This window comes from Neorhizobium sp. BT27B (assembly GCF_050455485.1).
Taxonomy (GTDB): Bacteria; Pseudomonadota; Alphaproteobacteria; order Rhizobiales; family Rhizobiaceae; genus Neorhizobium.
Map to the genome: position 1 here is coordinate 115,343 of NZ_JBCIYT010000002.1, position 56,204 is coordinate 171,546.

Below are 56,204 nucleotides of genomic sequence, written 5' to 3' on the forward strand. Positions count from 1 at the left end.
GCGATGCAGGCTGCCGACGGCAAAGCCCTCGATCCTGTTCTGCATCCGTGGCTGGAATGTCATGAAAGCCCCCGGCCAATCTCATTAAACCTTCCCATATTTATCAAGTATTGCTTGGATTAGCAATTGCCGGGTGGTCGCAGACCTTTGGTCTGGCGCTGTTCAGATGCTATCGCCCACCATTTCGCGGCGGCGCAGTTCCAGTTCTTCCGAATAGCGGCGCAAAGTGTGGCTTTCGGTGAGAAGCCCGACCACCTTGCGCTCGATCAGATTGTCGATCACGGCGAGCGCTTCGCTCTGGCTCTTTTCGAATATGCCCGCTGCCTGCTTGGCGTTCATCTGGGTCTGCAGCACGTCGTTCTTGAAACGGATGTATTTTTCTAGGCTGTCATCGTGATCGTCGGCATCGGTCAGCGCGTTGTGGACTTCCGGCACCAGAACCATGCCGGCATATTTGCCGGTGTCGTCGACAATGATCACCCGCTGGGTGGCGCCGAGCGGAAAGTCGCGGCGGAAATCGCCGAGCGACATGGTTGCCAGCGCCGTCTTGACGTCGGAGCGCATCATGCGGCCAACGGTGAGGTTGCGGATCCAGCCGACATCGTGGGCGCTGCGAATGCTTTCGCCGCGCAGGTGAAAGCGCCATGTGGCGAATGAGTAGCCGAATGTGGTGCGCACGATCAGCGACGAGGTGATGACGGCGGCGAGCACCAGTGCGGTGATGGGAAAGTCGCCGGTCAGTTCCAGTGCCAGAAACGTCATGGTCAACGGGCCGCCGATGATGGCGACGGCCAGCGCGCTCATTCCGACAATGGCAAGTACGACGGGGGCGAGCAGGACAAGGCCGATCGCTGCGGTGGAAAAGGCGAAGATTTTGCCCAGCAGCGCGCCCAGAAACAGCGAGGCGAAAAACAGGCCGCCACGGAAACCGGCGCCGATGGAAATGGCCGAGGTCGCCGCCTTCATCAGGAAAATGGCGATCAGCATGGGAAGTGCTACATCATGCGCCAGGTTGAGATGCAGCGCGCCATGGCCGCCGGACATGACCTGCGGGCTGATCATCGCGAACAGGCCGACGACGATGCCGCCAAGCGTTGGGCGGATCCAGGCGGGGATGGAGCTTTTGCGGGAAAGCTCCTCGATGGTGGCGACGCCTTTCATGAGGACGATGCCGACGCCAGCGCAGCAGGCACCGAGGATGATGGCGGGCACGAAATCACCGGGCGAAACGCTCTGCAGCATGCCCATTTCGACGATGAAACTGATGTCGATGAACTGGCGGGCGACCAGCGTGGCGACCAGTGCTGAAACGACGACGGGCGCGAGCGAGGCGGTGGTGTAGGAGCCGATGACCAGCTCGAAGGCGTAGAATGCGCCGGTCAGCGGTGCGTTGAAGGCGGCGGAAATGGCGCCGGCGGCACCGCAGCCGACGAGGATGCGCATATCGGCGCGACGAAGGGAAAGCTTGTTGCCGATCTTGGAGGCGAAACCGGCGGCGAGCTGGGTGTAACCGGCCTCAAGGCCGACGGATGCGCCAAAACCGTTGGAAACGAGGTTCTGGTAGACGATGATAAAACTGTCGGTGAGCGACAGCTTTCCGCCGTGCAGGGCATTGGCCTCGATCGGGTCGACCATCGGGCGTTTGCGGAAACGGGCCAGAACCAGAATGGTGATGCCCAGAATGATGCCGCCGACGATAGGTGCAGACAGAAGCAGGATCGTGTCGCCGACCTCGGATGAACTCAGCCTTTCACCATCCGCAATGCCAAAAATGCGCTGGTGCATGGCGGCAGCCGCAAGGTTCATGGCGGTGACGACAAGACCGGATATGACGCCGATGGCGGCGGCGATGACGATGATGCCCCATTCGTTGCGGCGCACGAGAATGCGCAGGTCGAGGCCGGCCAGATATCGCCAAAGGATCCGCAACCGCAGGGACGCCCTATCCGAAATGCCCGTATTTCGTGGAGAAGTCTGTTCCTGACCCGGTGCCGGGATTTCGGAATCTACCTGTGGCTGGGGCGGCGGCGTCATTACGGTAACCTGGGGCTATGCCCATTGGATGCGAATACGGATGTGCGGCGGGATAAGGCAGGACTTAGGCGGTCAATGCCATTTTCAAGCCCGTTGCCACTCTCTCTAGCCAAGTAAATGTGGCGAAAGATCAACGAAGCCGCCGCTGCGACCGATGCTGTCGCAGATGGGATGCCTGTTCCGCGATGCCGCGTTTCGTCGCCGCGCACGGAAAGGGAGGATTGACAGACCGGTCGCTTGGGTTATTCTGTTATAAAAATGCACATAACATAATAATGGAACACAAAACCGGGAGCCTATCATGAGACTGAAGCTCGCATTCCTTGTTGCCACGGCGCTGATCGCTGCGCCTACTCTTACTTTCGCCCAGGAAAAGGGTGGCGTCATCAATGTCGCGACAATCGGCGAACCGCCGACGCTCGATCCGATGGCCTCGACCGCCGATCTGGTCGGCATCGTCACCCAGCACATTTTTGAAACGCTCTACACGTTCGACAAGGGCTGGAAAACCACGCCGCTTCTGGCCGAAAGCCTGCCGGAAATCAGCGCCGATGGCAAAACCTACACGATCAAGCTGCGCTCGGGCATCAAGTTTCATGACGGTTCCGACATGGCGTCGGACGATGTCGTCGCCTCGCTGAACCGCTGGGTAAAGGTTGCCTCGCGCGGTAAGCAGGCGGCCTCCTTCCTCGACAAGATCGAGGCGACCGATGCCTCGACCGTCAAGATCACGCTGAAGCAGCCTTATGCGCCGCTCGTGTCGCTGCTGGCCTTCAACAATTCGGCGGCGATCATTCTGCCTGCGGAAAAGCAGGACGAACCGATGAAGGAATTCATCGGCACCGGTCCCTACATGCTGAAGGAACGCAAGGCCGACCAGTATATCCAGCTTGCCCGTTTCGACGGCTACAAGTCGCGCGGCGGTGACGCCGATGGCTACGGTGGCGCGCGTCACCAGTATCTCGACGAGATCCGTTTCGTGCCGGTGCCGGACGCCAATACCCGCGTCGAGGCCGCCGTTTCCGGCCAGTACGACTATATCGATCAGTTGCCGGTCGAATCCTTTGCCAAGGTGGAAGGCGCCTCGACCGTCGAACCGGTCGTGCTGAAGCCGTTCGGTTATCCGGTTTTCGTGTTCAACACGGCGGAAGGTGTCGCCAAGGATGTCGCCATGCGCAAGGCGATCCGTCAGGCGCTGAGCATGGAAGACATGCTGGCAGCCGCTTTCGGCAGCACTGATTTCTACACGCTCGACGGCAATATCTATCCGAAGAATTTTGTCTGGAGCACCGATGCCGGTGTCGAGGGCAATTACAATGTCGCCGATCCGGAAGGCGCCAAGGAAGCTGCCAAGGCTGCCGGTTACGACGGCGAAAAGCCGATCCGCATTCTCACCAGCCGCCAGTACGAGTTCCATTACAAGATGGCGCAGGTGGCGGCCGAATATCTGAAGCTCGCCGGCTTCAAGGTCGACATGCAGGTGGTGGACTGGGCAACACTCACCCAGCGCCGCGCCGACAAGGGCCTTTGGGATATTTATATCACCCACAGTCCGTTCCTACCGGAACCGGCGCTGATCGGCTCGCTGGCGCCAAGCTCGCCGGGCTGGTGGGATACGCCTTTGCGCAAGCAGACGGTAGAGGCCTTCTCTGCCGAAGCCGATCCGGCCAAGCGTCTGGCGCTGTGGGCCGATGTGCAGAAGGCCATGTATGAGGAAATCCCCTACATGAAGATCGGTGATTTCAACGCCGTCGCCGCCAAGAAGAAGACGGTCGAAGGTGTCGAGGCTGCTCCGTGGCCCTACTTCTGGAATGCTTCGATCAAGAAGTGATCCTTTTCGAGGAGGCCGGATGCTGCCCATGAGGGCGGCTCCGGTTTCGAGAATGTGCCTCCTGAGGGGCATGGGAAGAAAGCTCTATGATCCGTTATATTCTCCAGCGCCTGGCCGGCATGATCGTCGTGATGTTTCTCGTCGTGACCATCGTTTTCGTCATCGTGCGCGTCACGCCGGGTGATCCGGCTGCCGTCATGCTCGGGCCCGATGCGTCGGCCGCCGATATTGCCGACCTGCGCACACGATTGGGCCTCGACCAGTCTCTGGCCGTTCAATACTTTTATTATATCGGCCAGATGCTGAAGGGCGATCTCGGCCAGTCGATCTTTCTCAATATGCCGGTGACTTCGGCCTTGCTGGACCGCGCCGAACCGACGTTTTTCCTCACCATTTTTTCGCTGGCGATCGCCACGATCATCGCGCTGCCGATCGGCATCTATGCCGCCTATCGCCGTGGCTCGTTTGTGGATCAGGCGGCGACGACAATCGCCATGCTGGCGGCGAGCATTCCCAGCTTCTGGCTCGGCCTGATCCTGATGCAGTTTTTTGCCGTGCGGCTGAACATCTTTCCGGTCTCCGGTTATGGTGGGCCGGGCTCGAGTTTCATGGATCGCATGTATCATCTGACCTTGCCGGCCTTTGCGCTCGGCATCGTCTCATCGGCGCTTATCCTGCGCTTTACCCGTGCCTCGATGCTTGACGTGCTGGGTGATGATTACATCCGCACCGCCCGCGCCAAGGGGCTGGTGGAGCGCCGGGTCATCATGAAACATGCGCTCAAAAACGCGCTGATCCCGATCCTCACCGTCATCGGCCTTACCGCTGCCGTGCTGATTTCAGGCGCGGTCGTCACCGAGACCGTGTTCGGCCTGCCCGGTGTCGGCAGCCTCGTGGTCTCGGCCGTGCTGCGGCGTGATTATCCGGTCATTCAGGGAGCGCTGCTGGTTATCGCCGCGCTCTATGTTCTCATCAACTTCGCGATCGATATGCTCTATCTGCTGATCGATCCCCGCGTGCGTTATTAAGGGGGCGACGGATGACGGATATCGCTGTTACCGAGACCAAACCCGCCGAGAGCGAAGGCTCGAAATTTTTCAAGCGGTTCATCAAACGCAAGACGGTGGCTTTCGGCCTGATCGTGCTGGTCATCTTCGTGACGCTGGCCGTGCTGGCGCCGTGGATCGCGCCTTACTCGCCCTCAAAGCTGTCGATCGTCAACCGGCTGAAGCCGCCGAGCGAGCTGTTCTGGTTCGGCACCGATGAATTCGGCCGCGATGTGTTTTCCCGCACGATCTATTCGGCGCGGCTGTCGCTGCTGATCGGTGCGTCCGTGGTGGTCCTGTCGGCGGCCATCGGCGTGACGCTCGGCCTGCTGGCCGGTTTCTTCCAGAAGCTCGACACGCCGATTGCCCGCCTGATCGATGCGATGATGGCCTTTCCGGACATCCTGCTCGCTATCGCGCTGGTGGCCGCTTTGGGTCCGTCGCTGACGACGGTGATCGTGGCTTTGTCGATCGTCTATTCGCCGCGTCTGGCCCGCATCGTGCGCGCTTCGACGCTGGTGATCCGTGAACTTCCTTATGTAGAAGCGGCGCAGGCGCTCGGCATCTCGACCTTCCACATCATGACGCGGCATGTGCTGCGCAATCTGTTGTCGCCCATCCTCGTTCAGGCCACCTTCCTGTTTGCCAGCGCCATGCTGGCGGAAGCCGGCCTGTCGTTTCTGGGGCTTGGCGTCAGCCCTGAAATTCCGACCTGGGGAACCATGATCGCCGCCGGCCGCCAATATATCGGGCAGGCCGACTGGATGACCTATTTCCCCGGCTTTGCCATCATTCTTTCCGTGCTCTCGCTGCAGATGGTCGGCGACGGGTTGCGGGACATGCTCGATCCAAGACTGCGAAGGGACCTTTGATATGACCGGTGAAAACAACACACCGCTCCTCCTCACCAACGTCAAGCCGATGGCTTTTGGCGCGACTGCACAGACTGGCACGACCGACATTCTCGTCGGCGGTGACGGCAAGATTGCCGCCATCGGTCCGTCGATTGCAGCGCCGGCCGATGCCCGCCGCGTTGACGGCAAGGGCGCCTGGGTTTCTCCGGGCTGGGTCGATCTGCACGTGCATATCTGGCATGGCGGCACCGATATCTCGATCCGTCCGTCCGAATGCGGCGCCGAGCGCGGCGTCACCACGCTGGTCGACGCCGGTTCCGCCGGTGAAGCCAACTTTCACGGTTTTCGCGAATATATCATCGAGCCGTCGAAGGAACGCGTCAAAGCCTTCCTCAATCTCGGTTCGATCGGCCTCGTGGCCTGCAACCGCGTTGCCGAGTTGCGCGATATCCGTGATATCGACCTCGACCGCATCATCGAATGCTACGCCGAAAACAGCGAGCATATCGTCGGCCTGAAGGTGCGTGCCAGCCACGTCATCACCGGTTCCTGGGGCGTGACGCCGGTCAAGCTTGGCAAGAAGATCGCCAAGATCCTCAAAATTCCGATGATGGTGCATGTCGGCGAACCACCGGCGCTTTATGACGAGGTTCTCGAAATCCTCGGCCCCGGCGACGTCGTCACCCATTGCTTCAACGGCAAGGCCGGTTCTTCCATCATGGAAGACGAAGACCTGTTCAACCTGGCTGAGCGCTGCGCCTCGGAAGGCGTGCGCCTCGATATCGGCCATGGCGGCGCGTCCTTCTCGTTCAAGGTTGCGGAAGCCGCGATCGCACGCGGCCTGCTGCCGCATTCGATCTCGACCGACCTGCATGGCCATTCCATGAATTTTCCGGTCTGGGATCTGGCAACGACGATGTCGAAACTGCTGTCGGTCGGCATGCCGTTCGACAAGGTGGTCAATGCGGTTACGCATGCGCCGGCCGAAGTCATCAAGCTCGACATGGAAAACCGCCTGTCGGTTGGCCAGCGAGCCGATTTCACCGTGTTCGACGTGGTCGATTCCGATCTGGAAGCCACCGATTCGAACGGCGATGTTTCGCAACTGCGCCAGCTGTTCGAGCCGCGTTATTCGGTCATCGGCTCGGAAGCGATCACCGCCAGCCGCTATATCCCGCGGGCGCGTAAACTCGTGCGCCACAGCCATGGTTATTCCTACCGTTGAGGCGGTGGGAATGCAGATAAAAGCAAGTCCCTCTCTGGCCTGCCGGCCATCTCCCCCACAAGGGGGGGAGAATACTCGTGGCACCCATCTCGATTGGGTTGCAGCGGATCGGCTGGGTTAAGCCCTCCCCCTTGTGGGGAGGGTGGGGAGGGGTCTTTTTCAGCCCTGCCGCTGAGGCAGACGATATCGCATGACCCGCATTGCATGACACAGGAGTTTGCGTGACCCAGTCCCCGATCAAGGCCGAAGCGACGGCAGCGACGCCGTACGACAGGCTAACCGCGCTCGGCATCACCCTGCCGCCGGCACCGCCGCCGATCGCCAATTTCGTCACGCATGTGATCGAAGGCAATATCCTCTATCTCTCGGGGCAGGGCCCCCGGGAGGCAGACGGTTTCATGCATACCGGCAAGGTGGGCACGGAAGTAACCGCCGAAAAAGCCTATTCCGATGCACGCCTGACCGGCGTCAACCTGCTTGCCGTGATGCATGATGCGCTGGGCGATCTTTCGCGCGTTCGTCGCGTGGTAAAGCTGCTGGGCATGGTCAATGCCGCGCCTGATTTCGGCGATCATCCGCAGGTCATCAACGGTTGCTCCGATCTCTTCAACGCCGTGTTCGGCGAGGCGGGCCAGCATGCCCGCTCGGCGGTCGGTTTCGGTTCGCTTCCCGGCAATATCACGGTCGAGATCGAAGCGATCGTGGCATTGCACGATTAAGGTCGGGAGGAGACGGTCAGTGGTTGCGCCAGCCCATCAGCTTCTCGATCCGCGCTGCCGACTCCTTCACCCGGTCGGCATAACCGGACTTGTCGGCAAGCACCTTCTGCTCCGGCAGAACGATGGAAATCGTCGCCACGCAATCGCCCCTGCTATCGACGATCGGCGAGGCGATGCAGGCGACCGAATAGTCGGACTCACCGGCCTGGATCGACAACCTTTCCTCGAACGCCACCTTGGCGGCGCGCGCCAGTTCGGTCGGGTCTATCGTCGCGCGGCCGGTCGGCGAAATGCGCGCACCGCGCTTGAACAGATCGATCCGTTCGGCTTCCGCCATGTGGCCGACCAGAAGGCGCCCGGAGGCTGTCCAGTTGAGCGGCACGCGGGTGCCGACGCGCGAGGCGACCTGAAAGTGGCTCGGTCCATCGGCCATGGCGAGAACCAGCATATGTTCGGCATCGCGGCCGCAGACCTGCACGGTTTCGCCGGCCTCGCGGCAGAGATCGTGCATTTCGTGGGTGGCGACGCTCATGAAATCCAGCGAGCGGGCATAGGCGAGACCGTAGTGATAGAGCCGAGCGCCAAGCCACAACGTGCCGTCGGCATTGCGGGCCAGCATGTTTTTGTCCACCAGATCGTCGATGATCACGTAGACGGTGGAGAGCGGCGCCTTCACCGCCTTGGCAATCGCGTAAGCACCAGCCGGCGCGCCGGTCTCGTAGAGATAATCGATCACCTGCAAGGCGCGGTCTATGCCGCTGACGCGCGAGCGTTTCGCCTTGGCATCACCGTCAACAGGCGTCGTGTCGGAAAGGTTTTCCGCTGATGTCTTCGTATCCAAAACCACGCTCCTGCGCCTTAAAGAACCTATTTCATTACTATGGCATAGAGGCGTTGAGAGCAACTGAAATCCGCATGTCCATGCGCAGCATACAACCTGGAGAATGACAATGTCCGATGATATCCGCACCAAGATCGGCCTTCGCCCGGTGATCAACGTCTCCGGCACGATGACCGGGCTCGGCGCCTCGATCGTGGTGCCGGAAGCGATTGCCGCGATGACGCAGATCCTGCCGCAATTCGTCGAGGTCAGCGACCTGCAGCGCAAGGCAAGCGCCGTCATCGCGCGGCTGACCGGCGGTGAGGCCGGTTTCGTCACCGCCTCCTGTTCTTCCGGTATCAGCCTTGCGGTGGCGGGCGCCATTACCGGGCCGGACCTTCTGGCGATCGAAAAGCTGCCGGAGGTCTCGACCGAAAAGAACGAGGTTCTGGTGCAGATGGGCCATGTCGTTTCTTACGGCGCACCGGTCGATCAGGCAATCCGGCTGGCCGGCGGCAAGGCCGTGATGATCGGTCAGGCGACCTCGACGCATCGCTACCACATGGAAAATGCCATCACCGAAAAGACGGCCGCGGCTGTGTTCGTGGTGTCGCATCATGTCGTCAATTACGGCCTTCTGCACCTGAAGGAATTCGCCGAGATCGCCCATGCCAAGGGCGTGCCGGTCATCGTTGACGCGGCTTCGGAATATGATCTGCGTATTTTTCTCGAGCAGGGTGCGGATATCGCGCTCTATTCCGGCCACAAGTTTCTCGGCGGCCCGACCTCGGGCATCGTTGCCGGCAAAAAGGAACTCGTGCGCAACGCCTTCCTGCAGAACATGGGCATCGGCCGTGGCATGAAGGTCGGCAAGGAAAGCATTTTTGGCGTCATGGCGGCGCTGGAAGCGTGGGAGAAGCGGGATCACGCCGGCATCCGCGAGCGCGAGACGGGTTACCTGAATCTCTGGAAACAGACGCTGGACAACCGCCCGGGTGTCACCGCGCTGATCGAGCCGGACCCGACCAACAACCCGCTCGACCGCATGCGGGTGATCATCTCTGCCGAGGAAGCGCATATCACCGCATGGGATCTGGCGGCGGTTTTGCGCAGCGGCCCGGTGCCGGTCATCGTGCGCGATCATGAGGTGGAGCATCATTATTTCTACCTCGACCCGTGCAACCTGCATCCGGGCCAGGAAACCGTGGTGGCCTCGCGTCTTGCCGAGGAGCTCGACAAGGCGCGGGCGTCTAATGAGATCATCGCGACGCCGTTCGAGGATCTTTCTCGCCATCGGTTTGATGGTGCTTTGAAGTGGCCGGATTGAGGTTGAAGTAAGACCCCGCCCCAAACCCGACCTGGGCAGAGCCGCGTGTCTCTGCCCGTCCTTGTGGACCCCCACAAGGGGGAGGGGCTTAACCCAGCCGATCCGCTGAGGTTCATTTTGGGCAGGGAGTTTACCGCATATTTTCTCCCCCCTTGTGGGGGAGATGGCCGGCAGGCCAGAGGGGGACTTTTCTGAGGCAGTACGCCGAGATTTTGTGCCCATCCCCGGCAGGGGAACACCAAAACAACAAGGGAACGCCGATGAATACCGCAGCCAAGATCATTCCATCCACCGATCCGGTCCTGTCCGTCGAAAAGCTGCGGACATCCTTCGTGGTCGAGGGAGAATGGAAGCCGGTCGTTCGCGATATTTCCTTCACCGTCGCGCCCGGAGAGACGGTGGCGATCGTCGGCGAGAGCGGTTCGGGCAAATCCGTCACATCGCTGTCGATCATGCGCCTGCTGCAGCCCGATACCAGCCGTATCGAGGGCAAGGTTTTTCTCGGCGGTCGCGATCTGCTGGCTTTGCCGGAACACGAGATGCGCAAGGTGCGCGGCAATGATGTGGCGATGATCTTTCAGGAGCCGATGACGAGCCTCAATCCGCTCTTCACCATCGGTGACCAGATTTCCGAGGCGCTGCTTGCGCATAACGCGATCAGCAAGGCCGAGGCGAAGGCCGAAACCATCCGCATTCTCGAAAAGGTGCGCATTCCATCGGCCGCCTCGCGGTTCGATGAATATCCGCACCGTTTTTCCGGCGGCATGCGCCAGCGCGTGATGATCGCCATGGCGCTTGCGACTAAGCCGAAACTGTTGATCGCCGATGAGCCGACCACGGCGCTCGACGTCACCATTCAGGGCCAGATCCTCGATCTCATCAAGATGCTGCAGGAAGAGGAGGGGACCTCGGTTCTCTTCATCACCCATGACATGGGCGTGGTCGCGGAAATCGCCGACCGTACCGTTGTGATGTATCGCGGCGAGCAGGTCGAGACCGGCGATACCGCCGATATTTTTCACCGCGGCCAGCATCCGTATACGCGGGCGCTTCTGTCCGCCGTGCCGGTGCTGGGCTCGATGCAGGCCTATCAGCGGCCGCTACGTTTTCCGGTGGTCGACGCCGCGACGGGTCTTTCCGATGTGCCGGTCGAGGTTGCCGATACCGTGGCATCCGGCCAGCCGATCCTGCAGGTCAAGAATCTCACCAAACGTTTCGACATCCATTCGGGCCTGTTCGGAAAGCTCAGTGGCCGTGTGCATGCGGTCGAAAACGTTTCTTTTGATCTGGCGGCTGGCGAGACCCTGTCGCTGGTGGGCGAGAGTGGTTGCGGCAAATCCACCACCGGCCGCGCCATCATGCGGCTGATCGAGCCGGAAAGCGGTTCGGTTCTGGTCGAGGGCCGCGAGGTGCTGGCGCTCGATAAAAAGGATATGCGCGAGATGCGCAAATCCGTGCAGATGATCTTTCAGGATCCGTTCGCCTCGCTCAACCCGCGCATGACGGTGGGGGCGGCGATTGCCGAACCTTTCCTCGAGCACAGGATGGGTGATGCGAAACAGGCGAAGGAGGTCGTGGCCGACATGCTGGTCAAGGTCGGCCTGACACCGGATATGGCCAAGCGTTATCCGCACGAGTTTTCCGGTGGCCAGCGCCAGCGTATCTGTATCGCGCGGGCGCTTGCGCTGCGGCCAAAAGTGATCGTTGCGGATGAAAGCGTGTCGGCGCTCGACGTGTCGATCAAGGCGCAGGTGATCAACCTGATGCTCGATCTGCAACAGGAACTCGATCTTGCCTTCCTGTTCATTTCCCACGACATGGCCGTAGTCGAACGCGTCAGCCACCGGGTGGCGGTGATGTATCTGGGGGAAATCGTCGAGATCGGGCCGCGTGCCTCGGTCTTCGGCAATCCGCAGCATGCCTATACGAAACGGCTGATGTCGGCGGTGCCGGTGCCGGACCCGGAACGTCGGCGCATCAAGAATTCCGCTGTGGTGGAGGAGCTGAAAAGCCCGATCCGTCCGGTCGATTACAAGATCGTGCCGATGGAATACCGGGAAGTTTCTCCCGGCCATCTGGTGGCCGAGAGCTGATGGCGTTGCGTCACTCTCAGTAGCGCGAAACACTGCCGCTGCGGGTGACGGTATTGCCATGCGGTCCCGTCGTCGTGCGACCATAGGAATAGCTGCCGGGCGCTGTCTTGGTGACGTAACCGGAGCGGCTGGCGGTATGGCCATAAGGGCCGATCACCACCTTGCTGCGCGAGCATGTGCCGCCGGCGCAGCCGCCGCTGGCGTGACCTGAATAGGTGCCGCGCGGGGTGTGGACGTGGCCGTCACGCGTCCAGGCGTTGGCGCTTTGTGTGGCGGCGCCAAGCAGAAGTGCGGTGGTGGCAAGGATCGAGAGCGTCTTGATCATGGTGTGTTTCCTTCCTCGTTGATGGACGGGAAGAAGCATGCGGCTATCGATTTGCCGGCGTTTTGCAGAAATCTCGAGATTTTTTGCATTTTGTAACAGCCTGCCCGTAACGCTTGCCTGTCACGTCTGGCCATGGAAGATGGATGGCCATGAACGACCGCCATATTCTCATCGTCGAGGACGACCGCGACATCCGCACGCTGCTGACCGAGTTTCTCACCGGTGAGGGTTTTGCCGTCAGTGCCGCTGAAACCACCAGTGCCGCCGAAAAGCTGATGGTGTTGCGCAAGCCGGATCTCGTCGTGCTCGACCTGATGCTGCCGGGCGAGGACGGGCTTTCCTTCTGTCGCCGCCTGCGTGGAAAAAACAGCGATCTGCCGATCCTGATGCTGACGGCCAGGGACGAGGAGATCGATCGCATCGTCGGGCTGGAAATGGGGGCGGACGATTATCTCGGCAAGCCGTTCAATCCGCGCGAACTGCTGGCGCGCATCCGCGCCATCCTGCGGCGTGGTGGCCTGCGCAACGGCGCGGCCGAACAGGTGAATGGCAGTGCAGCCGAAGGTCCCAGCCGCAAGGCTTTTTGTGGCCTCGTTCTCGATCTCGATGCGCGCACCGTCGGTCCCGCCGATGAGGAGGGCGTGTTTTTGACCTCGGCGGAATTCGACCTGCTGATGTGTTTTCTCGAACGTCCGCGTCGCGTTCTGTCACGTGATCAATTGCTGGACTGGACCCGCAGCCGTGTGGCCGATCCGTTCGATCGTACCATCGATGTCACCATGTCGCGGCTGCGCAACAAGCTGACACCGCTGATGCCGCCGGGGCAGGCATTCATCACCACCGTGCGCAGCGCCGGCTATATGCTGTCGGCGCAGGTTACGGACGCCTGACGATGGCCCGGCTCGGGATTTTCTGGCGTATCGTGCTGATCGTGGCGGTTGCCCTGTTCGTCATACAGGTCGTGGTGTTTGAGGGCGTGCGCCGCCACAAGGCGGATGCGACGGTGGAGCGCCGTTATTCTGTCGGCGAACGGATCGTGCCCTATGTCCAGCTTCTCGACCGGACACCGCCTGACGGCCGTCCGACCATTGTTGCGCTGGCAAGAACCAACGGCATAGACCTCAGCTTTTCGCAAACGCCACCGGCCGAACAGCCCTCCCATTTCGGCACTGGCCTTGTGCGCCTGTCCTTCCTTGTCGGGCATGAACTGGAAAGGCAGGGGCTGGGAGACCGCTTTTTCGCTGTCGGCAATGCCGAGGATCGCGATGACGGCGCAGAGGGTAATGACGACGAACGGCGCATTCTGGTGCAGATCGGGCTGGTGTCGGGCGAGGTGGCGCGGTTCGATGTGAACGATACGCTGACCGTGCGCATTCTCGGCTGGCCGATCGGCTTTGGTGCCGGTGCGCTCGGTTTCATCGTCGCCATCGTGGCGCTGGTGGCGGTGGCGCGCGAGGCCCGGCCGATCGCCGCCTTGTCGCGCTCCGTCGACAGGCTCGGCACGCGGCTGCAGCCGGAACCACTGCCGGAGGCCGGCGCCAAGGAAGTGCGCACACTCATTCGCGCCATCAACGCCATGCAGCAGCGCATAGCCACGCTGATCAACAACCGAACCTTTGTCATCGGCGCGATTTCGCACGACCTGAAAACCAACCTGACGCGGCTGCGGCTGCGGCTGGAAATGATGCCGGACAATCCGCACCGTGCCCGCGCGCTGCAGGATGTCGAGACCATGCAGGGGCTGATGACCGATGCGCTGGTGTTTGCCAAGGCAGCGCTGGCGGTGGACGCGGTGGAGGCGATTGATGTGGCTGACATGCTGGCAACGGTGCTGGCCGAACGCGCCATCGTGCCGGATGTCCTCACGCTCGCCGACGGGCCGGAAGCCGCCATGGTGCGCATCCAGCCGGCGGCGCTCAGACGTGTGATCGACAATCTCATCGACAATGCCCAGCGCTATGGCGAGGGCTATCTGGGGGTGTCGCTGGTGAGCGAGGCCGATCATGTGGTGATGGCGATCCGCGACCGTGGGCCGGGCATCGATCCCGACATGCAGGATGTGGTGTTTGACCCGTTCGTGCGGGTGGAAACCTCGCGCAGCCGCGATACCGGTGGCTCGGGCCTGGGGCTGACCATCGTGCGCCAGATCACCGAGGCCTATGGTGGTACGGTGCGGCTCGGCAATCTTCAGCCGCACGGGCTGGAAGCGGTGGTGACGTTGCCGCGTACCGATGCGGCAAAGGCGTCAGCTGTTACAAAATGAAAAGAACCTGACGCATTCAGGAAAACTGCGTCAGCCAATTTGATCCTCATCCACCGCATGAAGAGGATCACGACATGAAAATCGCAATTCCCGCCGCAGCTATCGTGCTGGCCGTTGCCAGCCTTTCCACCGCCGCCATCGCCCAGAACGGTACGCTTCGCCACGCCGTCGAAACCGGCGCGACCAACGTCTCCGATCGCAACGAGGACGACTGGGCCGACGATTATGACTACGGCTATCGCCCCCATCCCGGCTTCGAGCGTGGCATGGCCTTTGGCGAACGCGCCGCCTTTCTGCGCGATCATTACACGCCGAAACGCATGCGCCTGATCATCTCGACCGGGCTGTCCATTCAGGAAACCGCAATCGGCATCCGCACCGATCAGCAGGATGTCTGGCGCGCCTATACCAATGCGGTTCTGGCCATGGTGCCGGAACGCGAGATCGTCACCAGCCTTCTCGGCAAGGATGACGAGAACAGCCAGGGGCCGGATTCCTTTGCCCGCTCCGAAGCGATCGCCGACATGGTGCTGGCCAGCAATGCCAAGGCCGAAACGCTGAAACGGGCCGTCACTGACCTGCGCGCCAAACTCAACCCGGAACAGCGCGAGGCCGCACGCCTGCCGCGCCTGATCGGCCAGATGTGATGGGAAAGGATCTGACCATGTCGATCATCCGCACGGGTAAACGCCTTTCGCCGTCTTTCTGGGCCACCGCCATCCTGCTGGCCGGTTTTGCCATGGCCTCGGAGGCCAGTGCCGCGACGCCCGCCGTCACCACCAATGCCGTCAACCTGCGCGCCGGGCCGGGCACCGCCTATCCGGTGGTCACCACGCTTCCGCCTTCCGCCTCGGTCGCGACCTATGGCTGCCTTGCCGACCGTTCCTGGTGCGATATCGGCTGGGGCGGGCAGCGTGGCTGGGTATCGGCCGCCTATCTGCAGGTCATCCATGCCGGGCGTCCGGTGGTTATTACGCCATCCGTGGCGCCGGCCATCGGCATCGCGGTCGTCGCCTTCAACCATGCCTATTGGCACAACCATTATGCTGGCCGCCCCTGGTACGGGCATTGGGGACGGTATTACCCGGTGCCGCCGCATGTCGGGCCGCATCCCCCGCGCCCACCCCATGTCGACCGCACCGTGACGCGCTCCTGCGGTGGTGGCGTCTGCAGCCGCACCGGCGTCGTCACCGGCCCGAATGGCGGCCACATCGTGCGCCACGGCACCATCAGCCGCTGGTAATTTTCCCCAAAATCAAACGAGGACAATCATGATCAGAAAAACACTCACCATCGCCATCGTGCTTTTTGCAGGTAGCGCCCATGCGCAGCAGGCCGGTCAGGCCCAGATGCAGGCTGCGCGGGAAATCTGCGCACCGGATATGCAGCGGCTTTGCCCCGGCATTTCGCCCGGAGGCGGAAAGCTGAAAGCCTGCATCCATGAACACGCGAGCGAGTTTTCCAAGCCCTGTGCGGATGCGATGAAGGACGTGCGGGCGGCACGGAAGCAGTGATTTTGTAATGGCGCATGTCTTATCCGCGCAGGCCACAGGGCAAGCATATGGAAAAAGACCCCGCCCCAAACCCCTCCCCACAAGGGGGAGGGGCTTAACCTAGCCGCACTGTTTTAACTCAATCGAGGCGGGCGGTTGCCGCATATTTTCTCCCCCCTTGTGGGGGAGATGGCCGGCAGGCCAGAGGGGGACTTTCTTGCATATGCGATAGTCATGTCTCTGTGGATAGAAAGAGAGTCTGCCGCCCTCACTCATGTGACGCCGCAATAGCCTCCGAACGGATCTCTTCCGTCAGCTTCAACCGCAACGCCGAAAACTCCGGGCTGGCCTTCACCGTGTAGTGACGCGGATGCGGCAGGTCGACCGGGGTGATCGACTTGATGCGGCCGGGACGCGCCGTCATCGTCACCACGCGGTTGGCCATGAACACGGCCTCCTCGATATCGTGGGTGACAAAAATCACGGTCTTCTGCTCGCGCTCCCAGATGCCGAGCAGCAGTTCCTGCATCAGCCCGCGCGTCTGGTTGTCGAGTGCGCCAAACGGTTCGTCGAGCAGCAGGATCTTTGGGTCGTTGGCGAGCGCGCGGGCAATCGCCGTGCGCTGCTGCATGCCGCCGGACAGCTGTTTTGGCCAGTGGTTTTCGAAACCGCGCAGGCCGACCTTGTCGATATAGCTGTCGACGATCTCCCATTTCTCCTTCGCCCCAATGCCGCGTTCGCGCAGGCCAAAAGCGACGTTTTCGCGGATCGAGAGCCACGGAAACAGCGTGTAGGACTGGAACACCATGCCACGGTCGGCGCCCGGCCCGGTGATCGTTTTTCCTTCCAGCGTGACGGTGCCGGTCGTCGGTTTGTCCAGCCCGGCGATGATGCGCAGCAGCGTCGACTTTCCGCAGCCGGAAGGGCCGAGGATGGTGACAAAGTCGTTCTTGGCGATGTCGAGATCGGTCGGTTGCAGCGCCGTCACCGGCTTGCCGCCATGCACGCCCGGAAAGATGCGGGAGACGCCCTTTACGATGAGTTCGCTCATGCAAGCCTCCAAGCAAACAGTTTGCGGTTGAGGCTCTTGAAGGCGAAGTCGGAGATCAGGCCGATAATGCCGATGACGATGATGCCGAAGATGATCTGGCCGGTGGCGAGCAGCGCCTGGCTGTTGATGATCATGTAACCGATGCCGGAGGATGCGCCGATCAGTTCCGCGACGATGACATAGGTCCACGCCCAGCCGAGCACGAGGCGCAGCGTTTCGGCGATATCCGGTGCGCTGGACGGGATCAGCACGCGGCGCACGACACCCCGGTCGCTGGCGCCGAGCGTATAGGCGGCCTCGACCAGATCGCGGCGGGTGCCGGAGACGGAGACGGCGACCATCAGGATGATCTGGAAGACGGCGCCGATGAAGATAACCAGCAGTTTCTGCATCTCGCCGATGCCGGCCCAGAGGATGAGCAGCGGCACGAAGGCGGATGCCGGAAGGTAACGGGCGAAGGAGACGAAGGGCTCAAGCAGCGCTTCGATCGGCTTGTAGGCGCCCATCAGGATGCCGAGCGGCACGGCGATCAGCGCCGAGAGAACAAAGCCGCCGACGACGCGCCAGATGGTCATGCCGATATCCACGGCAAAACCCTGGTTGACGAGCAGGTCATAACCATCCCGCAGCATGGTGATGGGATCGGCGAGAAAGGTTTTCGAGACAAAACCGCCCAGCGTCGCAAACGCCCAGCCGGAAAAGAAGATCACGAAAAACAGGATGCCGAGGGCAATGCGCACACGCGCACTGATCGGTTGGAGAGGTTGCATGACGCGCCCCTTCTACAGACATGAAGGGAGCGCCGGCGGTGCGGCGCTCCATGCGATATGGCGATGCTCAGCTTACTTGATGAAAGCCGGGTCTGCGAGCTTGGTGAGGTCGGGCTTCGCCTTGATGACGCCTGCCTGCAGCAGCAGTTCGGCAGCCTCGTCGTTGAACGTCTTGAAGCCGGTCTCGAAGAACTTCAGCGAGGCATCGCGGTCCTGCCATGTCAGGAAGGCGGCGGATTCACCGAACTGCGCGCCGCTCTGCTTGACGTCCTTGCCCATGATCTCGAAGGACTTGTCCTTGTCCGTCTTGATCAGTTCCAGTGCCTCGTAATAGCTCTTGGCCAGCGCCTTGGCGGCGTCCGGATTGTCTTTCAGGAAGGCATTGGTGCAGCCAAACGTGTCGAGAACGGCCGGGTAATCATTGGTGGTGGCGATGATCTTGCCCTTGGTGGGTTCGGCGCGCACCGAGGACAGATAGGGCTCATAGGTCATGGCCGCATCGTTCTGGCCGGCGAGCAGCGCCTGTGCCGCCGGGCCGGGCTCCATGTTGACGATTTTCACGTCCTTCATGGTCATGCCGTTCTTGCCGAGGATCCAGGCGAGCAGAAAGTAGGGCGAGGTGCCCGGCGCGGAAGCCGCCACCGTCTTGCCCTTCAGGTCGGCGATCTTCTCGATGCCCGGCTTAGCGGCGATGCCGTCACCGCCATGGGATACGGAAAGCTGGAACATCTGCGTGGTTTCGATGCCGACGGCATTCCAGACGATCCAGGTTTCCACCGTGGTGGCGGCGCATTGCACGTCACCCGAGGCGAGGGCCAGATGGCGGCTGCCCTGCGGGATCTTCTTGATGGTGACGTCGAGGCCGTTTTTCTTGAAGATGCCGGCTTCTTTGGCCAGCGTCAGCGGCGCAAAACCGGTCCAGCCGGAAATGCCCATCGAGACCGCAGTCTCGGCCTTGGCGGCGGTGGACGCCAAAAGGGTCGCCATGACGGCGGCAATCGTGGCAAGCTTTTTCATGTGGTCTGTTCCCCTGTCTGCTTCATTATTCAGCAGGTCAGTCGCCTGCCTATAAAGTGATATTAGGCATGGGATCGCAGACTTGTCTATACATAATGCGGCGGTTTTACCGGGATCAGTGGCCGCCAAAAACTTTGAGGAAAATCAGGGCAAGACCGGAGAGGAAAGCCAGCGACAGCATGGCGGCGCCGATGACACGGGCACCGGATTGGCGGATGCTGCGGATATCCACCGACAAGCCAAGCGCCGCCATCGAGACGATGGTGAGAAGGCCCGACGTGGCCGAGGTAGGTGCAAGGGCTGCCTGCGGGATCATGTCGGCGGAGCGCAGTGCCATCAGCGCGGCAAAACCGAGGATGAACCACGGCACCATGCTTTTCCAGCAGAGTTTGCCGCCGGTATTGCGACCATGCAGTACGGAAAGCGTGGCGATGACCGGGCCGAGCATCATGACACGGATGAGTTTCACCAGCGTGCCGGTCTGCACGCTGATCAGGCCGGCAGGGGCGGTGGCCGCCAGAACCTGCGGCACGGCATAAACGGTGAGGCCGGCGAACACGCCGTAATCGGCAACACCCAGCGACAGCGGCATCTGCAGCAGCGGCAGGGCTAGTACAAGGGCGACGCCGAGGACGGCGGTGAAGGCGATCGACGAGGCGATCTCGTCCGGTTTGGCGTGAATGACCGGGGCTGCGGCGGCAATCGCCGAATTGCCGCAAATAGAATTGCCGCAGGCCACCAGCGTCGCGATGCGGGGCGACAGGCCGACAAGGCGGCCGATGCCATAACTGCCGATCAGCGACAGGGCGACAATCACCATGATGGCGACGACCAGCGTCAGGCCGGCATCCTCGATGGCGGAGATGCTGATCGAGGCGCCCAGCAGCACGACAGCCACTTCCAGTACGGTTTTTGCGCAGAACTGGATGCCTGCATCCAAGGACGGCGACAGGTCGAAACAGGAGCGCACGGCCATGCCGACAAGGATGGCGAGCACGAGGCTTTCGATCCAGCGACCCTGCAAAAACTGAATTTCGGCGGCTTCCAGAGCAATCGCAACCGCCGACACGGCAAGTGTCGCCAGCACGCCTGGCAAAAGGCGGGTGAGGGCGTGCGGCATGCTGTGGTCGGTATGGGTGGCAAGAGCCATCGTGCTCTCCAATCGTGTAATGTCACGATGCGCTTCCACGATGTTCAGTTCCATCGTATAATAGCTGATGTTTCATGCGGCAAAATCGAACGATGACCTTTGAACAGCTTGCCATCTTTGTCGCCGTTGCCGAGCGCGAACATTTGACCCGGGGTGCAGAGGCCGTGGGGCTGACGCCGTCTGCGGCGAGTTCCGCCATCCGCAATCTCGAAGGGTTTTACGGTGTCGAGCTGTTTCACCGGGTGGGGCGGCGTATCGAGCTGACGGAAGCCGGCCGGATGTTTCTGGGCGAGGCGAAGGCAACGCTGGCGCGGGCGAAAAGCGCCGAACTGATGTTGTCGGAAATGAGCGGTCTGGCGCGCGGAGAGATCCGCGTTTTCGCCAGCCAGACGATCGCCAGCTACTGGCTGCCGCCGATCCTGTTGAAATTCAAACGGCTTTATCCCGGTGTCGAGCTGAAGCTGACGATCGGCAATACCCGCATGGTAGCCGATGCGATCCGCGACGGACTGGGCGAGGTGGGCTTCATCGAGGGGCTGATCGACGAGCCGGCGCTGTCGGTTCTGCCGATCGTGGCGGACCGGCTGGTGGTGGTGGCAAGCCCGGTGCATCCGTTTGCCGATGGCCGCGCGATCGGGCGCGAGGACATCACCTCCGTGACCTCATGGGTTTTGCGTGAAAAGGGGTCTGGTACACGCTCGGCTTTCGAGGAGGCGCTGTCGGGCATGGGCATCGGCGTGAATGATATTTCGGTCGTGCTGGAACTGCCGTCCAACGAGGCGGTGGTATCGGCGGTGCGCTCGGGCGATTGCGCGACGGCTGTGTCCGGCATGGTGGCGGCACCGTTTCTGCGGCAGGGTTTGTTGGTGCGCGCGGGGATCGAGTTGCCGGCGCGCAATTTTGCCATTCTGCGGCACAAGGAGCGCCATCGCGGACGGGCGGCGGAGGAACTGGAACGCATCAGCCGTGCGGCGGCGGATGAGCATAAGGCGGGGTTGATGGGGTTGTGAGAGGGGATGTTCTGGGTAGGGTGCCGTTCAGCATCTTCTCCCCATCGGGGAGAAGTGCCGGAGCGACAGCGAGGCGATGAGGGGGGACACGGCATGACCTCTCGATGTGGCTTCGCTCCCCCTCATCCGACCCTTCGGGCCACCTTCTCCCCCAAGGGGAGAAGATAATTGGAGTCTGTTGCGCCCTTTTCGCAAAGCCTTGGTTCCCGTCAGAAAAGCCGGATCACAAACCCGTCGCCATCGCCGGAAATCTCGACGGCTTTGCCCGTTTCCAGCAAGGCACAATCAAGTGCGGCCAACGTTTCGTTCTGCACCCGCATCGCGCCCCGATGGCACAAAACCAGCGTCGCCCCGGCACTCGGCCCCAGCGTCACCGGTGCCACGATCTTGTCCACCGAGTGCGAAAATCGCCCGCGTCGCGTCATCACGTTGAGGTCGGTGATCGTACCGTCCGCTAGCTTTGCCATCGTCGGCGCATCGGCCGGAAACGGGTGAGGCGCGGATGTCTGTGTCAGCAGAACCGGCTCGCATCCGTCCACGAGAAGCGCCATGCCCGCACCCTCGAGGATCGACAGCGTGCGGTCGATGCCGTCGAATACCGAGAACGGTCCATCCTCCGAAACCGTGGCCATGCTGATGCGCCAGTCGAACGTGTCGACCGTGGCACCTTGCGGAAAGACGGCGATTTCCACCGTCTCTCCGCGTCCGTTTTTCCATGGCATGCGCCGGTGATCGGCAGCGCGCAGGATCCGCATGTCAGTTGCCCAGAATGCCGGGAAGCCGCAGGCCTTTTTCCGTGGCGCAATCGACCGCGATCTCATAACCCGCATCGGCATGGCGCATGACGCCGGTGGCCGGGTCGTTCCAGAGCACGCGCTCCAGACGGCGGTCGGCATCTTCCGAGCCATCGGCGCAGATGACCATGCCGGAATGTTGCGAATAGCCCATGCCGACACCGCCGCCGTGGTGCAGCGATACCCATGTCGCGCCCGATGCGGTGTTGAGAAGCGCGTTGAGCAGCGGCCAGTCGGAGACGGCGTCCGATCCGTCCTTCATGGCTTCCGTCTCGCGGTTGGGCGAGGCGACGGAACCTGAATCGAGATGGTCGCGACCGATGACGATCGGTGCCGACAATTCGCCGTTGCGGACCATCTCGTTGAAGGCGAGGCCGAGCTTGTGGCGATCGCCGAGGCCCACCCAGCAAATGCGCGCGGGCAGGCCCTGGAATGCGATGCGCTCGCGCGCCATGTCCAGCCAGTTGTGCAGATGTTTGTTGTCCGGCAGCAGTTCCTTCACCTTGGCGTCGGTCTTGTAGATATCCTCCGGCTCGCCCGAGAGGGCCGCCCAGCGGAACGGGCCGATGCCACGGCAAAACAGCGGGCGGATATAGGCGGGTACGAAACCGGGGAAGGCGAAGGCATTTTCCAGACCTTCGTCCTTGGCGACCTGGCGGATATTGTTGCCGTAATCGAGCGTCGGCACGCCGGCATCCCAGAAGGCGACCATGGCTTCGACATGCGCTTTCATCGATGCGCGGGCCGCCACTTCGACCGACTTCGGATCGCTTTCGCGCTTGGCCTTGGCTTCCTCGACCGTCCAGCCGAGCGGCAGGTAACCGTTGCGCGGGTCATGCGCCGACGTCTGGTCGGTGACGATATCGGGGCGCGGACCACCGGCCTGCATGCGGCGGACGAGTTCCGGGAAGATCTCGGCGGCATTGCCGAGCAGGCCGACGGATTTGGCTTCGCCCTTCGCCGTCCATTCGGCGATCATGGCGAGCGCTTCGTCCAGCGTTTTTGCCTTGGCATCGACGTAACGGGTGCGCAGGCGGAAATCGATGCGGGTTTCGTCGCATTCGACTGCGAGGCAGCAGGCGCCGGCCATGACGGCGGCGAGCGGCTGGGCGCCGCCCATGCCACCGAGACCGCCGGTGAGGATCCATTTGCCCTTGAGGCTGCCGTCATAATGCTGGCGGCCGGCTTCGACGAAGGTTTCGTATGTGCCCTGCACGATGCCCTGCGTGCCGATATAGATCCACGAACCGGCGGTCATCTGGCCGTACATGGCGAGACCCTTTTTATCCAGTTCGTTGAAATGGTCCCAGGTTGCCCAGTGTGGCACGAGGTTGGAATTGGCGATCAGCACGCGCGGCGCATCCTTGTGGGTGCGAAACACGCCGACCGGCTTGCCGGACTGCACGAGCAGGGTTTCTTCCTCGGTCAGTGTCTTCAGCGTATTGGCGATCTGGTCGAAATCCGCCCAGGTGCGGGCGGCGCGGCCGATGCCGCCATAAACGACCAGTTCATGCGGGTTTTCCGCCACGTCCGGGTCGAGATTGTTCATCAGCATGCGCAAGGGCGCTTCGGTCATCCAGCTTTTGGCGGTGAGTTCGTTTCCGCGGGGGGAGCGGACGTCGCGAATGTTGTGGCGCGGATTGGTGGTCATTTCGTTTCCCTCTTCATTGTTTTTCGTGTGTCGCAACCGCCCCCTCATCCGGCCTTCGGCCACCTTCTCCCCGTCGGGGAGAAGAGGGGATGTGGCGCCCCGGTGTCTAGAAAAGTTGGCGTTGAGAACGCGGCATTCTCCCTCCTCTCCCCAGCGGGGAGAGGGTGGCGCAAAGCGCCGAGTGAGGGGGAGCCACACCCGCCACCATCACGTCTCCAGCACCGGCAAAATATCCGCCGAAACCGCCGCGTTCAGCGTCCCATTGCCGACCAGATCACTGGCGGCCTGCAGGTCGCCGGCCATATAGCGGTCCTCCTCCAGCGTCGGCACGACGGCGCGGATCGCGGCAATCGCGGCCTGCAATTCGGGGCTGGTGACCAGCGGCGCGCGCAGTTCCACGCCCTGTGCCGCCGTCAGTGCCTCGATGCCGATGATGGCGAACAGGTTGTCGGTCATGGGCAGAAGACGACGCGCGCCGTGGCAGGCCATCGAGACGTGATCCTCCTGATTGGCGGAGGTTGGGGTGGAATCCACCGAGGCCGGGTGCGACATCTGCTTGTTTTCACTCATCAGCGCGGCGGATGTGACTTCGGCGATCATCAGGCCGGAATTGAGGCCCGGCTTTTTGGCGAGGAAGGCCGGCAGGCCGTAGGACAGGGCCGGATCGACCAGAAGCGCGATACGGCGCTGCGCAATCGCGCCGATCTCGCAGACGGCAAGGGCGATCTGGTCGGCGGCGAAGGCCACCGGTTCGGCGTGGAAATTGCCACCCGAGACGACGGAATTGTCGGAGAGCACCAGCGGATTGTCGGTGACGGCATTGGCCTCGATTTCCAGCGTGCGCGCGACGGAGCGCAGGAGGTCGAGGCAGGCGCCATCCACCTGCGGCTGGCAGCGGATGCAATAGGGGTCCTGCACACGTTCGTCGCCTTCGATATGGCTTTCGCGGATGACCGAGCTGGCCAGAAGAGCGCGAAGGGCAGCGGCGGTATCGATCTGGCCCTTGTGGCCACGCAACGTGTGGATGTCCGGGTGGAAGGGCGCGGAAGAACCCATGGCGGCATCGGTGGACATGGCGCCGGTGATCAGTGCCGCCTGTGCTGCGCGATGGGCGCGAAACAGGCCGGCGAGTGCCAGCGCGGTGGATGTCTGGGTGCCGTTGATCAGCGCCAGGCCTTCTTTTGCCGCGAGCACGACCGGCGTCAGGCCAGCTTTTGCCAAGGCTTCGGCACCGGAAAGACGTTCGCCGTCAAAGAATGCTTCGGCTTCACCCATCATCACCGCTGCCATATGGGCAAGCGGGGCGAGATCACCGGAGGCTCCGACAGAGCCTTTTTCCGGGATGACCGGAATGACGCCCTTGTCCAGCATGGCCTCGATCAGCCGCACCAGTTCCAGCCGCACGCCGGAAGCGCCGCGACCGAGCGACACCAGCTTCAGCGCCATGATCAGCCGCACGACATTTTCCGGCAGGGGAGCGCCGACGCCGCAGCAATGCGACAGAATGAGATTGCGCTGCAGGGTGGCGACATCGGCGGCATCGATCTTGATCGAGGCGAGTTTCCCAAAACCGGTATTGATGCCGTAGACCGGCGCATTGCCGGCGGCGATTTCGGCTATGCGCGCAGCGGCGCGCTGAATGCCCGCATCAAAGGAAGCATCGAGTTTTGCCGGTTCGCCGGTCCAGTAGATGGTTTCGAGCTGGCTGAGCGAAACGGAGCCGGGGTGGAGCGTGATGGTCATGCTAGAGCGCCTTTGAAAATGCGGGCGTGGATGGGGTTGAAGCCGATGCGGTAAACCAGCTCGGCGGGGCAATCGATGTTCCAGACCACAAAGTCGGCCGACTTTCCGGCTTCCAGCGTGCCGGTTTCGGAGAGAAGCCCGAGGGCGCGGGCGCCTTCGCGGGTGGCGCCGGCAAGGCATTCTTCCACGGTGAGGCGGAAGAGGGTGGCCGACATGTTCATGGTCAAAAGCAGCGAGGTGAGCGGCGAGGTGCCGGGATTGCTGTCGGTGGCGATGGCAATCCTTGTGCCGGCATTGCGCAGTGCCTGAACGGGTGGTTTTTGCGTTTCGTTGATGGCGTAAAAGGCGCCGGGCAAAAGCACGGCAACGGTGCCGGCAGCCGCCATGGTGGCAGCGCCTTCGGCATCGAGATATTCGAGATGATCGGCCGACAGCGCGCCATAGGATGCGGCCATCTTTGCGCCGCCGAGGTTCGACAGCTGTTCGGCGTGCAGTTTGACCGGGAGGCCAAGTGCCTTGGCGTGATCGAACACGCGGCGCATCTCTTCCACCGAAAAGGCGATGCCCTCGCAAAACCCGTCGACGGCATCGATCAGGCCTTCGGCATGGGCTGCGTCCATGCCGGGAAGCACGACGTCGGAAATGTAATCGCCGTTGCGGCCCTTGTATTCCACCGGTGTCGCATGGGCTGCCAGATAAGAGGTGACGATGCGGACGGGCCGGATTTTTTCCAGTGTGCGGGCGGCGCGCAGCATGTTGAGTTCGCCCTCGATATTCAGGCCGTAACCGGACTTGATCTCGACGGTCGAAACACCTTCGGACAGCAGCGTATCGAGGCGAGGCAGGGCAGCGGCGACCAGTCCTTCGACGGTCAGCGCATTGGTGGCCTTGAGCGAAGAAACGATGCCGCCGCCGGCGCGGGCGACCTCTTCATAGGTTGCGCCCTCCAGCCGCATCTCGAATTCGCGGGCGCGGTTGCCGCCGTAAACGAGGTGGGTGTGGCAATCGACCAGAGCCGGCGTGATCCAGCGGTTTTCGAGATCGACGATGGTCTCGATCGCCTTGAGGTGGGCGGGAAGATTTGCCGCGGAGCCGACATAGGTGATGCGGCCATTTTCGGTGGCGATCACCCCGTCTTCGATGATGCCGAGGCCGGACAGGGTTTCATCAAGCGTTGCAATGCGGGCATTGCGCCACAGGGTTCGTGCGACCCCGGAGCCTGCCGAAGTGGCTTTGAAATCGACGTCTGGAGCGTTTCTGTCCGTCATTTTCACCTTCCCAAGTTGGCGATAATGTATATACATAATGAAGAGCGTGGCAATACGGAATTTTTCGGGATTATCGTGTCGCCCGTCAGGCAGGCAGCGAGGAGTTTTCGGAATGACGACGATTTTTGCGCAATCGGCTTTGTTGCCAAATGGTTGGGTGAGCAATGTGCGGCTGACGATGGCGGCCGGCCACATTGCCGCGATCGAGGCCGGCGCGGAGCCGCAATCCGGCGACGAGCGTCATGCTGTTTTGCTGCCATCCATGCCCAATCTGCACAGCCACGCCTTTCAGCGCGGCATGGCAGGGCTGGCGGAAGTGCGTGGACCTTCGAATGACAGCTTCTGGAGCTGGCGCACCGTCATGTACAAGTTTGCCCTGTCGATGACGCCCGAACATGTCGAGGCCGTTGCCGCGCAGCTTTGCATGGAAATGCTGGAAGCCGGTTTTTCCCGTGTCGGCGAGTTCCATTACCTGCATCATGACCGCGATGGTACGCCTTATGCCAACCCGGCGGAACTGGCGGCGCGCATCGCTGCCGCAAGCGTCGAGACCGGTCTGTCGCTGACGCTGCTGCCGGTGTTTTATGCGCATTCCGGTTTTGGTGGTGGCGCACCCGCCGAAGGGCAACGGCGATTCATCCATTCGCTCGATGCGTTCGAAAAGCTGATGTCGTCCTGCGGCAATCTTATTGGCGGTCTCGATGGTGCCGTGCTCGGTGTCGCGCCGCATTCGCTGCGGGCGGTGACGCCGGAAGAACTGGCGGCCGTCTTGCAGATGGCAAAGGGCGGGCCGGTGCATATCCATGTTGCCGAACAGGTCAAGGAAGTGGAGGATTGCATCGCATGGTCGGGCGCGCGGCCGGTGGAATGGCTGCTGGACAATGCGCCGGTCGATGAACGCTGGTGCCTGATCCACGCCACCCACATGACGGACACCGAAACGCGGGCGATGGCGAAGCGCCGTGCGGTGGCCGGCCTTTGCCCGATCACCGAGGCCAATCTCGGCGACGGCATTTTTGCAGCACCCGCGTTTCTGGAAGAGGGCGGGCAGTTCGGCATCGGCTCGGATTCCAATATTCTCATCTCGCTGCCGGAAGAGTTGCGGACCTTTGAATATTCGCAGCGCTTTGGTTTGCGGGCGCGAAACGTGGTGGCGGAAAGCGGCGGTTCGACCGGCCGGAGATTGTTCGAGGGCGCGCTTGCGGGTGGAGCGCAGGCGCTTGGAACGGCAGCAGGTCTCGTTGAAGGTTATCCCGCCGACATGGTTTCGCTGGATGTCTCGACCACGCCCTATCTTGCGCCGGATAACATTCTCGATCATTGGCTGTTTGCGGGTGGCGTGTCTGTCGATTGCGTCTGGGCGCGTGGTATTCGTCAGGTGTCCGGTGGCCGGCATAACCGCCGCCAGGAAATTTCCAGCCGTTTCCAGGCGGCGATGAAGGAGCTTTTGTCGCAATGACAGTTTTGAGGGATGCGACGCTGCATCAGCGTATCCTCGGCGATATCGAAGCCCGCATCGTCTCGGGCGAATGGCCGCCGGGGCACCGTATCCCGTTCGAAGTGGATCTCGCTGCCGAATATGGCTGCTCGCGGATGACCACCAACAAGGTGCTGACCCAGCTTGCCAAATCCGGGCTGATCGAACGCCGCAAAAAATCCGGCAGTTTTGTCGCGCATCCGAGGGCGCAATCGGCGGTGCTGACGATTGCCGAAATCGAGGCGGAAGTGCAGTCGCTGCGGCTGGCCTACACACATGCCATCCACGCCCGCGCCAAACGCCGCGCCAATGCCGGCGATAAGCAGCGACTGGAATTGTCGCAAGCCGCATCGGTGCTGGATATCACCTGCATCCACCGCGCCGGTTCTGCCCCCTTCTGTCTGGAAGAGCGGCTGATCAGCCTGACCACCGTGCCGGAAGCCGAGGCAGAAACATTTGAAACCGTGTCGCCCGGTACGTGGCTGTTGAAACAGGTGCCATGGAGCGCTGCCGAACACCGTATCTCGGCAGCATCGGCCGATGCCGCAATTGCCGGCCTTCTCGGGATCGAAAAAGGCACGGCCTGCCTCGTCATCGAACGGCGGACATGGAGCCCGGCCGGGCCGGTCACATCCGTGCTGCTTACCTATCCGGGTGACCGTCATGCGCTGGTGGCAAAATTTGCGCCGGGCGGCGAGGGGTAAAGGTATTCTCAGGGTGTCAGGAGGCGCGACATGTATCGCTACTCTAGGAATTTTCTGCCTTTGACAAACGATAGGGTTGATTTAATTATTACTGCAACTTTAGTTTGTGGTTTTGGTGCTCTCAATGGAGGTATTGGATGGGCATTCAGAGAAACGAGAAAGCTAAGCTGACCGCCGCATATTTAAATGGCATTGCTATCGCAGTGGCCCTTGCTGGTGCTCTGACGCCGACATTGACTGGAGTTCAAACAAATCCTGGTCCGGTGAATTGGGGAACGGCTGGAATCGTCGCGATATGTGTTGTGGTCTCATTATCGTTTCATATGCTTGCGCGGCGAGCGCTCAATGAACTAGCTGAGTAATTTTACAATGTATGGCGGTAGGCGCTGATCACTACGGTTTTTCGCTATATCTTTCAAAATATAACTCTAGCCAAAAGCATCTATCCATCGATATATATCCTCAAACATTTCGCTTGAGGAGAACGCATCCATGCAAACCCATCGTCGTCACTGGTTGAAGGTCGCCGCAGCAACGGCTTCGGCGCTCTGGCTCGGCCTTACCGTTATGGCCGCACCGGCGGCAGCGCAGGAAAAGGTGACGGTATTTGCCGCCGCCAGCATGAAGAATGCTCTGGATGCCGCCGATGCCGCGTGGTCGAAGGAGACCGGCAAGTCGGTGACCGTGTCCTATGCGGCAAGCTCGGCGCTGGCAAAACAGATCGAAGCCGGTGCTCCGGCCGATGTGTTCATCTCCGCCGATCTCGACTGGATGGATTACGTTGCCAAGAAGTCGCTGATCAAGGCCGACACGCGTTCCAACCTGCTCGGCAACCGCATCGTGCTGGTTGCCGAAAAGGGCAAGGCGAAGACCGTGGACATCAAGTCCGGTTTCGACCTTTCGACGCTGGTCGGTGACAGCAAGCTTGCCATGGGTGCGGTCGACAGCGTTCCGGCCGGCAAATATGGCAAGGCCGCGCTCGAAAAGCTTGGCGCGTGGACGGCTGTCGAAAAGAAGGTTGCCGGTGCCGAAAGCGTTCGTGCAGCGCTTGCGCTGGTGTCGCGCGGCGAAGCCGCCTATGGCATCGTTTACCAGACGGATGCGGCTGCCGATCCGGGTGTCGAGATCGTCGGCACGTTTCCGGAAGACAGCCACCCGGCGATCATCTATCCGGTTGCCCTCCTGTCGGAATCCAAAAGTGCCGATGCGGCTGCCTATCTCGATTTCCTGAAGTCGGACAAGGCAGCGCCGTTCTTTACGGCGCAGGGCTTTACGGTTCTGAAGAAGTAAGCGCTTTATAGTTTTCGAGATGGATCGCGGCTCCTGCTGAAAGGTGGGGGCCGCATTTTTGAGATGGATCTTGTTGTTTTGGACTGGCTGACGCTGAGCGATGAGGAATGGACGGCGATCCGCTTGAGCCTGCGGATCTCGGGCATTGCCATGCTCGTCAGTCTGCCGTTCGGTATTCTGGTGGCGCTGGCGCTGGCGCGTGGAAAATTCTGGGGTAAGTCCATTCTCAACGGCATCGTGCATCTGCCGCTGATCCTGCCGCCTGTTGTCACCGGCTTCATTCTTCTTGTTCTGTTCGGCAGGCGCGGTGTCATCGGCGCCTTTCTCGACCAGTATCTTGGCATTGTCCTGTCGTTCCGCTGGACCGGGGCAGCGCTCGCCTGCGGTGTCATGGGTTTTCCGCTGATGGTGCGCTCCATCCGCCTGTCGATCGAGGCGGTCGATGGCAAGCTGGAAGAGGCGGCCGGCACGCTCGGCGCCAGTCCCGCCTGGGTTTTTCTCACGGTCACGCTGCCGCTGATCCTGCCCGGCATCATTGCCGGCGCCATTCTGTCGTTTGCCAAGGCGATGGGCGAGTTCGGTGCCACCATCACCTTCGTGTCCAACATTCCCGGCGAAACGCAGACGCTGTCCGCCGCCATCTACACGTTTACGCAGGTGCCGGGCGGTGATGCCGGGGCGATGCGGCTCACCATCGTTGCAGTGATCATTTCCATGGCGGCGCTGCTGGCGTCGGAATTCATGGCCTATATGGTCGGCAAGAAGGTGCGGCCCGAATGACGCTGGAGGTGGAAACCAGAACCAGGCTCGGGACATTCGAGCTCGATGCATCCTTCACCTCGCAACAGGGGGTGACGGCTTTGTTCGGCCGCTCGGGTTCGGGCAAGACGTCGATGATCCGCATCATCGCCGGCCTGACGCGCGCCCAGAACAGCCGTGTCGTGCTGGATGGCGAGGTGCTGGCCGATACGGCGCGCGGCATTTTTCAGCCCCCCCACAAGCGCCGCTTCGGTTACGTGTTTCAGGAGGCGCGGCTGTTTCCGCATCTGGATGTGCGCAAGAACCTCAATTACGGCCGCTGGTTTGCGCCGAAATCCGGCCGGGTCGACAATTTCGACCAGGTGGTGAACCTGCTCGGCATCGATGGTCTGCTTGACCGCCGGCCCGGAAAACTGTCGGGCGGCGAGCAGCAGCGGGTGGCGATCGGGCGCGCACTTCTGTCTTCGCCGCGCCTGCTTCTGATGGACGAGCCATTGGCCGCGCTGGATGAAAGCCGCAAGAACGAGGTCCTGCCCTATCTGGAGCGCCTGCGCGACGAGCTGGGCCTGCCGATCGTTTATGTCAGCCATTCGGTGGCGGAAGTGGCGCGGCTGGCCGATCGGGTCGTGCTGATGAAGGACGGACGCATCGAGGCGACCGGCAGTGCATCCGAAGTGCTGCGCGGGCTCGGCAGCGAAACGCGCGAGGCGGCAAGCGTGGTGGCCGGCACGGTGGAGGACGTGGATCAGGAGCACCGTCTGGCGCGTGTGCAAACGGCCGCCGGCATCCTGCTGGTGCCGGTGGAGCAGGCGCAGGTGGGCAAGACTGTGCGTGTTCTGGTGCCGGCGCGCGACGTGATGATCGCCACGTCGCGACCCGAAGGCTTGAGCGCCCTCAATATACTCTCCGGCACGGTGGAAGGCATCGATGCCGATGGCGATGGCTTGATCGGCGTGCGCATCCTCTGTGGCAGCGAGATCATTTTGGCGCGGATTACTGCATTCTCCGGAAAGACGCTCGGGCTCGCGCCGGGCCAACCGGTATTCGCCGCCATCAAGACGGCGGCGCTGGAGCGGCGTTAATCCTCGGGCTTTTCGCTGGTGGTCATTGTGGCGCGGTGTTTTTCCAGCCAGGCGAGATCAGTGTCTATGGTCTTGATCACGGTTGTCTGCACGGCATGCATACGGGCCAGAAGCTCTTCACCAAAGGCGGTCAGGGCTGCACCGCCGCCCTGCTTGCCGCCACGCTGGCTTTCCACCACCGGCTGGCGAAACATGTGGTTCAGCTCATCGACCAGCAGCCAGGCGCGGCGATACGACATGTCCATGGCGCGGCCGGCCGCGGAAATCGAGCCGGTTTCGCGGATGAATTCCATCAGTTGAACCTTGCCGCGTCCGAGCCTGATGCCGCCCGGAAAATCCACGCGCAGGATGATCTTCAGTTCATGTCCTCCGGTTTTCTTCATGCGGCGAGGCTCCTCCAAACCATCCTGATGTATCAATGACAGTTATTGTCAAAGGTTGCGACCTAATAACCTGCCTTGATATCAACGGTTTTCGGCATTTTTCCGGTCTGGCGCCATTGGCGAATGTTGGCGGCAACGATGCCGGCGGCGGTAAAGCGGTCGGTCGGGCCGGAAATATGCGGCAGCACGGTGACGGATGGATGTGCCCAGAAGGGCGATGTGGCCGGCAGCGGCTCCTGCGCAAACACATCGAGCACGGCATGTGACAGGCGGCCGGCATCGAGTGCAGCGATCAGGTCTGTATCGACGATGATCGGCCCGCGGGCAAAGTTGATGATGGCGGCGCCGGGCTTCATCTGGCTCAGCCGGCGCGCATCCAGCATGCCGCGGGTTTCCGCCGTCAGCGGCATCAGGCAGACGAGAATATCGGCAGCGCCCAGAATGTGCTCGAAACCGCCTTCCCCGGAAACCGTCTCGATATCGCCGAGCACTTTGGGGCTGCGGCTCCAGCCGATGGTATTGAAGCCTGCACCTTTCAGGCGATCGGCTGCTGCCTTGCCCAGTTCGCCGAGGCCGAGAAGGCCGACGGTGACGTCACGCGGGTGGCGATAGTCGCGCGGTGCCCATTCCGCCTTCTTCTGGCTGAGGCGGTAGGCCGGCATGTCGCGGTGCAGATAATAGGTCCAGGCCAGCACGGCTTCGGCCATGACGCGGGCAAGTTCGGGATCGACAAGGCGCACGATCGGTGCTGCATCCGGCCCGAGTTCAGCCACCAGCCGCTCGACGCCGGCCCAGAGGCTATGGATCCAATTTATATTGGGTAGCTCCGCCACATGCGCCGGATCGGGATTGGCGACGATCGCCAGTTCCGCTTGCAGGCGCTGCTCGGCACTCATGTCGCGGAAGGAAAGGATGGTTTCCTCCGGCAGCGCATCGGCAAGCGTATCCTTCCAGACCGCCTCCGTTGCTGCATCCATGCGGGTGACGAGGGCAAGCGGCTTTGGCATGGCGGCATCTTTCCGGGGTTGTGGGCGTTCAGGCGCGTTTCGACCCTCTAGCACGCAAGCAAACAGCTTCCAATCATTGCACGTTATATTTCAATAGGATGATGATATAGCGCGCGACTGGTCCTGATGTTATCGATTTGCATCACTGCTTCGCCCGAAACATCAGTCAGGAAAAACACACATGTCGCGCATCGTTTATCTCAATGGCCAGTGGCTGCCCGAGAGTGAAGCAAAGGTTTCGATCTTCGACCGCGGTTATACCTTTGCCGATGCCATTTATGAGGTGACGGCGGTGATCGGCGGCAAGCTGCTGGATTATCCCGGCCATACGGCACGGCTGAAGCGTTCGCTGGAAGCGATCGGCATACCCATGCCGGTCAGCGATGATGTGCTGCTGGATCTGCATCACGAGATCGTTGCGAAAAACGGCGTCGATGAGGGTCTGATCTATCTGCAGGTTTCGCGCGGCGCCGAGGATCGCAATTTTCTCTACGCCTCCGACCTGACGCCGACATTTTCCATGTTCACGCAGGCCTTTCCGGTTCTGGCCAATCCGAAGGTCGAAAGCGGCATAACGGTGGTGAGCATGCCGGATGGTCGCTGGGTGAACCGGCAGATCAAGACGGTGCAGCTGCTCTATTCGTCGCTGGCCAAGATGGAAGCAAAGAAGCAGGGCGCCGATGATGTGATCTTCGTCGAGGATGGTTTCATCACCGAGGCAAGTTCGGCCAATTTCCATATCATCACCAAGCGCGGCGTGCTGGTGACGCGCCACCTTTCCAACGCGCTGCTGCACGGCATCACGCGGGCCTCTGTGCTCGGGCTTGCCGAAAAGGCGGAACTGACATTCGAGGAGAGGGCGTTTTCGGTGGAGGAGGCGCTGGATGCCGCCGAGGCTTTTGTGACGTCGGCGACCAATTTCGTCATGCCGGTGGTCTCGATCGATGGAAAGCCCGTTGGCGACGGCAAGCCGGGCGTGGCAACGCTGAAGCTGCGTGAGATCTATATCGCCGACAAGCTGGCACACGCGATCGGCCGCTGAGGCCGGATCAGTCCATCTGCCCACATACTAGTCGGCGCCAAGATGAGGCGCCGTCCAAAATTTCAGCACTAATGCCCATTATTTGACTTTTTGCATAAAAAGTCGGCGCTATTTTTGCTCAGTTGGTGAGGATCGGCTTCGGCTCATCATCATGGAGAGCCTCTTCATGATACCAGGATCCACCAAAAGCGAGGTCGGAAAACGCCACGCTCGGGCCTGTATCGGGTGCCGTCGGGGTGAGGATGCGGGATGTGCCCGCAGCGCGCCAGGCGGCACGACCGCCCACCGGGAACTGCAAAACCGTCGCTGTCTGTCTTTCGAAATTCGTCGTCATGATTTTCGTCCGATGTCGTGTGGTTACGTCCGCACGGCCGCATTTGCCTATCATTTATTCCATAAGCCTTAAATTAAGTCAAGAATCAGATTATTATTTGTGCTTTTAGACCATTATTTAGGCAATCGTGTTTGTTTGATTGTGGGGCGTGCAGAATGCGCGTTATTTCGGTCAACGATTGAGGTTTGCCGATTGTTCCCGCCTACGGAGTGGCGCGGAAAGCGCCATGGTGTTTTTTTACGCTGTGTGAAATGGTGCCGTGCGTCGTGTTTGTGTGCGCTGCGGAATCGATTTTTTCGCGGCCTTTTCGAATCTGGCACGCCCCATGCATTGTTCTTGGCATCCATGATGGACCCGCCCCATGACGTGGGTGGCCATTGGATGTTGCGCTCATTCAGACAGCATCAGTAGAGAGAACAGATGACGAAATTTAAGCTCGAGTACATTTGGCTGGACGGCTACACCCCGGTTCCGAACCTGCGCGGCAAGACCCAGGTCAAGGAATTCGAAAGCTTCCCGACGCTGGAACAGCTGCCGCTCTGGGGCTTTGACGGTTCGTCCACGATGCAGGCCGAAGGCCGCAGCTCGGACTGCGTTCTCAAGCCGGTTGCCATCTATCCTGATCCGGCCCGCACCAACGGCGTACTGGTCATGTGCGAAGTCATGATGCCGGATGGCGTCACGCCGCACGCTTCCAACAGCCGCGCCACCATTCTTGACGACGAAGACGCATGGTTCGGCTTCGAGCAGGAATACTTCTTCTACGAAAACGGCCGTCCGCTCGGCTTCCCGGAGCAGGGCTACCCGGCTCCGCAGGGTCCTTATTATTGCGGCGTCGGCGCCAGCAATGTTGGCCCGGTTGCTCGCGAAATCGTCGAAGAGCATCTCGACCAGTGCCTTGCTGCCGGCATCAACCATGAAGGCATCAACGCCGAAGTGGCCAAGGGTCAGTGGGAATTCCAGATTTTTGGCAAGGGCTCCAAGCGCGCCGCCGACCAGATCTGGATGGCCCGTTACCTGCTGCAGCGCCTGACCGAACAGTACGGCATCGACGTCGAATATCACTGCAAGCCGCTCGGCGACACCGACTGGAACGGCTCGGGCATGCATTGCAACTTCTCGACCAAGTACATGCGCGAAGTTGGCGGCAAGGAATATTTCGAAGCCCTGATGGGTCAGTTCGAAAAGAACCTCGAAGCCCATATCGCCGTTTACGGCCCGGACAACGACAAGCGTCTGACCGGCAAGCACGAAACCGCTCCGTGGAACAAGTTCTCCTACGGCGTTGCTGACCGTGGCGCGTCGATCCGCGTTCCGCATTCCTTCGTCAACAACGGTTACAAGGGTTACCTTGAAGACCGTCGTCCGAACTCGCAGGGTTGCCCTTACCAGATCGCTTCGCAGGTTCTGAAGACGATTTCGGAAGTGCCGCTCGCCAAGTCGGCTGCCGCTTAAGTCTCCCAAGACTTCCAGAAAAGCCGCCGGTTGCGAAAGCAGCCGGCGGCTTTTTCGTTTCTGAACCGTGAAGTCTCGTCGTCAGGCGGCGCCGGCCGGATCGCCGATCGGCAGCAGGGCCGGGTCGAGCGGCGGATCGTTCGGGTTCTTGCTGTCGCCGGGATCCTTCACCGGCGGCGCCGGTGGTTTTTCCTGTACGCGGTCGGGAATGCCGGGAGTCGATGTCGGGCCGCGCGGTGTCTCAATGTCCTGTGTCGGGATCGGATCGCGATTGGGCATGTCCTGTCTCCTTCTATCTCTGTTCACTGAGACAACCAACGCAACGGCCAGAGGTTCCCGATCGTGATCGGACCGGCGTGTTCTTTACCAATCCCCACATAACTGTCGCAGAACGCGAGTGGCCTGCATTTTCGATTCGACAAAAACGCCTACATTCGTTACCGGTTAAACGATTAATCACGGCATTACTTTCCACCCGGTCAACGTTGCTTTCATGTCGCGTCAGAAACCTAAGCTTGCAAGGATCGCAGACAGCCTTGGCGTTTCAACCGCCACGGTGTCCAATGCCTTGTCTGGAAAGGGCCGGGTATCGCCGGAACTGGCGGAGCGTATTCGCGCAACGGCTGCCGAACTCGGTTATGTGCCGAGTGTTGCCGGTCGTGCGCTGCGCACCGGTCGCAGCGGCGTTCTTGGTCTGGTGCTGGCCGATATCAGCAATCCGCTCTTTCCAAAACTCGCGCAAGCCATTGAAAATTCTGCCGCCAAGGCCGGTTATGGCATCCTGATTGCCGACTCTCATGGTGATGTCGCGGCGCAGACGCAGGCGATCGAACGGCTGATCGAGCGCGGTGTCGATGGCATGATCGTCGTGCCGCGTCGTGGTACCTGGGTCACCGGCGCCAGCTGTCCGGTTGCCGTCATCGACAGTCCTTCGACGCCCGGCAACACGGTTGCCGCCGATCACTGGTCCGGCGGGCAGGGGCTCGGGGTTCATCTGGTTTCGCTCGGTCACGCCCATGTGCTTCTGCTTGGCAACAACCAGTCGTCGAATGTGCAGAACGATCGCCTCGGTGGCGTGAAGGCAGGTCTTGGCAGTGCCAGAGTGGAAACGGTCTGGATCGAAAAGCTGGAATCAACGGCCGGGCAGGGCTGCTCGCTTGGGCTTGAAGAGGCAGTTGCGCGTGGCGTGACGGCGATTGCAGCCGTTTCCGATCTGGTGGCCTTACGCGCCCTCACCGAATTGCAGCGCGCCGGCATTGCCGTGCCGGAAGATGTCAGCGTCACCGGTTTCGATGACCTGATCTGGTCGTCAGTGGTCACGCCCGGCCTGACGACGATGCGCATGGATGTCGCAACCATTGCCGATATCGCCATTGCTGCCGTGCTTGAGGCGATCAATCAGCCCAAATCCGCCGAGCCGCGGCGCGGTGACGGTGAAACGGTTACTGCCAGCCAACCGAAAGTGCCGATGGAGCTGGTTCTTCGTCAGTCGACAGGCCCGGCCAGAACTTCCGCATCCCATAAAGATAATAAAACCGAAAACCTCACAGCAGGAGAACTCATACAATGAATAAGGTCATGCTTGCATCCGGCGTCGCCCTGATGCTGTCCACGGGCGCTGCCCACACTGCGTTCGCGCAGGAAAAGACGCTGACGATTTCCGTCTATGCGTTGGCGCAGGACGAATACAAGAAGATCGTCTACACGCCGTTCGAAGAAAAATGCGGCTGCAAGCTGGTTGTCGAAACCGGCAACAGCGTCGAGCGCATCGCCAAGATGGACGCCAACAAGGCCAATCCGGTCGTCGATATGGCGGTCGTTTCGATGGCGGACGCATTGTCGGCAGCGCGTGCCGGCCTGGTCGACAAGATCGATACGTCGAAGATCGCCAGCTACGACAAGCTCTATGATATCGCCAAGGATCCGAACGGCGACGGCATGAGCATCGGCTACACGTTCTATGCGACGTCCATCGCCTATCGTTCAGACAAGATGAAGATCGATAGCTGGGCCGACCTTCTGAAGCCGGAATATGCCGCGCATATCGCATGGCCGAATGTCACCACCAACCAGGGCCCGCCGTCGCTCTACATGCTGGGCCTTGCTCTCGGCAAGGATACGCCGGATCTGGCTGCCCCGATCGAAGCCGTTGGCGCTGCCAAGGACGATATCGTCACCTTCTATGAAAAGTCGTCGCAGCTGGTGCAGCTGATGCAACAGGAAGAAATCTGGGCAGCGCCGATCGGCCGCTTCACCTGGGCGCCTTTCGCCAAGCTCGACATGCCGATTGCCTGGGCGACGCCGAAGGAAGGCCAGACCGGCGGCATGAACGTCATGATCGTCACCAAGAATTCCAAGAACCGCGATCTGGCGCTGCAGTTCATGGATTTCTGGCTGTCGGCCGACATCCAGTCGAAGCTGGCCGAAGCGCTGATCGACAGCCCGGCCAATTCCGAGGCCAAGGTTTCCGAGGCGGCTGCCAAGAACCTCACCTATGGCGAGGCAACGGCCAAGAGCCTGAAGCTGATCCCGTCGGCTGTCTCGCTTGATAACCGTGCCGGCTGGCTGAAGAGCTGGAACGAGAAGGTCGGGCAGTAAGAAGCAAGGCTTTCGGTTAGGCGGAGCCCCTCACCAACAAAATCTAGCACTTAGCTTTGCTAAGATGCTGATTTTGTAACCTCTCCCTCAAGGGGAGAGGTAGGCCCGCAGCAATGCCGCCCTTCATCTCTCCCCTTGAGGGAGAGAAAGCGATTTCAACATCTTAGCTTTAGCTAAGTGTTAGAAATCGCAAGTGAGGGGCAATGACTGACGACGTTGGAGACTAATAAAACATGTTCCAAAACAGGGCCGAGGCCCTCGCACTGGCTTTGCCGGCCGCGCTGTTTGCAGCGGCGGTCTTCATCGTGCCGGTGGTGATCCTCCTCTCCGACGGGTTTCGGGCGCCGGGTGGCGGCTGGACGATTTCCGCCTATACGGATTTCTTCTCCAGCTCGCTCAATCAGGCCGTCTTCCTGCGTACGCTGAAGCTCGGCGCGCTCGTCACCATCGTGGCAGCCGTCATCGGTTATGCGGCGGCGTTTGCCATCGTCAGCCTTGAACCCGGCGCCAAGGGCAAGGTCACCGGCCTGATCGTGCTGCCGTTGATGATTTCGCCGGTTGCGCGTACCTATGCATGGATCGTCATTCTCGGCCGCACCGGCATCGTCAATCAGGCGTTTCAGGCGCTGGGCATTAGCGAAGCACCGTTGCGCATCCTGTTTTCGGAAACCGCCATCTTCATCGGCCTGCTGCAGCTTTTTCTGCCGCTGATGATCATCTCGCTGATCTCGGCGCTTGAAAACATGCCGAAGGACGCCATTCCGGCGGCCCGCGTGCTCGGTGCCAACTGGTTTCAGGTGTTCTGGAAGGTCATCCTGCCGCTCACCAAGGAAGGTGTGGTCATTGGCGGAACGCTCGTCTTTACCGGCTGCCTCACCGCCTATATCACCCCCGCCATTCTCGGCGGCTCCAAGGTGCTGATGCTGGAAACGCTGTTGTATCAGCAGGTTTCGGTCTCCAACAATTTTGTCGCGGCCAGCGTCATTGCGCTGATCCTCATCGTCATGAGCTTTGCCGCCAACATTCTGCTGAAACGTGTCGCCACCGCGCGCAACAAGACAACGCGCAACACAAAGGGGACCGCGTGATGATGGCCCGCAATCTGTTCATCCCGATCACGCTCGGTCTGGTTATCGCCTTCCTGATCGGCCCATTCCTGATCATCGTCGCCGCCTCGTTTTCGGCCGGCGAAACGCTGGCCTTTCCGCCGCAGGGCTTTTCGCTGCGCTGGATCGCAAAAGTGTTCACCGTCGAAAGCTTTCGCGACAGCTTTTTCATGTCGCTGTTCCTGGCCATCGGCGGCACGCTGGCAGCCCTGATCCTCGGCATTCCGGCATCCTACGCGCTGTCGCGCTACAAGCTGCCGGGGGCGGAAACCATCCGCACCATCGTCTCGGCACCGATCATCGTGCCCGGCATCATCGTCGGCCTGTCGCTGCTGCGCTACATCGTCGTGCCGTTTCAGGTCGGCATCACGCTTGCGCTGTTTCTGGCGCATACGGCGCTGATCCTGCCCTATGCCGTGCGCGTCGTCTCGGCCAGCCTCGGCAATTTGCGCTCCGATATCGAGGAGGCGGCAGTACTGCTCGGCTCGTCGCGGCTTGGTGCCTTCTTCCGGGTGGTGCTGCCCAACATCCGCGGCGGCATCATGTCCGCCTTCATTCTCGGCTTCGTCACCTCGTTCAATCAGGTGCCGGTCTCGCTGTTTCTCTCGGGTCCCGGCGTGCGCACGCTGCCGGTCGATATGATCGCCTACATGGAAATCGTCTTCGACCCCTCCGTCGCGGCGCTCTCGGCGCTGCTCGCCTTCATGTCCATCGGCATCGTTTTTATCGCCGAACGTTTTCTGGGGTTCTCCCGTTATGTCTGATCAAAACTTTCTCACCCTCGAAAACCTGACGCTTGCCTATGGCGATACCGTTGCCGTCAAGGATCTGAACCTCACCATCGGCAAGGGCGAACTCGTTGCTTTCCTTGGGCCATCGGGCTGCGGCAAGACCACGACGATGCGGGCGATCGCCGGCCTTCTGTCGCCTGCCTCCGGCCATGTGAAGCTTGATGGCGTCGATATCACCCGCGTTTCGGCCAACAAGCGCAATGTCGGCCTGATGTTCCAGTCCTACGCACTGTTTCCGCATCTGTCGGTCTATGAAAACGTCGCCTTCGGCCTGCGCCTGAAGAAGACGCCGGCGGCCGAACTCGACAAGCGCGTGCGCGCCGGCATCACCTCCGTCGGCCTGACGGATTATGCCGATCGAAAGCCGGCCGAACTGTCCGGTGGCCAGCAGCAGCGCGTGGCGCTGGCCCGCTCCATGGTGATGGAGCCGAAAGTTCTGCTACTGGACGAGCCGCTCTCCAACCTCGATGCGCGCCTGCGCCTCGACATGCGCTCGGAACTGCAGCGCGTGCAGAAGGAAACCGGCGTGACGATGATTTTTGTCACGCATGATCAGGGCGAAGCACTTTCTTTGGCTGATCGCATTGTTGTGATGAAGCGTGGTGCTATAGAACAGATAGGATCGCCGGAAGATATCTATAACCGCCCCACTTCCGCCTTCGTTGCAGACTTCGTTGGCTTCGAGAATATTTTTGAACTTTCAGACGGACGACTGAAGACCCCCAAGGGTCTGGTCGAGATTTCCGGACCGGTCCCGATAGCGGCGGGACTGGCCTGGCGGCCGCGCATGGTCACCCTGGGCTCAGGTCCTTTCCAGGGAGCGGTGCGCGGCGCATCCTTTGCCGGCAACAGCCGCGAATACCTGCTCGATACGCCGCTCGGCCCCATCAAGGCCGAGGTCGATGCTGCCCTGCCGTCGCATGAACTCGGCGCTGAACTGGCTTTCGATCTGCCGGTTGCCGCTGCCGCGCAATTGCGCAAGTTCGGGTAACGGGCATGGGTGTTTGGATCGATACCGATATGGGCTTTGACGACATCGCCGCCATCATGGTGGTGGATGCCGCAGCCCGTACGCGGCCGGAACTTATCATCGACGGCGTGTCGCTGGTGCTCGGCAATGCGCCGCTCGATCAGGTGAAGAAAAATGCCGTAGGCGCGGTACATGCCTTCGGCTGGCAGTTCCCGATCCACTCCGGCCGTGCGCTGCCGGTGCTTGGCAAGCTGGAAACCGCAACCTCCATCCTCAGCGACCACGGCATGCCGACAACTGGTCTGCGCCTGCCGGATGTTGCCGTGCCTGATATGGGCGATGCCTTCGAGGCCTTGTGCCGCTGGCTGGAAGGCGAGGGGCCACATCGTATCCTCGCACTCGGGCCACTCACCAATATTGCAGCTGTTGCACTGGCGAGACCGGATCTCGCCGCCCGTATCACCGATCTCGTCTGGATGGGCGGTGCGGTGACGGCCGGCAATCACACGGCCTCCGCCGAATTCAACGCCTTTGCCGATCCCGAAGCGATCGCCATCGTGCTGGCGCATGGCATTCCGTTCAGGATGGTCGATCTCGATCTCTGCCGTCAGGTTCTGGCAGCGCCTTCCGATGTCGAACCGGTGCGCGCCGCCGGTGGCCGCAATGCGGCCCTGATCGCCGATCTGCTGGATGGTTTCATCGCCATTGCCACCAGCCGTGGCCGTGCCGCCATGGCGCTTTACGATGCCGTCGCGGCCGTTGCCTTCATCGACGAAAGCCTTGTCGATTGGCGTCCCGCGCGCATCGATGCCGAGCTGACGGGAACTTTCACGCGCGGCCGTACCGTGGTGGAGACGCGATCGGCCAAGGCTGAATTCAACGCCGCCTATGCTGCGGCGATCAAGGTCGATCCTGCGCGGTCGATCATTCTGGAAACATTGCATGGGGAGGCAAGCCGTTGAACGATATCATCATCAACGTCCACAAATTCACCGATCCCGACCTGCGCAGCCGCGCCATTGCCGCCGCTCGCGGCGATGCGCCCTTCGATATCCTGATCACCGGCGGCACGCTGGTCGATGTGATGACCGAGGAACGCCGTTTGGCCGATATCGGTCTCGTGGGTCCGATCATCGCCAGCGTTCATGCGCCCGGCCACCGCTCGGACGCGGCCGAGATCATCGACGCCAAGGGTGCCTTCATCACGCCCGGCCTGATCGACATGCACATGCATATCGAAAGCTCGATGGTGACGCCGGCAACCTACGCTGCCTCCGTCATGCCGCGTGGTGTCACCAGCATCGTCTGGGATCCGCATGAATTCGGCAATGTCCATGGCATCGATGGCGTGCGTTGGGCTGTCGAGGCGATCAAGGCGCTGCCGTTGCGCTCCGTCGTGCTGGCACCGTCTAGCGTGCCGTCCGCTCCGGGTTATGAGACGGCCGGCGCCGATTTCGATGCTGGGGTGATCGAGGAACTGCTGCTCTGGCCAAAGATCGGCGGCCTTGCCGAAGTCATGAACATGCGCGATGTGATCAACCGCGAGCCGCGCATGGCGGCCATCATGCAGGTCGCCCTCACGTCGGAAAAGCTGGTTTGCGGCCATGCCCGCGGCCTGACGGGTGGCGATCTTGCCGCCTTCATGATCGCCGGTGTCACATCCGATCACGAACTGACCTCCGCCGCCGACCTGATGGAAAAACTGCGCGCCGGCCTGACGATCGAATTGCGCGGTTCGCACGACCATCTTCTGCCGGAATTTGTCGCTTCGCTGAATACGCTCGGTCACCTGCCATCATCGGTGACGTTGTGCACCGATGACGTCTTTCCGGACGATCTCTTGAAAGCCGGCGGTCTGGATGATGTCGTGCGCCGTCTGGTGCGTTACGGGCTGAAGCCGGAATGGGCGCTGAAGGCCGCGACCATCAATGCCGCCAACCGCCTCGAGCGCGCCGATCTCGGTCTGATCGCTGCCGGCCGTCGTGCCGATATCGTCATCTTCGAGGATCTCACCGATTTCCGCGCCCGCCACGTTTTCGCCAGCGGCACACAAGTTGCCAGAGACGGTGCAATGACGGTGGCAACGCCTATGGTCGACACCGGGCCTTTGACCGATTCCGTCAAGCTTTCGAACCTGACTGAAAACGATTTTCGCGTCGCGTCGAATGGTTCGCGGGTGAAACTGGCAGTCATCGACCGTCCACGCTTCACGCAATGGGCCGAAGCGGAGGCCGATGTCGTTGATGGTTATGTCGTGCCGCCAGCGGGCACCACGATGATCGCCGTCACACATCGTCACGGTGTTGCGGAAACCTCGACCAAGGTCGGTTTCCTCGGCAGCTGGGGCAACTGGCGCGGTGCATTTGCCACCACCGTTGCCCATGACAGCCATAACCTCACCGTGTTCGGCGGCAATGCTGCTGATATGGCGGTCGCTGCCAATGCCGTCATTGAAGCGGGCGGTGGACTGGCTGTTGCAGCGGAAGGCAAGGTCATCGCCATCCTGCCGCTACCGTTGTCGGGACTGGTTTCCGATGCACCGCTTGGCGATGTCGCGGAAGGTTTTGCAGCCGTCCGTTCCGCCATGGACACGATTGTCGAATGGCAGCCACCCTATCTGATTTTCAAGGCATGCTTCGGCGCAACGCTCGCCTGTAATGCTGGGCCTCACCAGACTGACCGGGGCGTCGCAGACGTCATCACCGGAAAGCTTCTGGAAACACCCGTCATCGAGACGTTGCGCTGATGCTATCGCCGGGGACGGGGGTCAGGACCTCGTCTCCGGCGACATAGCGCCAGCAAACATGTAACCGACGCCGCGCACCGAACGGATCAGGTGCGGCTTGGCCGGATCCACCTCTATCTTCTTGCGCAGACGCGCCACCTGGGCATCGATTGAACGGTCGAACACATCCAGATCGCGGCCGCGCGTCTGGTTCATCAGCACTTCGCGGGTAAGCACACGGCCGGCATTGCGGGCAAGCACCGTCAGCATGTCGAATTCGCCGGTCGTCAGTTCCACCTCCTGCCCGGTCGGATCGAGCAGCCGGCGGCGTGACTGTTCCAGCTTCCAGCCATCGAACTCGATGGCATCGGTTGGTTCCGCCGCATGGCTTTCCACCGGACGGCGGCGGCGCAGGATGCTGCGCACGCGTGCCAACACTTCGCGCAGATGAAACGGTTTCGCCATGTAATCGTCGGCGCCGACTTCCAGCCCGACGATACGGTCGAGCACGTCGTCACGGCCGGTCAGCATGATGATCGGGATATCGGATGTGGTGCGGATTTCGCGCGCCAGCGTCAGACCGTCCTCGCTCTGCGGCAGAACGAGATCGAGCAGGATGAGGTCGATCGTATGCTCGGCCATCAGCTTGCGCATGCCGGTGCCGTCTGCGGCGCCATGCACGACAAACCCCTCATCCTCGAAATAGCGCTGGACCATCTGGCGAATTCTCGCCTCGTCATCCACGATCAGGATATGGTCCGCACGCTTCTCGATTTTCGCCATTCGCAGCCCGACTCAAAGTCTCTGTTACACACCGTCACACGATTTAACGCACGGTAACATGCGCGGCATCAACGTGTCACCGCGACGCAGCAAAACAGAACCTGTCAAATGCTATTGGGTTCAGGGGATTTCGCGATGCTGTCGGTTGCATATAGTGCTGAAGCAAAACACGTAACGGCCGCAAGGCTTGCGCCGCAGCCGGAACGGCTGGAAGAGCTTTTTTGTGCGGTGCCGCGCGAATCTTTTGAAGCCGGCGAAGGTGTCTTCTGGGAAGGCGACCAGGCCGACCACGTCTTCAAGGTCTCGGAAGGCGTGCTGCGGGTGTTCAAGATCATCGCTGACGGTCGCCGTGTCATTACCGGCTTTCTTCATGCCGGTGATCTGGTCGGCCTGTCGCTGAAGGATCGTTATCTCTACAGCGCCGAAGCCGTCACCCCGGTTCGCCTGCGTCGTCTGGCCCGCAAGCCTTTTGCCGAAGCGCTTGAAAAATGGCCGGACCTGCGCCCGCAGTTTTTTGCCCGCGTCTGTGACGAGATGGCGACCGCCCAGGACCAGATGGTGCTTCTGTCGCGCAAGAGCGCCGAGGAACGTGTTGCCACTTTCCTGATGCTGCTCGCCCGCCGTCTGCACGGCTGCCACCCGATCGGCCGCCGCATCCATCTGCCGATGAGCCGTCTCGACATGGCCGATTATCTCGGCCTCACCATCGAAACGGTATCGCGCACCATCACCAAGCTGGTTGCACGCGGTGTCATCAGCCCCGAAGGGCGCCACGATTTTGCGATCTGCAAACCAGGAAAACTGCTTGCGCTCTGCGGTGATGGCGATAGTTACGAAGAAACGATCGACCGCGAGCCAAAGATGCGACAGGCGATCTGGCCACACTGAAGGCCGGGATTGGGATACGGCATGGACGACCAAATCATCGACAAGGGCGAGGGCGACCTCGCCCTCAAACTTTCTGCACTCGACCCGCTGCATATCGTCGTGCACGATGGAGACGGCGTGATCCGTAACTGGAGCACCGGCAGCGGCAGGCTTTTTGGCTGGTCCGCGCGCGAGGCGGTCGGCAGTACCCTGACCGATATTCTGGCGCCTGAAGAAGCGCTGTCCATCCCCGAGATTGATGCCGTCATCCGCATGTATGGCCGCTGGAAGGGCAATCTCGTCTATCGCCATCGCGATGGTCATCCGATTTCGGTTCTCAGCCGCTGGCTGCATCTGCCGCAGGAAAATGGCCTGCCGCCGCTGATCATGCAGGTCAATGAGGATTTTGAAGCAGCCGCCTCGATCCGCGAGGATCTGGCGGCGCGCGAGGCGCATTTCCGCTCGATCCTGCAGACCGTGCCGGAGGCCATGGTCGTCATCGACGAGCTCGGTATCATCACGTCGTTCAGTTCGGCTGCGGAAGACCTGTTCGGTTATCAGGCGAGCGAGGTCGAAGGCCGCAATGTGTCCATGCTGATGCCGAACCCGGATCGCGAGCATCACGACCGTTACATCGGCAAATATCTGGCCACCGGCCATCGCCGCATCATCGGTATCGGCCGCGTGGTCAAAGGCTTACGTAAAGACGGCACGACCTTTCCGATGGAACTGGCCGTCGGTGAGGCGCTGTCGAACGGCAAGCGCGTCTTCACCGGTTTCGTGCGCGATCTGACCAGTCGCCACAAGATAGAGGAAGAACTGCGGCAGGCGCAGAAGATGGAAGCGATTGGCCAGCTCACCGGCGGCCTTGCCCACGATTTCAACAACCTGCTCACCATCATCAGCGGCAATCTCGAAATCGCCGAGGCCAAGGTCACCGATCCCAAGGTGCAGATCCTGCTGCGGGAAGCGCAGGGGGCGACCGATGACGGCGCCAAGCTGACCGGGCAATTGCTGGCCTTCGGGCGAAAACAGCCACTCAACCCGAAACTGACCGATCTCGGCCAGATGATCGCCAGTTTTTCCGAGCTTATCCGCCGCACCATCGGTGACCGTATCGAGCTGCGGACCGTCGTCACCGGCGGCGCCAACGAGGCGCTTGTCGACGGACCGCAATTGCAGAACGTGCTGCTCAACCTGACACTCAACGCCCGCGACGCCATGCCGGAAGGTGGCGAACTGTCGATCGAGGTCAGCCGCGTTTATCTCGATCAGGATTATGCGCAGATGTACCCGGAAATGCGGGCAGGCGAATATGTGCTGATCGCTGTCACCGATACCGGTATGGGCATGAGCGAGGATGTGAAGGTCCGCGCTTTCGAGCCGTTTTTCACCACCAAGCATGGCGGCGGTGGCACGGGGCTCGGCCTCAGCATGGTCTATGGTTTCGTGCGCCAGTCGGGCGGCCATATCCAGCTGGAAAGCGAACTCGGGCAGGGCACCAGCCTGCGCGTCTTCCTGCCTTCGGTAACGCGCAAGACGGCGGCACTCGAGGATGCCGTTTCGATTGCCGATCAGGCGCCGATCACCGGCGGCAAGGAGCCGGTTCTGGTGGTGGAAGACGATGCACGCGTGCGCCGCATTGCCGTGGCACGGCTGGAAACGGCCGGTTACACCGTGCATCAGGCCGGCGGCGGCGTGGAGGCGCTGGAAATTCTCGGCAAACATCAGGATATCGTGCTGCTGTTCACCGATGTCGCCATGCCCGGCATGTCGGGCGACAAGCTGGCGCAGGAAGTGCGCAAGCGGCGGCCGGATATCAAGGTGCTGTTCACATCGGGTTTTGCAGAGCCGGAAGTGGCGTTGCAGCAGTTCGCCGAACATTCGGCGTGGTTGAAAAAGCCATATACGGCGCGGGAACTGGCGGCGCAGATGCGAGCGCTGCTGGATTGAGGTTTGGGCTGGTCTGAGCCCTATTGTTAGAAAGTCCCCCTCTGGCCTGCCGGCCATCTCCCCCACAAGGGGGGAGAAAACATGCCGCCACCGCCTGCCTCAATCGAGCGTCGGCGGATCGGCTGGGTTAAGCCCTCCCCCTTGTGGGGAGGGTGGGGAGGGGCCTTTGATCTTTATCCAACTGGCCTGATCTGCCGCACTCACAGCGGCTGCAAGTGTATCGCCCGCGATTTCATGACCTCCTGGAACAGTTCCTGGCGGCCGATATAGATGATGGCGCTGTCCTTCATCTCGTCCATCACCTTGAGGATTTCCTCCTGTGTTTCCGGCTCCAGCCCTTCCAGCGCGTCATCGAGGATCAGCCATTTTGGCGCGGTCAACAGCACGTTGGCGAGGCGCAGGCGGGCCTGATCGTCTTCTTCAAGAATTCTGTCCCAGCGTTCGTGTTTGTCTAGGTCGGGGATCATGCGCTCCAGCCCGGCGCGCTTGAGAGCGTCTCCAATAGCGGCGTCATCGAAAGTGGACGGATCGCGCGGGTAGGACACGGCGGCGCGCAAAGCCGTATCGGGGAAATAGCGCCTCTGCGGCATGAACAGGATGTCACCCTGTGGCGGCAGCTCTATCTGGCCCTTGCCCCATTGCCACAGGCCCGCCATCGCCTGGAACAGCAGGTGGCGATTGACGCTGGCATCGCCGTTGACCATCACCCGTTCGCCGGGCGCGATGGTGATTTCCGTGTCGGGGATTTTCAGGCCGCGATCCGTCGGTGTGCCGGGAGGGCCTGGCAGGACGCTGAGATCACGCAGCACGATTTTCTGGTCCGCGCCGTAAACGTGGGTGAGGTCGGAACGGGTGACATCGGGCCTGTCCATCTCCAAGAGCGCCTTGCGGAAGGTCGAGACGCGGTAGAGCGCTGCCTTCCAGTCGGCGATCTGGCGAAAATTGTCTATATACCAGCGCAGCGCCGCATTGACCTGCGTGAACGCGCCGACCGCCACCATCAGCCAGCCGAAGGACAACATGCCGTTGAAATAGACCGGCGAGGCAATCAGGATCGGTGCCACCAGCGTCAGCCAGCCGAAACCGGAGGAGACCCAGGTGAGATTGGTGATGGCGAGCGCCTGCCGCCTGATGACGGCCAGCACGGTGGTGACGGCGTTCTGGATCTGGCCGCGTTCGCTGTCTTCGCCGCGCGCCAGCGTGATCGAGGCAAGATTTTCGTTGGCATGCATCAGCGAGAAGCGCAGCTCGGCTTCCTTGGAATAACGCTCGGCATTGATGGTGGGCAGGCGGCGGCCGACAAAACTGCTTAGCAGCGAGGCGGTGCCGGCGTATATGAGCGCCGCCCAGACCATGTAGCCGGGAATGGCGATGTGGTGGCCATAGAGATTGAAGGCGAAATCCGCCGAAATTTCCCAAAGCACGCCAATGAAGCTGACGAGCAGGATCGACGAACTGACAAGCCCGATCGACAGCGACGTGGTGATTTCCGCCAGATTGCGGGCGTCTTCATGCAGGCGCTGGTCCGGGTTGACGCCGATTGCGCCGAAATTGGCGAGTTTCATCGCGCGGCCGGCCTTCATCCACTGTTCGATGAGATCGCGGGTCAGACCTTCGCGCATGTAAAGCGCGGTCATCTGGTTCAGCCATGCCTGGATGACATTCAGCACCAGCAGCACGCCGGCGATGATCACAAACACTTCCAATTGCACCAGAAAGGCATCGAGATCGCGGCGCTGCAGGCTGTCGTAGAACGGTGCGTTCCAGCTGTTGAGGCGATACTGGCCATAGGTGGTGGCGAGAATGATGACGAGGAGGGAGACCGCGAGCGCAACGATGCGGGTCTTGATCTGCGTGTTCCAGAAGGCGCCGAGCATCATGTGCAACTGGGCAAAAAATCCGAAATCCGAGGGGGCGATGTCGAGCTTGGCGAGTGGGTCTTCTGTCTCGGATATCTGTGCCATGCAATCGGTCCGTCACAACAACTGGATGCGGGTTTCCACCATTCCTTATACCGTCAAAAGGTTAAGCGGGTTGCCTTGTCACGGTGGCAGCCACGGGATTTTGCAACTTGTGGCGCAAACCCTTGTAAAACCATAGTCCTGCGAGGGTGGAAACGCAAAAGCTCGCGTCCGGCATGTGGAAGTTTTCCCATAAACGTGAGATGGGATGACAAAAGCCTGTCGGCACAAAGAATGCCGGGCGGCCAACGACCATGGAACAGTCGAACCAACGGGAGCATGCCATGAAGACTCTTCTGTCCGCCGCCACGCTGGCACTCAGCCTCAGCGTTTCCTCACTCGCGGTTGCCGAGCCGATCAAGGTCGGCCTGATCACCACGCTTTCGGGTGGTGGTGCAGGTCTCGGCGTCGATACCCGCGACGGCTTCATGCTGGCCATCAAGCAATCCGGCAACACGGATATCACCGTCATCACCGAGGATGACGCGCAGAAGCCGGAACTGGCCGTGCAGATCGCCGACAAGATGATCCAGAGCGATCAGGTCGATATTCTGACCGGCATCGTGTGGTCGAACCTGTTGATGGCGGTTGCTCCGAGTGCCGTGGCGCAGGGCAAGATCTACGTCTCCACCAATGCCGCGCCGGCGGCGCTTGCCGGTGAAAAGTGCAACCCGCTCTATTTCAATGCCGCCTACCAGAACGACAATCTTCATGAAGCCGTCGGCGAATATGCCAACAAGGACTACAAGAAGATCTTCATTATGGCGCCGAACTACCCGGCCGGCAAAGACTCGCTGACCGGCTTCAAGCGTTATTACAAGGGTGAACTGGCTGCCGAAGTCTATACCAAGGTCGGCCAGACCGATTACGCCGCCGAAATCGCCCAGATACGTGCCTCGGGCGCCGATGGCGTTTTCGCCTTCTTACCCGGCGGCATGGGCATCGCCTTCATGAAGCAATATGCCCAGTCTGGCGTGAAGACACCGATCATGGGACCGGGCTTCTCGTTCAGCCAGGATGTTCTGCCGGCGATCGGTGATGCGGCGCTTGGCGTGAAAAATTCCGGCCAGTGGGTGAAAGATCTCGACAACGAGGCGAACAAGAAATTCGTGCCGGCCTTCCAGAAGGAATATGGCCGTCTGCCGTCGGTTTATGCGGTTCAGGCCTATGATGCCGCACAGCTGATCCTGTCGGCTGCGGCCAAGGCCAGTGTCAAGGATACCAAGGCGTTTGCCGCTGCGCTGAAAGCCGCCGACATCCAGTCACCGCGCGGAAAATTCAAGTTCAACAACAACCTGCACCCGATCCAGGATATCTACATCACCGAAGTGGTGAAGGAAGACGGCGTGCTGACCAACAAGACGGTGTCAAAAATCTTCACCGATCATGGCGATGCCTATGCCAAAGACTGCAAGATGTAAGGATTTTTGGTGATCCTGTCTCTTGCCCTCGAGCAGTTGCTCAATGGCCTGCAGCTCGGCGTCATGCTGTTTCTCATGGCGGCCGGGCTGACGCTGATCTTTGGCGTCATGGGCCTGATCAATCTCGCCCATGGCTCGCTCTACATGGTGGGCGCCTTTGCCTGCGCGGTGGTTGCGGCTGCCACCGGGTCGTTCTGGCTCGGACTGGCGGCAAGCCTTGTCGCTGCTGCGGCCGCCGGGGCGATCGTCGAGTTTCTGGTGATCCGAAAACTGTATGACCGGGATCATCTCGATCAGGTGCTCGCCACCTTTGCGCTGATCCTTGTCTTCTCCGAGGGTGCGCGCTGGGTGTTTGGATCGTTTCCGCTCTATCTCGATATTCCACCGCTTCTGGCGGGTGCGGTGCCGCTGCCGGGTATCGAGGCCTATCCGCTCTATCGCCTTGCCATCATCGGCGTCGGCGCGCTGGTGGCGCTCGGCCTCTACCTGCTGATCTCGAAAACCCGGCTCGGCATGCGCATCCGTGCCGGTGAAAGCGACCGCGAAATGATCGCGGCGCTTGGTGTCGATATCCGCACGCTCTACACCGTCGTGTTTGCGCTCGGCTCGGCGCTGGCGGGCTTGGCGGGTGCGCTGGTCGGGGCGCTGCAATCGGTGCAGGTCGGCATGGGCGAACCGGTGCTGATCCTCGCTTTCGTGGTCATCGTCATCGGCGGTATCGGATCGATCAAGGGCGCGCTGGTCGGCGCGCTGATCGTGGGTTTGACCGATACGCTCGGGCGCTTTCTGCTGCCGCCGCTTCTGGGGCTGGTGATGCCGGCTTCCACGGCTGCGACGGTCGGTGCGTCTCTGGCGGCGATGCTGATCTATATCGTCATGGCGCTGGTTCTGGCGTTTCGGCCGCGCGGCCTTTTTCCGGCAAAGGCGTGACCGGCATGACATTGTCTCGCGAAACCGTCATCAATCTCGTGCTGGCCTTGGCTCTTCTCATCGTGCCCGTCGTGGCAAGTCAGATGGGCCAGCCCTTCACCGTGACACTTGCCACCCGCATCGCCGTGCTGGCGCTGGCCGCGACCGGCCTCAATATCGCGCTCGGGTTGGGCGGTCTCGTCTCCTTCGGCCATGCTGCCTTTTTCGGCATCGGCGGTTATGCGGCGGGCATTCTGGCAAGCCATGTCTTCTCCGGCGAGCCGATGCCTTTCGGTTTCGAAGGCAGCAACCAGATGCCGGTGATCTGGATTTTTGCCGTGATGGCCTGCGGTCTGGCAGGTCTTGCGATCGGCGCGATCAGCCTGCGCACATCCGGCGTCTATTTCATCATGATCACGCTCGCCTTCGCGCAGATGATCTATTATTTCGCGGTTTCCTGGCCGGCCTATGGCGGCGAGGACGGGTTGTCCATTCTGGTGCGCAACCAGTTTCCCGGCATCAACACCATGCTGCCTCTGAGCTTCTTTCTGCTGAGCTACGGCGTGCTGATTGTCTGCATCGGCCTGTTTGCATTGCTGCGAAACGCGCGTTTCGGCACGGCATTGCAGGCGGCGCGACAGAACGAGGTGCGTGTCGCTTCGGTCGGTATCTCGCCCTATGGCATAAGGCTGACGGCATTTGTCCTCTCGGCGATGATGACGGGATTGGCCGGTGCGCTCTACGCCGATCTCAACAAATTCGTCAGCCCGTCCATGCTCTCCTGGCACATGTCGGGCGAGCTGATCGTGCTGATCATTCTCGGCGGTACCGGCCGTCTGTTCGGGCCGGTGGCGGGGGCGATGCTTTACGTCATCTTCGAGTTTGCATTGGGCGGCATCACCGAACGCTGGCAGTTCTTTCTCGGGCTGATCCTGCTCGGCGTGGTGCTGTTTGCGCGTGGCGGGCTGATCGGGCTTCTGGCCGGAAAGGCGCGGCATGGTTGATCGCCCGATCCTTGAACTGACCGATCTCGTCAAGACGTTTGGCGCGTTGCGGGCCACCGATGGCGTGACACTCGACCTGCGCGCCGGTGAAATCCATGCGCTGATCGGCCCCAATGGTGCCGGCAAGTCGACGCTGATCCACCAGATCTGCGGCACACAGCAACAGGATAGCGGCACGATCCGTTTTGCCGGCCGGGATATCGGCCGCATGGGTGTTTCCGAACGGGCGCGTCTGGGGCTTGGGCGCACGTTTCAGGTGTCATCGCTGGCGCCGGAGTTTTCCGCGCTGCGCAATGTCATGCTGGCGGTACAGGCCAAAGGCGGATCGAGCTTTCGGTTCTTCAGGCCGGTGATGCGTGACCGCGCCCTGATCGACCAAGGCATGGCCATGCTGGAGCGCGTTGGGCTTGCGCAGCGCGCCAACATTCCAGCGGCGGAACTGTCGCATGGCGAACGGCGGCAGCTGGAAATCGCAATCGCTTTGGCGCTTGGCTCGAAGGCTTTTCTGTTGGACGAGCCGATGGCCGGAATGGGGCCGGAAGGCTCCAAGCGGCTGACCGGCTTTCTCGATGGCCTGCGCCATGAAGCGCCGATCTTGCTGGTCGAGCATGACATGGATGCGGTGTTCGCACTGGCTGACCGGATTTCGGTGCTGGTCTATGGCCGTATCATCGCCACCGGCACGGTCGAAGACATCCGTCGTGATCCCGCGGTGCGCGCCGCCTATCTCGGAGATCATGCCTGATGCTCTTGGATGTTCAGAATATCACCACGTTCTACGGCAGCAGTCAGGCGCTTTTTGGCGTTGATCTGGCGGTGGCGGAAGGCGAGGTCGTGGCCTTGATGGGCCGCAACGGCATGGGCAAATCGACCACCATCAAGTCGATCTGCAACCTGATGCCGCCGAAATCCGGCCGCATCACCTTTGCCGGTCGATCGACGGAAAAACTGCCGCCGCACAAGGTGGCGCGGCTGGGCTTGGGGCTTGTGCCGGAAGGGCGACGCTGTTTTGCGAACCTCACCGTGTTTGAAAACCTCGTCGCCGCCGCACGACCGGGCGCGTGGACACTTTCGCGGATCAACGAACTGTTCCCACGGCTGGACGAGCGGCATGCGCAGATGGCGAGATCGCTGTCCGGCGGCGAGCAGCAGATGCTGGCGATCGGCCGGGCGCTGATGACCAATCCTCGTCTGCTGATACTGGACGAGGCGACGGAGGGGCTGGCGCCTGTCATCCGGCAGGATATCTGGCGGGCGATCCGCTCGCTGAAAGAGGACGGCCTGTCCATTCTCGTGGTCGACAAGACGCTGTCGGAACTGCTGCCGGTGGCGGATCGCTGCGTCATCCTCGAAAACGGCCGCAGCGTTTGGGCCGGGACGCCGGATGCGCTGAACGCCGACCTGCAGGACCGGTATCTCGGTATTTGATCTATTTCGGAACCAAGTCTTCTCAAGGCATGTTATCCTGGCTGAAACGGCAGGAGGACCCGTCATGCAGGATCGTACGGCAAGTGATAATCATGAAGCCCGCAAGTTCGGCAGCAGCCAGCCGAACATCGCTCGCAGCTGCGGCACCGGTGAGCCGCACCATGCACCGGACCCGGTGATGGCGGACATGCGGCGTGCCAAGAAGGCGTTGGAGGGCGAGACGCCGCCCGGTTATGTCGCCCATGTGGTGGATGCCGGCGATTCCGGCGGTTATGTCTCGCCTTACGAGGTCGACATGGATGACGACCCGGCCGAACGCGATGCCCGTCGACGCAGCCATGAGGCGGAGTAGTGTGAGCCTCATATGAAAAAAAAGACCCCGCCCCAAACCCCTCCCCACAAGGGGGAGGGGCTTAACCTGGCCGCTCCGCCGTGGCTCAATTGGGGCAGATGGTTGCCGCAAATCTTCTCCCCCTTGTGGGGGAGATGGCCGGCAGGCCAGAGGGGGACTTAATTTACACGCGATAGCATCACGCCTTCGCAGCCAGCCGTCCCGCCAGCGCGGCAATCCGCGCCATCGCGGTTGCCAGCACATCTTCCGGCACCGTCAGCGAAATGCGCAGGAAACCGGCGGCCTGATCGCCGAACGACGTCCCCGGCATCACCGCCACCTTTTCCTCGCGCAATAATTCCCAGGCAAATTCCTCGCCGCCCAAACCGGTGGCCGTCACATCCAGCAGGATGAACATGCCGCCTTCCGGCAGCATCGGCTTGACCAGATTGCTGCCGGCAAAGCTTTTGGCGACGATTTCGGCGCGGCGGGCGTAATTGCCGCGCATGATGTCGGCGGTGTCGAAATGATGAGAGAGCGCCAGCGCCGTCATGTCGGAAATGAACGGCTGCACGCCAAACAGCATGGTTTCCGAAACCGGCAGCACCTTTTCGCAGAACTCTTCCGGGCCGGCAGCCCAGCCGCTGCGGAAGCCCGGTGCGGCGTGTGATTTCGAGATCGACGAGACGGCGATGGTGCGGTCGGCCAGTTCGGGCAAATCGAAGGGCGAGGCGAATTTGACGCCGTCGAAGATCAGTTCCTCATAGACTTCGTCGGAAACGATCCAGAGATCGTGTTTGCGGCAGACTTCGCCGATGGCGGCGATTTCGGCCTGCGTCAGCACGGCGCCGGTCGGGTTGTGCGGGGTGTTGAGCAGAAGTACACGCGCTTCAGGCGTGATCGCCCGTTCCAGATCGGCGGCCTGCAGATGAAACTTCTTTTCCGGGCGCAGCGGCACCGGGATCATGTGCGCACCGGTGGAGGCGATCACGCCTTCATAGGTGGCATACAGCGGATCGCCGACCAGCACGCCGTCGCCGCGCTCGACGAGACCGGTCATGACGCCGTAAAGCGCCGTCTGGGTGCCGGGGAAGCAGAGAAAATTGCGCTCGCTGATGCCGGCGCGGCGCTTCGAATACTTTTCCACCAGCGCCTTCAGCACCGCCGGTTCGCCGCGACCGTTGGAATAACGCGTGCGTCCGGCATACATGGCGCGCGAGGCTTCATCGAGCAGGGCCTGATCGGGTGCCACATCCGGCTCGCCGATCGTCAGTTCGATAATGTCTTCGCCGGCCGCCTTCATGCGCCGTGCATTGGTGTGAAGGGCCCAGCGACCGGAG

At 61.3% G+C, this 56,204-nt stretch carries 55 protein-coding genes (2 of these 55 running past the window's edge); 36 read left to right on the forward strand and 19 right to left on the reverse strand.

Going from position 1 to position 56,204, the window contains the following annotated elements; all coding sequences use genetic code 11:
* Positions 1-63, reverse strand: the 5' portion of a protein-coding gene (locus tag AAIH70_RS06000) for a helix-turn-helix domain-containing protein (RefSeq protein WP_132271291.1). The gene continues 819 nt to the left of window position 1, outside the view; only the first 63 of its 882 coding nucleotides appear in the window; it begins with the start codon at positions 61-63; the stop codon falls past the left edge of the window.
* Positions 64-162: 99 nt separating this feature from the next.
* Positions 163-2,034: a chloride channel protein gene (locus tag AAIH70_RS06005; RefSeq protein WP_132271292.1), complete on the reverse strand. Its 1,872-nt coding sequence runs from the start codon at positions 2,032-2,034 to the stop codon at positions 163-165.
* Positions 2,035-2,335: 301 nt separating this feature from the next.
* Between AAIH70_RS06005 and AAIH70_RS06010 the strand changes: the two genes are divergently transcribed.
* The 5 genes from AAIH70_RS06010 to AAIH70_RS06030 all read left to right on the forward strand — a co-directional run bounded on the left by AAIH70_RS06010 (position 2,336) and on the right by AAIH70_RS06030 (position 7,709).
* Complete coding sequence (locus tag AAIH70_RS06010) at positions 2,336-3,865, forward strand: ABC transporter substrate-binding protein (RefSeq protein ID WP_132271293.1); 1,530 nt, start codon at positions 2,336-2,338, stop codon at positions 3,863-3,865.
* 86 nt (positions 3,866-3,951) lie between these two features.
* Complete coding sequence (locus AAIH70_RS06015) at positions 3,952-4,893, forward strand: ABC transporter permease (RefSeq protein WP_165931907.1); 942 nt, start codon at positions 3,952-3,954, stop codon at positions 4,891-4,893.
* Between the two features lie 11 nt (positions 4,894-4,904).
* Positions 4,905-5,783 (forward strand): ABC transporter permease, encoded by an 879-nt coding sequence (locus tag AAIH70_RS06020; RefSeq protein ID WP_132271294.1) that lies wholly within the window; start codon positions 4,905-4,907, stop codon positions 5,781-5,783.
* 1 nt (position 5,784) lies between these two features.
* Positions 5,785-6,990: an amidohydrolase/deacetylase family metallohydrolase gene (locus tag AAIH70_RS06025; protein WP_132271295.1), complete on the forward strand. Its 1,206-nt coding sequence runs from the start codon at positions 5,785-5,787 to the stop codon at positions 6,988-6,990.
* A gap of 221 nt (positions 6,991-7,211) precedes the next feature.
* A complete protein-coding gene (locus AAIH70_RS06030; RefSeq protein WP_132271296.1) occupies positions 7,212-7,709 on the forward strand; it encodes a RidA family protein in 498 nt (165 codons plus the stop codon).
* 16 nt (positions 7,710-7,725) lie between these two features.
* Here AAIH70_RS06030 and AAIH70_RS06035 read toward each other — a convergent pair whose 3' ends face one another.
* The gene (locus AAIH70_RS06035) at positions 7,726-8,550 is read right to left on the reverse strand and encodes an IclR family transcriptional regulator (protein WP_165931908.1); all 825 of its coding nucleotides are present in this window, start codon (positions 8,548-8,550) and stop codon (positions 7,726-7,728) included.
* Between the two features lie 109 nt (positions 8,551-8,659).
* On the opposite strand from AAIH70_RS06035, the gene AAIH70_RS06040 reads away from it, so the two are divergent.
* Positions 8,660-9,856 (forward strand): aminotransferase class V-fold PLP-dependent enzyme, encoded by a 1,197-nt coding sequence (locus AAIH70_RS06040; RefSeq protein WP_132271298.1) that lies wholly within the window; start codon positions 8,660-8,662, stop codon positions 9,854-9,856.
* 260 nt (positions 9,857-10,116) lie between these two features.
* Positions 10,117-11,949 (forward strand): ABC transporter ATP-binding protein, encoded by a 1,833-nt coding sequence (locus AAIH70_RS06045; protein ID WP_132271299.1) that lies wholly within the window; start codon positions 10,117-10,119, stop codon positions 11,947-11,949.
* A 16-nt stretch (positions 11,950-11,965) separates the two neighbouring features.
* On the opposite strand, the gene AAIH70_RS06050 is transcribed toward AAIH70_RS06045, so the two are convergent.
* On the reverse strand, positions 11,966-12,274 hold the full coding sequence (locus AAIH70_RS06050; RefSeq protein ID WP_132271300.1) for a hypothetical protein: 309 nt from the start codon (positions 12,272-12,274) through the stop codon (positions 11,966-11,968).
* Positions 12,275-12,423: 149 nt separating this feature from the next.
* Between AAIH70_RS06050 and AAIH70_RS06055 the strand changes: the two genes are divergently transcribed.
* From AAIH70_RS06055 to AAIH70_RS06075, 5 genes are all read left to right on the forward strand, one after another.
* Complete coding sequence (locus AAIH70_RS06055) at positions 12,424-13,164, forward strand: response regulator (RefSeq protein WP_132272507.1); 741 nt, start codon at positions 12,424-12,426, stop codon at positions 13,162-13,164.
* A 2-nt stretch (positions 13,165-13,166) separates the two neighbouring features.
* Entirely contained in the window at positions 13,167-14,537 is a 1,371-nt protein-coding gene (locus AAIH70_RS06060) for an ATP-binding protein (RefSeq protein WP_132271301.1), read from the forward strand.
* A 74-nt stretch (positions 14,538-14,611) separates the two neighbouring features.
* Entirely contained in the window at positions 14,612-15,184 is a 573-nt protein-coding gene (locus AAIH70_RS06065; protein WP_132271302.1) for a hypothetical protein, read from the forward strand.
* A 17-nt stretch (positions 15,185-15,201) separates the two neighbouring features.
* Entirely contained in the window at positions 15,202-15,780 is a 579-nt protein-coding gene (locus tag AAIH70_RS06070; protein WP_165931909.1) for an SH3 domain-containing protein, read from the forward strand.
* A gap of 28 nt (positions 15,781-15,808) precedes the next feature.
* The gene (locus AAIH70_RS06075; RefSeq protein WP_132271304.1) at positions 15,809-16,051 is read left to right on the forward strand and encodes a hypothetical protein; all 243 of its coding nucleotides are present in this window, start codon (positions 15,809-15,811) and stop codon (positions 16,049-16,051) included.
* A 247-nt stretch (positions 16,052-16,298) separates the two neighbouring features.
* Here the strand turns inward: AAIH70_RS06075 and AAIH70_RS06080 are convergent, their stop codons facing one another.
* From AAIH70_RS06080 to AAIH70_RS06095, 4 genes are all read right to left on the reverse strand, one after another.
* Positions 16,299-17,081, reverse strand: a complete 783-nt coding sequence (locus AAIH70_RS06080) for an ABC transporter ATP-binding protein (RefSeq protein ID WP_132271305.1) — start codon at positions 17,079-17,081, stop codon at positions 16,299-16,301.
* Positions 17,078-17,851, reverse strand: a complete 774-nt coding sequence (locus AAIH70_RS06085) for an ABC transporter permease (protein WP_132271306.1) — start codon at positions 17,849-17,851, stop codon at positions 17,078-17,080. The genes AAIH70_RS06080 and AAIH70_RS06085 overlap by 4 nt, the downstream gene beginning before the upstream one ends.
* 72 nt (positions 17,852-17,923) lie before the next feature.
* Positions 17,924-18,868: an ABC transporter substrate-binding protein gene (locus AAIH70_RS06090; RefSeq protein ID WP_132271307.1), complete on the reverse strand. Its 945-nt coding sequence runs from the start codon at positions 18,866-18,868 to the stop codon at positions 17,924-17,926.
* Between the two features lie 115 nt (positions 18,869-18,983).
* Positions 18,984-20,018, reverse strand: coding sequence for a YeiH family protein (locus tag AAIH70_RS06095; RefSeq protein WP_132271308.1), 1,035 nt, complete (start codon positions 20,016-20,018; stop codon positions 18,984-18,986).
* Between the two features lie 92 nt (positions 20,019-20,110).
* Between AAIH70_RS06095 and AAIH70_RS06100 the strand changes: the two genes are divergently transcribed.
* Positions 20,111-21,028: a LysR substrate-binding domain-containing protein gene (locus AAIH70_RS06100; protein WP_132271309.1), complete on the forward strand. Its 918-nt coding sequence runs from the start codon at positions 20,111-20,113 to the stop codon at positions 21,026-21,028.
* 209 nt (positions 21,029-21,237) lie between these two features.
* Here AAIH70_RS06100 and AAIH70_RS06105 read toward each other — a convergent pair whose 3' ends face one another.
* From AAIH70_RS06105 to hutI, 4 genes are all read right to left on the reverse strand, one after another.
* On the reverse strand, positions 21,238-21,783 hold the full coding sequence (locus AAIH70_RS06105) for a HutD/Ves family protein (RefSeq protein WP_132271310.1): 546 nt from the start codon (positions 21,781-21,783) through the stop codon (positions 21,238-21,240).
* 1 nt (position 21,784) lies between these two features.
* Positions 21,785-23,473 carry a urocanate hydratase gene (hutU, locus tag AAIH70_RS06110; RefSeq protein ID WP_132271311.1) on the reverse strand — a complete coding sequence of 563 codons (1,689 nt, stop codon included), beginning with the start codon at positions 23,471-23,473 and terminating at the stop codon, positions 21,785-21,787.
* Between the two features lie 207 nt (positions 23,474-23,680).
* On the reverse strand, positions 23,681-25,216 hold the full coding sequence (gene hutH, locus AAIH70_RS06115) for a histidine ammonia-lyase (RefSeq protein ID WP_132271312.1): 1,536 nt from the start codon (positions 25,214-25,216) through the stop codon (positions 23,681-23,683).
* Positions 25,213-26,484 (reverse strand): imidazolonepropionase, encoded by a 1,272-nt coding sequence (hutI, locus tag AAIH70_RS06120; RefSeq protein WP_132271313.1) that lies wholly within the window; start codon positions 26,482-26,484, stop codon positions 25,213-25,215. The genes hutH and hutI overlap by 4 nt, the downstream gene beginning before the upstream one ends.
* A gap of 112 nt (positions 26,485-26,596) precedes the next feature.
* Here hutI and AAIH70_RS06125 point away from each other — a divergent pair, with 112 nt between their 5' ends.
* The 6 genes from AAIH70_RS06125 (at position 26,597) to modC (ending at position 31,796) form a co-directional block, all read left to right on the forward strand.
* The gene (locus AAIH70_RS06125; protein ID WP_430033608.1) at positions 26,597-27,943 is read left to right on the forward strand and encodes a formimidoylglutamate deiminase; all 1,347 of its coding nucleotides are present in this window, start codon (positions 26,597-26,599) and stop codon (positions 27,941-27,943) included.
* On the forward strand, positions 27,940-28,665 hold the full coding sequence (gene hutC / locus AAIH70_RS06130; protein ID WP_132271315.1) for a histidine utilization repressor: 726 nt from the start codon (positions 27,940-27,942) through the stop codon (positions 28,663-28,665). The genes AAIH70_RS06125 and hutC overlap by 4 nt, the downstream gene beginning before the upstream one ends.
* A 137-nt stretch (positions 28,666-28,802) precedes the next feature.
* Positions 28,803-29,027 (forward strand): amino acid transporter, encoded by a 225-nt coding sequence (locus tag AAIH70_RS06135; protein WP_132271316.1) that lies wholly within the window; start codon positions 28,803-28,805, stop codon positions 29,025-29,027.
* Positions 29,028-29,157: 130 nt separating this feature from the next.
* A complete protein-coding gene (gene modA, locus AAIH70_RS06140) occupies positions 29,158-29,955 on the forward strand; it encodes a molybdate ABC transporter substrate-binding protein (protein ID WP_132271317.1) in 798 nt (265 codons plus the stop codon).
* A 78-nt stretch (positions 29,956-30,033) separates the two neighbouring features.
* Positions 30,034-30,735 carry a molybdate ABC transporter permease subunit gene (gene modB, locus AAIH70_RS06145; RefSeq protein ID WP_132272508.1) on the forward strand — a complete coding sequence of 234 codons (702 nt, stop codon included), beginning with the start codon at positions 30,034-30,036 and terminating at the stop codon, positions 30,733-30,735.
* Complete coding sequence (gene modC, locus AAIH70_RS06150) at positions 30,732-31,796, forward strand: molybdenum ABC transporter ATP-binding protein (RefSeq protein WP_132271318.1); 1,065 nt, start codon at positions 30,732-30,734, stop codon at positions 31,794-31,796. The genes modB and modC overlap by 4 nt, the downstream gene beginning before the upstream one ends.
* Here modC and AAIH70_RS06155 read toward each other — a convergent pair.
* A complete protein-coding gene (locus AAIH70_RS06155; protein ID WP_132271319.1) occupies positions 31,793-32,179 on the reverse strand; it encodes a winged helix-turn-helix domain-containing protein in 387 nt (128 codons plus the stop codon). The two genes, modC and AAIH70_RS06155, sit on opposite strands and share 4 nt — an antisense overlap.
* 62 nt (positions 32,180-32,241) lie before the next feature.
* Positions 32,242-33,186, reverse strand: a complete 945-nt coding sequence (locus AAIH70_RS06160) for a 2-hydroxyacid dehydrogenase (protein ID WP_132271320.1) — start codon at positions 33,184-33,186, stop codon at positions 32,242-32,244.
* Between the two features lie 181 nt (positions 33,187-33,367).
* Here AAIH70_RS06160 and AAIH70_RS06165 point away from each other — a divergent pair, with 181 nt between their 5' ends.
* Complete coding sequence (locus AAIH70_RS06165; protein ID WP_132271321.1) at positions 33,368-34,228, forward strand: D-amino-acid transaminase; 861 nt, start codon at positions 33,368-33,370, stop codon at positions 34,226-34,228.
* Positions 34,229-34,346: 118 nt separating this feature from the next.
* Here AAIH70_RS06165 and AAIH70_RS06170 read toward each other — a convergent pair whose 3' ends face one another.
* Positions 34,347-34,562 (reverse strand): DUF2735 domain-containing protein, encoded by a 216-nt coding sequence (locus tag AAIH70_RS06170; RefSeq protein ID WP_132271322.1) that lies wholly within the window; start codon positions 34,560-34,562, stop codon positions 34,347-34,349.
* 420 nt (positions 34,563-34,982) lie between these two features.
* Between AAIH70_RS06170 and AAIH70_RS06175 the strand changes: the two genes are divergently transcribed.
* A complete protein-coding gene (locus AAIH70_RS06175) occupies positions 34,983-36,017 on the forward strand; it encodes a glutamine synthetase beta-grasp domain-containing protein (protein ID WP_132271323.1) in 1,035 nt (344 codons plus the stop codon).
* A gap of 81 nt (positions 36,018-36,098) precedes the next feature.
* On the opposite strand, the gene AAIH70_RS06180 is transcribed toward AAIH70_RS06175, so the two are convergent.
* Complete coding sequence (locus AAIH70_RS06180; RefSeq protein ID WP_132271324.1) at positions 36,099-36,296, reverse strand: hypothetical protein; 198 nt, start codon at positions 36,294-36,296, stop codon at positions 36,099-36,101.
* Positions 36,297-36,510: 214 nt separating this feature from the next.
* Here AAIH70_RS06180 and AAIH70_RS06185 point away from each other — a divergent pair, with 214 nt between their 5' ends.
* From AAIH70_RS06185 to AAIH70_RS06215, 7 genes are all read left to right on the forward strand, one after another.
* On the forward strand, positions 36,511-37,587 hold the full coding sequence (locus tag AAIH70_RS06185; protein WP_132271325.1) for a LacI family DNA-binding transcriptional regulator: 1,077 nt from the start codon (positions 36,511-36,513) through the stop codon (positions 37,585-37,587).
* Entirely contained in the window at positions 37,584-38,615 is a 1,032-nt protein-coding gene (locus AAIH70_RS06190) for an ABC transporter substrate-binding protein (RefSeq protein ID WP_132271326.1), read from the forward strand. Before AAIH70_RS06185 ends, AAIH70_RS06190 begins: the two co-directional genes overlap by 4 nt.
* Before the next feature lie 233 nt (positions 38,616-38,848).
* Entirely contained in the window at positions 38,849-39,703 is an 855-nt protein-coding gene (locus AAIH70_RS06195) for an ABC transporter permease (RefSeq protein WP_132271327.1), read from the forward strand.
* A gap of 2 nt (positions 39,704-39,705) precedes the next feature.
* Complete coding sequence (locus AAIH70_RS06200; RefSeq protein WP_132272509.1) at positions 39,706-40,485, forward strand: ABC transporter permease; 780 nt, start codon at positions 39,706-39,708, stop codon at positions 40,483-40,485.
* Complete coding sequence (locus AAIH70_RS06205; RefSeq protein WP_132271328.1) at positions 40,478-41,503, forward strand: ABC transporter ATP-binding protein; 1,026 nt, start codon at positions 40,478-40,480, stop codon at positions 41,501-41,503. The genes AAIH70_RS06200 and AAIH70_RS06205 overlap by 8 nt, the downstream gene beginning before the upstream one ends.
* 5 nt (positions 41,504-41,508) lie before the next feature.
* A complete protein-coding gene (locus tag AAIH70_RS06210; RefSeq protein WP_132271329.1) occupies positions 41,509-42,444 on the forward strand; it encodes a nucleoside hydrolase in 936 nt (311 codons plus the stop codon).
* On the forward strand, positions 42,441-44,228 hold the full coding sequence (locus AAIH70_RS06215; protein ID WP_245518986.1) for an adenine deaminase: 1,788 nt from the start codon (positions 42,441-42,443) through the stop codon (positions 44,226-44,228). The genes AAIH70_RS06210 and AAIH70_RS06215 overlap by 4 nt, the downstream gene beginning before the upstream one ends.
* 21 nt (positions 44,229-44,249) lie before the next feature.
* On the opposite strand, the gene AAIH70_RS06220 is transcribed toward AAIH70_RS06215, so the two are convergent.
* Entirely contained in the window at positions 44,250-44,990 is a 741-nt protein-coding gene (locus AAIH70_RS06220; RefSeq protein WP_132271330.1) for a response regulator, read from the reverse strand.
* A gap of 135 nt (positions 44,991-45,125) precedes the next feature.
* Here AAIH70_RS06220 and AAIH70_RS06225 point away from each other — a divergent pair, with 135 nt between their 5' ends.
* Both AAIH70_RS06225 and AAIH70_RS06230 read left to right on the forward strand, forming a co-directional pair.
* On the forward strand, positions 45,126-45,878 hold the full coding sequence (locus tag AAIH70_RS06225) for a Crp/Fnr family transcriptional regulator (protein WP_430033616.1): 753 nt from the start codon (positions 45,126-45,128) through the stop codon (positions 45,876-45,878).
* Between the two features lie 21 nt (positions 45,879-45,899).
* Positions 45,900-47,810 (forward strand): hybrid sensor histidine kinase/response regulator, encoded by a 1,911-nt coding sequence (locus AAIH70_RS06230; protein WP_132271332.1) that lies wholly within the window; start codon positions 45,900-45,902, stop codon positions 47,808-47,810.
* A gap of 200 nt (positions 47,811-48,010) precedes the next feature.
* Here AAIH70_RS06230 and AAIH70_RS06235 read toward each other — a convergent pair whose 3' ends face one another.
* The gene (locus AAIH70_RS06235) at positions 48,011-49,774 is read right to left on the reverse strand and encodes an ABC transporter ATP-binding protein/permease (RefSeq protein WP_132271333.1); all 1,764 of its coding nucleotides are present in this window, start codon (positions 49,772-49,774) and stop codon (positions 48,011-48,013) included.
* Between the two features lie 281 nt (positions 49,775-50,055).
* On the opposite strand from AAIH70_RS06235, the gene AAIH70_RS06240 reads away from it, so the two are divergent.
* From AAIH70_RS06240 to AAIH70_RS06265, 6 genes are all read left to right on the forward strand, one after another.
* Positions 50,056-51,192, forward strand: coding sequence for an ABC transporter substrate-binding protein (locus tag AAIH70_RS06240; protein WP_132271334.1), 1,137 nt, complete (start codon positions 50,056-50,058; stop codon positions 51,190-51,192).
* 9 nt (positions 51,193-51,201) lie between these two features.
* Entirely contained in the window at positions 51,202-52,122 is a 921-nt protein-coding gene (locus tag AAIH70_RS06245; RefSeq protein ID WP_132271335.1) for a branched-chain amino acid ABC transporter permease, read from the forward strand.
* An 11-nt stretch (positions 52,123-52,133) separates the two neighbouring features.
* Positions 52,134-53,105, forward strand: a complete 972-nt coding sequence (locus AAIH70_RS06250) for a branched-chain amino acid ABC transporter permease (protein ID WP_207908223.1) — start codon at positions 52,134-52,136, stop codon at positions 53,103-53,105.
* Positions 53,098-53,850 (forward strand): ABC transporter ATP-binding protein, encoded by a 753-nt coding sequence (locus AAIH70_RS06255; RefSeq protein ID WP_132271337.1) that lies wholly within the window; start codon positions 53,098-53,100, stop codon positions 53,848-53,850. Before AAIH70_RS06250 ends, AAIH70_RS06255 begins: the two co-directional genes overlap by 8 nt.
* Positions 53,850-54,533 (forward strand): ABC transporter ATP-binding protein, encoded by a 684-nt coding sequence (locus AAIH70_RS06260; protein WP_430033620.1) that lies wholly within the window; start codon positions 53,850-53,852, stop codon positions 54,531-54,533. The genes AAIH70_RS06255 and AAIH70_RS06260 overlap by 1 nt, the downstream gene beginning before the upstream one ends.
* A gap of 64 nt (positions 54,534-54,597) precedes the next feature.
* Positions 54,598-54,885 carry a hypothetical protein gene (locus tag AAIH70_RS06265; RefSeq protein WP_132271339.1) on the forward strand — a complete coding sequence of 96 codons (288 nt, stop codon included), beginning with the start codon at positions 54,598-54,600 and terminating at the stop codon, positions 54,883-54,885.
* A 178-nt stretch (positions 54,886-55,063) separates the two neighbouring features.
* On the opposite strand, the gene AAIH70_RS06270 is transcribed toward AAIH70_RS06265, so the two are convergent.
* A protein-coding gene (locus AAIH70_RS06270) for a pyridoxal phosphate-dependent aminotransferase (RefSeq protein ID WP_132271340.1) crosses the window boundary here: on the reverse strand, positions 55,064-56,204 show its 3' portion. 41 nt of this gene lie beyond the right edge of the window; 1,141 of the gene's 1,182 nt are visible here — the last part of the coding sequence; the start codon falls outside the window, past its right edge; it ends in the stop codon at positions 55,064-55,066.

Excerpts from the sequence above, each read along its gene's own strand:
- AAIH70_RS06005 (WP_132271292.1), bottom strand. The coding sequence starts at position 2,034 with ATGACGCCGCCGCCCCAGCCACAGGTAGATTCCGAAATCCCGGCACCG.
- AAIH70_RS06010 (WP_132271293.1), top strand. The coding sequence starts at position 2,336 with ATGAGACTGAAGCTCGCATTCCTTGTTGCCACGGCGCTGATCGCTGCG.
- AAIH70_RS06015 (WP_165931907.1), top strand. The coding sequence starts at position 3,952 with ATGATCCGTTATATTCTCCAGCGCCTGGCCGGCATGATCGTCGTGATG.
- AAIH70_RS06020 (WP_132271294.1), top strand. The coding sequence starts at position 4,905 with ATGACGGATATCGCTGTTACCGAGACCAAACCCGCCGAGAGCGAAGGC.
- AAIH70_RS06025 (WP_132271295.1), top strand. The coding sequence starts at position 5,785 with ATGACCGGTGAAAACAACACACCGCTCCTCCTCACCAACGTCAAGCCG.
- AAIH70_RS06040 (WP_132271298.1), top strand. The coding sequence starts at position 8,660 with ATGTCCGATGATATCCGCACCAAGATCGGCCTTCGCCCGGTGATCAAC.
- AAIH70_RS06045 (WP_132271299.1), top strand. The coding sequence starts at position 10,117 with ATGAATACCGCAGCCAAGATCATTCCATCCACCGATCCGGTCCTGTCC.
- AAIH70_RS06050 (WP_132271300.1), bottom strand. The coding sequence starts at position 12,274 with ATGATCAAGACGCTCTCGATCCTTGCCACCACCGCACTTCTGCTTGGC.
- AAIH70_RS06055 (WP_132272507.1), top strand. The coding sequence starts at position 12,424 with ATGAACGACCGCCATATTCTCATCGTCGAGGACGACCGCGACATCCGC.
- AAIH70_RS06060 (WP_132271301.1), top strand. The coding sequence starts at position 13,167 with ATGGCCCGGCTCGGGATTTTCTGGCGTATCGTGCTGATCGTGGCGGTT.
- AAIH70_RS06065 (WP_132271302.1), top strand. The coding sequence starts at position 14,612 with ATGAAAATCGCAATTCCCGCCGCAGCTATCGTGCTGGCCGTTGCCAGC.
- AAIH70_RS06070 (WP_165931909.1), top strand. The coding sequence starts at position 15,202 with ATGTCGATCATCCGCACGGGTAAACGCCTTTCGCCGTCTTTCTGGGCC.
- AAIH70_RS06075 (WP_132271304.1), top strand. The coding sequence starts at position 15,809 with ATGATCAGAAAAACACTCACCATCGCCATCGTGCTTTTTGCAGGTAGC.
- AAIH70_RS06080 (WP_132271305.1), bottom strand. The coding sequence starts at position 17,081 with ATGAGCGAACTCATCGTAAAGGGCGTCTCCCGCATCTTTCCGGGCGTG.
- AAIH70_RS06085 (WP_132271306.1), bottom strand. The coding sequence starts at position 17,851 with ATGCAACCTCTCCAACCGATCAGTGCGCGTGTGCGCATTGCCCTCGGC.
- AAIH70_RS06090 (WP_132271307.1), bottom strand. The coding sequence starts at position 18,868 with ATGAAAAAGCTTGCCACGATTGCCGCCGTCATGGCGACCCTTTTGGCG.
- AAIH70_RS06095 (WP_132271308.1), bottom strand. The coding sequence starts at position 20,018 with ATGGCTCTTGCCACCCATACCGACCACAGCATGCCGCACGCCCTCACC.
- AAIH70_RS06100 (WP_132271309.1), top strand. The coding sequence starts at position 20,111 with ATGACCTTTGAACAGCTTGCCATCTTTGTCGCCGTTGCCGAGCGCGAA.
- AAIH70_RS06105 (WP_132271310.1), bottom strand. The coding sequence starts at position 21,783 with ATGCGGATCCTGCGCGCTGCCGATCACCGGCGCATGCCATGGAAAAAC.
- hutU (WP_132271311.1), bottom strand. The coding sequence starts at position 23,473 with ATGACCACCAATCCGCGCCACAACATTCGCGACGTCCGCTCCCCCCGC.
- hutH (WP_132271312.1), bottom strand. The coding sequence starts at position 25,216 with ATGACCATCACGCTCCACCCCGGCTCCGTTTCGCTCAGCCAGCTCGAA.
- hutI (WP_132271313.1), bottom strand. The coding sequence starts at position 26,484 with ATGACGGACAGAAACGCTCCAGACGTCGATTTCAAAGCCACTTCGGCA.
- AAIH70_RS06125 (WP_430033608.1), top strand. The coding sequence starts at position 26,597 with ATGACGACGATTTTTGCGCAATCGGCTTTGTTGCCAAATGGTTGGGTG.
- hutC (WP_132271315.1), top strand. The coding sequence starts at position 27,940 with ATGACAGTTTTGAGGGATGCGACGCTGCATCAGCGTATCCTCGGCGAT.
- AAIH70_RS06135 (WP_132271316.1), top strand. The coding sequence starts at position 28,803 with ATGGGCATTCAGAGAAACGAGAAAGCTAAGCTGACCGCCGCATATTTA.
- modA (WP_132271317.1), top strand. The coding sequence starts at position 29,158 with ATGCAAACCCATCGTCGTCACTGGTTGAAGGTCGCCGCAGCAACGGCT.
- modC (WP_132271318.1), top strand. The coding sequence starts at position 30,732 with ATGACGCTGGAGGTGGAAACCAGAACCAGGCTCGGGACATTCGAGCTC.
- AAIH70_RS06155 (WP_132271319.1), bottom strand. The coding sequence starts at position 32,179 with ATGAAGAAAACCGGAGGACATGAACTGAAGATCATCCTGCGCGTGGAT.
- AAIH70_RS06160 (WP_132271320.1), bottom strand. The coding sequence starts at position 33,186 with ATGCCAAAGCCGCTTGCCCTCGTCACCCGCATGGATGCAGCAACGGAG.
- AAIH70_RS06165 (WP_132271321.1), top strand. The coding sequence starts at position 33,368 with ATGTCGCGCATCGTTTATCTCAATGGCCAGTGGCTGCCCGAGAGTGAA.
- AAIH70_RS06170 (WP_132271322.1), bottom strand. The coding sequence starts at position 34,562 with ATGACGACGAATTTCGAAAGACAGACAGCGACGGTTTTGCAGTTCCCG.
- AAIH70_RS06175 (WP_132271323.1), top strand. The coding sequence starts at position 34,983 with ATGACGAAATTTAAGCTCGAGTACATTTGGCTGGACGGCTACACCCCG.
- AAIH70_RS06180 (WP_132271324.1), bottom strand. The coding sequence starts at position 36,296 with ATGCCCAATCGCGATCCGATCCCGACACAGGACATTGAGACACCGCGC.
- AAIH70_RS06185 (WP_132271325.1), top strand. The coding sequence starts at position 36,511 with ATGTCGCGTCAGAAACCTAAGCTTGCAAGGATCGCAGACAGCCTTGGC.
- AAIH70_RS06190 (WP_132271326.1), top strand. The coding sequence starts at position 37,584 with ATGAATAAGGTCATGCTTGCATCCGGCGTCGCCCTGATGCTGTCCACG.
- AAIH70_RS06195 (WP_132271327.1), top strand. The coding sequence starts at position 38,849 with ATGTTCCAAAACAGGGCCGAGGCCCTCGCACTGGCTTTGCCGGCCGCG.
- AAIH70_RS06200 (WP_132272509.1), top strand. The coding sequence starts at position 39,706 with ATGGCCCGCAATCTGTTCATCCCGATCACGCTCGGTCTGGTTATCGCC.
- AAIH70_RS06205 (WP_132271328.1), top strand. The coding sequence starts at position 40,478 with ATGTCTGATCAAAACTTTCTCACCCTCGAAAACCTGACGCTTGCCTAT.
- AAIH70_RS06210 (WP_132271329.1), top strand. The coding sequence starts at position 41,509 with ATGGGTGTTTGGATCGATACCGATATGGGCTTTGACGACATCGCCGCC.
- AAIH70_RS06220 (WP_132271330.1), bottom strand. The coding sequence starts at position 44,990 with ATGGCGAAAATCGAGAAGCGTGCGGACCATATCCTGATCGTGGATGAC.
- AAIH70_RS06225 (WP_430033616.1), top strand. The coding sequence starts at position 45,126 with ATGCTGTCGGTTGCATATAGTGCTGAAGCAAAACACGTAACGGCCGCA.
- AAIH70_RS06230 (WP_132271332.1), top strand. The coding sequence starts at position 45,900 with ATGGACGACCAAATCATCGACAAGGGCGAGGGCGACCTCGCCCTCAAA.
- AAIH70_RS06235 (WP_132271333.1), bottom strand. The coding sequence starts at position 49,774 with ATGGCACAGATATCCGAGACAGAAGACCCACTCGCCAAGCTCGACATC.
- AAIH70_RS06240 (WP_132271334.1), top strand. The coding sequence starts at position 50,056 with ATGAAGACTCTTCTGTCCGCCGCCACGCTGGCACTCAGCCTCAGCGTT.
- AAIH70_RS06255 (WP_132271337.1), top strand. The coding sequence starts at position 53,098 with ATGGTTGATCGCCCGATCCTTGAACTGACCGATCTCGTCAAGACGTTT.
- AAIH70_RS06260 (WP_430033620.1), top strand. The coding sequence starts at position 53,850 with ATGCTCTTGGATGTTCAGAATATCACCACGTTCTACGGCAGCAGTCAG.
- AAIH70_RS06265 (WP_132271339.1), top strand. The coding sequence starts at position 54,598 with ATGCAGGATCGTACGGCAAGTGATAATCATGAAGCCCGCAAGTTCGGC.